51 protein-coding genes (1 of these 51 running past the window's edge) are annotated in these 53,845 nt (G+C 69.0%); 24 read left to right on the top strand and 27 right to left on the bottom strand.

Going from position 1 to position 53,845, the window contains the following annotated elements; all coding sequences use genetic code 11:
- Positions 1-377 precede the first annotated feature (377 nt).
- The 3 genes from ACYVDG_RS17575 to ACYVDG_RS17565 are packed head-to-tail and all read left to right on the top strand — an operon-like array spanning position 378 to position 2,192.
- The gene (locus ACYVDG_RS17575; protein ID WP_460753522.1) at positions 378-1,133 is read left to right on the top strand and encodes a CPBP family intramembrane glutamic endopeptidase; all 756 of its coding nucleotides are present in this window, start codon (positions 378-380) and stop codon (positions 1,131-1,133) included.
- Positions 1,134-1,143: 10 nt separating this feature from the next.
- Entirely contained in the window at positions 1,144-1,476 is a 333-nt protein-coding gene (locus tag ACYVDG_RS17570) for a PadR family transcriptional regulator (protein ID WP_460753518.1), read from the top strand.
- Positions 1,473-2,192 carry a DUF2812 domain-containing protein gene (locus ACYVDG_RS17565; protein WP_460753514.1) on the top strand — a complete coding sequence of 240 codons (720 nt, stop codon included), beginning with the start codon at positions 1,473-1,475 and terminating at the stop codon, positions 2,190-2,192. The genes ACYVDG_RS17570 and ACYVDG_RS17565 overlap by 4 nt, the downstream gene beginning before the upstream one ends.
- A gap of 3 nt (positions 2,193-2,195) precedes the next feature.
- Here the strand turns inward: ACYVDG_RS17565 and ACYVDG_RS17560 are convergent, their stop codons facing one another.
- Complete coding sequence (locus ACYVDG_RS17560) at positions 2,196-2,984, bottom strand: helical backbone metal receptor (RefSeq protein ID WP_460753510.1); 789 nt, start codon at positions 2,982-2,984, stop codon at positions 2,196-2,198.
- Between the two features lie 79 nt (positions 2,985-3,063).
- Between ACYVDG_RS17560 and ACYVDG_RS17555 the strand changes: the two genes are divergently transcribed.
- On the top strand, positions 3,064-4,041 hold the full coding sequence (locus tag ACYVDG_RS17555; protein WP_460753507.1) for an NAD(P)-dependent alcohol dehydrogenase: 978 nt from the start codon (positions 3,064-3,066) through the stop codon (positions 4,039-4,041).
- Between the two features lie 17 nt (positions 4,042-4,058).
- Here the strand turns inward: ACYVDG_RS17555 and ACYVDG_RS17550 are convergent, their stop codons facing one another.
- From ACYVDG_RS17550 to nagA, 3 genes are all read right to left on the bottom strand, one after another.
- On the bottom strand, positions 4,059-4,565 hold the full coding sequence (locus ACYVDG_RS17550) for an SRPBCC family protein (RefSeq protein ID WP_460753503.1): 507 nt from the start codon (positions 4,563-4,565) through the stop codon (positions 4,059-4,061).
- Positions 4,566-4,674: 109 nt separating this feature from the next.
- Positions 4,675-4,983, bottom strand: coding sequence for a hypothetical protein (locus ACYVDG_RS17545; protein ID WP_460753497.1), 309 nt, complete (start codon positions 4,981-4,983; stop codon positions 4,675-4,677).
- A 102-nt stretch (positions 4,984-5,085) separates the two neighbouring features.
- Positions 5,086-6,219 carry an N-acetylglucosamine-6-phosphate deacetylase gene (nagA, locus tag ACYVDG_RS17540; protein ID WP_460753493.1) on the bottom strand — a complete coding sequence of 378 codons (1,134 nt, stop codon included), beginning with the start codon at positions 6,217-6,219 and terminating at the stop codon, positions 5,086-5,088.
- Between the two features lie 627 nt (positions 6,220-6,846).
- Here nagA and ACYVDG_RS17535 point away from each other — a divergent pair.
- Positions 6,847-7,362: an NADPH-dependent FMN reductase gene (locus tag ACYVDG_RS17535; RefSeq protein ID WP_460753488.1), complete on the top strand. Its 516-nt coding sequence runs from the start codon at positions 6,847-6,849 to the stop codon at positions 7,360-7,362.
- 91 nt (positions 7,363-7,453) lie between these two features.
- Here the strand turns inward: ACYVDG_RS17535 and ACYVDG_RS17530 are convergent, their stop codons facing one another.
- On the bottom strand, positions 7,454-8,386 hold the full coding sequence (locus ACYVDG_RS17530; protein ID WP_460753483.1) for a hypothetical protein: 933 nt from the start codon (positions 8,384-8,386) through the stop codon (positions 7,454-7,456).
- Positions 8,387-8,576: 190 nt separating this feature from the next.
- Between ACYVDG_RS17530 and ACYVDG_RS17525 the strand changes: the two genes are divergently transcribed.
- The 9 genes from ACYVDG_RS17525 (at position 8,577) to ACYVDG_RS17485 (ending at position 23,068) form a co-directional block, all read left to right on the top strand.
- Entirely contained in the window at positions 8,577-10,382 is a 1,806-nt protein-coding gene (locus ACYVDG_RS17525; protein ID WP_460753478.1) for a GDSL family lipase, read from the top strand.
- Positions 10,382-12,280: a hypothetical protein gene (locus ACYVDG_RS17520; RefSeq protein WP_460753475.1), complete on the top strand. Its 1,899-nt coding sequence runs from the start codon at positions 10,382-10,384 to the stop codon at positions 12,278-12,280. The genes ACYVDG_RS17525 and ACYVDG_RS17520 overlap by 1 nt, the downstream gene beginning before the upstream one ends.
- Positions 12,277-12,417 (top strand): hypothetical protein, encoded by a 141-nt coding sequence (locus ACYVDG_RS17515; protein ID WP_017542507.1) that lies wholly within the window; start codon positions 12,277-12,279, stop codon positions 12,415-12,417. The genes ACYVDG_RS17520 and ACYVDG_RS17515 overlap by 4 nt, the downstream gene beginning before the upstream one ends.
- A gap of 249 nt (positions 12,418-12,666) precedes the next feature.
- On the top strand, positions 12,667-13,998 hold the full coding sequence (locus tag ACYVDG_RS17510) for a glycosyltransferase family 4 protein (RefSeq protein ID WP_460753543.1): 1,332 nt from the start codon (positions 12,667-12,669) through the stop codon (positions 13,996-13,998).
- Positions 13,995-18,497, top strand: coding sequence for an alpha-(1->3)-arabinofuranosyltransferase (locus tag ACYVDG_RS17505; protein ID WP_460753472.1), 4,503 nt, complete (start codon positions 13,995-13,997; stop codon positions 18,495-18,497). Before ACYVDG_RS17510 ends, ACYVDG_RS17505 begins: the two co-directional genes overlap by 4 nt.
- Positions 18,494-19,594, top strand: coding sequence for a PorA family protein (locus ACYVDG_RS17500; protein ID WP_460753469.1), 1,101 nt, complete (start codon positions 18,494-18,496; stop codon positions 19,592-19,594). The genes ACYVDG_RS17505 and ACYVDG_RS17500 overlap by 4 nt, the downstream gene beginning before the upstream one ends.
- 37 nt (positions 19,595-19,631) lie before the next feature.
- A complete protein-coding gene (locus ACYVDG_RS17495) occupies positions 19,632-20,486 on the top strand; it encodes an SOS response-associated peptidase (RefSeq protein WP_460753466.1) in 855 nt (284 codons plus the stop codon).
- Between the two features lie 233 nt (positions 20,487-20,719).
- Positions 20,720-22,387: a phosphomethylpyrimidine synthase ThiC gene (gene thiC / locus ACYVDG_RS17490; RefSeq protein ID WP_460753464.1), complete on the top strand. Its 1,668-nt coding sequence runs from the start codon at positions 20,720-20,722 to the stop codon at positions 22,385-22,387.
- 141 nt (positions 22,388-22,528) lie between these two features.
- Positions 22,529-23,068 (top strand): hypothetical protein, encoded by a 540-nt coding sequence (locus tag ACYVDG_RS17485; RefSeq protein WP_460753461.1) that lies wholly within the window; start codon positions 22,529-22,531, stop codon positions 23,066-23,068.
- 21 nt (positions 23,069-23,089) lie between these two features.
- Here the strand turns inward: ACYVDG_RS17485 and ACYVDG_RS17480 are convergent, their stop codons facing one another.
- Positions 23,090-23,914: a class I SAM-dependent methyltransferase gene (locus ACYVDG_RS17480; protein WP_460753458.1), complete on the bottom strand. Its 825-nt coding sequence runs from the start codon at positions 23,912-23,914 to the stop codon at positions 23,090-23,092.
- Between the two features lie 359 nt (positions 23,915-24,273).
- Here ACYVDG_RS17480 and ACYVDG_RS17475 point away from each other — a divergent pair, with 359 nt between their 5' ends.
- From ACYVDG_RS17475 to ACYVDG_RS17460, 4 genes are all read left to right on the top strand, one after another.
- Positions 24,274-24,948 (top strand): sigma-70 family RNA polymerase sigma factor, encoded by a 675-nt coding sequence (locus ACYVDG_RS17475; RefSeq protein ID WP_460753539.1) that lies wholly within the window; start codon positions 24,274-24,276, stop codon positions 24,946-24,948.
- Positions 24,945-25,256 (top strand): mycothiol system anti-sigma-R factor, encoded by a 312-nt coding sequence (rsrA, locus tag ACYVDG_RS17470; RefSeq protein WP_460753454.1) that lies wholly within the window; start codon positions 24,945-24,947, stop codon positions 25,254-25,256. The genes ACYVDG_RS17475 and rsrA overlap by 4 nt, the downstream gene beginning before the upstream one ends.
- A 797-nt stretch (positions 25,257-26,053) precedes the next feature.
- Positions 26,054-27,430 carry an HD-GYP domain-containing protein gene (locus ACYVDG_RS17465; protein WP_460753534.1) on the top strand — a complete coding sequence of 459 codons (1,377 nt, stop codon included), beginning with the start codon at positions 26,054-26,056 and terminating at the stop codon, positions 27,428-27,430.
- The gene (locus tag ACYVDG_RS17460) at positions 27,430-28,764 is read left to right on the top strand and encodes an HD-GYP domain-containing protein (RefSeq protein ID WP_460753449.1); all 1,335 of its coding nucleotides are present in this window, start codon (positions 27,430-27,432) and stop codon (positions 28,762-28,764) included. The genes ACYVDG_RS17465 and ACYVDG_RS17460 overlap by 1 nt, the downstream gene beginning before the upstream one ends.
- Positions 28,765-28,808: 44 nt before the next feature.
- Here ACYVDG_RS17460 and ACYVDG_RS17455 read toward each other — a convergent pair whose 3' ends face one another.
- Positions 28,809-29,549 carry a GntR family transcriptional regulator gene (locus ACYVDG_RS17455; RefSeq protein ID WP_460753446.1) on the bottom strand — a complete coding sequence of 247 codons (741 nt, stop codon included), beginning with the start codon at positions 29,547-29,549 and terminating at the stop codon, positions 28,809-28,811.
- A gap of 139 nt (positions 29,550-29,688) precedes the next feature.
- Between ACYVDG_RS17455 and ACYVDG_RS17450 the strand changes: the two genes are divergently transcribed.
- Positions 29,689-31,233, top strand: coding sequence for a sensor histidine kinase (locus tag ACYVDG_RS17450; protein WP_460753443.1), 1,545 nt, complete (start codon positions 29,689-29,691; stop codon positions 31,231-31,233).
- Positions 31,234-31,413: 180 nt separating this feature from the next.
- On the opposite strand, the gene ACYVDG_RS17445 is transcribed toward ACYVDG_RS17450, so the two are convergent.
- A complete protein-coding gene (locus tag ACYVDG_RS17445; protein ID WP_460753440.1) occupies positions 31,414-31,665 on the bottom strand; it encodes a WhiB family transcriptional regulator in 252 nt (83 codons plus the stop codon).
- 275 nt (positions 31,666-31,940) lie between these two features.
- A complete protein-coding gene (locus tag ACYVDG_RS17440) occupies positions 31,941-32,873 on the bottom strand; it encodes a diacylglycerol/lipid kinase family protein (RefSeq protein WP_460753437.1) in 933 nt (310 codons plus the stop codon).
- A 112-nt stretch (positions 32,874-32,985) separates the two neighbouring features.
- Here ACYVDG_RS17440 and ACYVDG_RS17435 point away from each other — a divergent pair, with 112 nt between their 5' ends.
- Positions 32,986-33,384, top strand: coding sequence for a hypothetical protein (locus tag ACYVDG_RS17435; protein WP_460753434.1), 399 nt, complete (start codon positions 32,986-32,988; stop codon positions 33,382-33,384).
- Between the two features lie 30 nt (positions 33,385-33,414).
- On the opposite strand, the gene ACYVDG_RS17430 is transcribed toward ACYVDG_RS17435, so the two are convergent.
- From ACYVDG_RS17430 to ACYVDG_RS17395, 8 genes are all read right to left on the bottom strand, one after another.
- Positions 33,415-34,173, bottom strand: a complete 759-nt coding sequence (locus ACYVDG_RS17430) for an RNA polymerase sigma factor SigF (RefSeq protein ID WP_460753529.1) — start codon at positions 34,171-34,173, stop codon at positions 33,415-33,417.
- 41 nt (positions 34,174-34,214) lie between these two features.
- Positions 34,215-34,640 carry an ATP-binding protein gene (locus ACYVDG_RS17425; RefSeq protein WP_460753431.1) on the bottom strand — a complete coding sequence of 142 codons (426 nt, stop codon included), beginning with the start codon at positions 34,638-34,640 and terminating at the stop codon, positions 34,215-34,217.
- Positions 34,641-34,765: 125 nt separating this feature from the next.
- Positions 34,766-35,257 carry a GNAT family N-acetyltransferase gene (locus ACYVDG_RS17420; protein WP_460753428.1) on the bottom strand — a complete coding sequence of 164 codons (492 nt, stop codon included), beginning with the start codon at positions 35,255-35,257 and terminating at the stop codon, positions 34,766-34,768.
- A gap of 170 nt (positions 35,258-35,427) precedes the next feature.
- A complete protein-coding gene (locus ACYVDG_RS17415; protein ID WP_460753425.1) occupies positions 35,428-36,018 on the bottom strand; it encodes a class I SAM-dependent methyltransferase in 591 nt (196 codons plus the stop codon).
- Positions 36,019-36,121: 103 nt separating this feature from the next.
- Positions 36,122-36,790 (bottom strand): hypothetical protein, encoded by a 669-nt coding sequence (locus ACYVDG_RS17410; protein ID WP_460753422.1) that lies wholly within the window; start codon positions 36,788-36,790, stop codon positions 36,122-36,124.
- A gap of 180 nt (positions 36,791-36,970) precedes the next feature.
- Complete coding sequence (locus ACYVDG_RS17405; RefSeq protein WP_460753419.1) at positions 36,971-37,801, bottom strand: amino acid ABC transporter ATP-binding protein; 831 nt, start codon at positions 37,799-37,801, stop codon at positions 36,971-36,973.
- On the bottom strand, positions 37,801-38,763 hold the full coding sequence (locus ACYVDG_RS17400) for an amino acid ABC transporter permease (protein WP_460753416.1): 963 nt from the start codon (positions 38,761-38,763) through the stop codon (positions 37,801-37,803). Before ACYVDG_RS17400 ends, ACYVDG_RS17405 begins: the two co-directional genes overlap by 1 nt.
- 42 nt (positions 38,764-38,805) lie before the next feature.
- The gene (locus ACYVDG_RS17395) at positions 38,806-39,735 is read right to left on the bottom strand and encodes an ABC transporter substrate-binding protein (RefSeq protein ID WP_460753413.1); all 930 of its coding nucleotides are present in this window, start codon (positions 39,733-39,735) and stop codon (positions 38,806-38,808) included.
- Between the two features lie 343 nt (positions 39,736-40,078).
- Here ACYVDG_RS17395 and ACYVDG_RS17390 point away from each other — a divergent pair, with 343 nt between their 5' ends.
- Entirely contained in the window at positions 40,079-41,314 is a 1,236-nt protein-coding gene (locus tag ACYVDG_RS17390; protein WP_460753408.1) for an NAD(P)-dependent malic enzyme, read from the top strand.
- A 59-nt stretch (positions 41,315-41,373) separates the two neighbouring features.
- Here ACYVDG_RS17390 and ACYVDG_RS17385 read toward each other — a convergent pair whose 3' ends face one another.
- The 7 genes from ACYVDG_RS17385 to ACYVDG_RS17355 all read right to left on the bottom strand — a co-directional run bounded on the left by ACYVDG_RS17385 (position 41,374) and on the right by ACYVDG_RS17355 (position 48,120).
- Positions 41,374-41,589, bottom strand: a complete 216-nt coding sequence (locus ACYVDG_RS17385; RefSeq protein WP_460753402.1) for a type II toxin-antitoxin system HicA family toxin — start codon at positions 41,587-41,589, stop codon at positions 41,374-41,376.
- 8 nt (positions 41,590-41,597) lie between these two features.
- Positions 41,598-41,807 carry a type II toxin-antitoxin system HicB family antitoxin gene (locus ACYVDG_RS17380; protein ID WP_460753397.1) on the bottom strand — a complete coding sequence of 70 codons (210 nt, stop codon included), beginning with the start codon at positions 41,805-41,807 and terminating at the stop codon, positions 41,598-41,600.
- Between the two features lie 128 nt (positions 41,808-41,935).
- Positions 41,936-42,115 carry a hypothetical protein gene (locus ACYVDG_RS17375; RefSeq protein WP_460753393.1) on the bottom strand — a complete coding sequence of 60 codons (180 nt, stop codon included), beginning with the start codon at positions 42,113-42,115 and terminating at the stop codon, positions 41,936-41,938.
- A gap of 101 nt (positions 42,116-42,216) precedes the next feature.
- Entirely contained in the window at positions 42,217-43,215 is a 999-nt protein-coding gene (locus ACYVDG_RS17370; protein ID WP_460753389.1) for a PadR family transcriptional regulator, read from the bottom strand.
- Positions 43,216-44,067, bottom strand: coding sequence for a DUF4097 family beta strand repeat-containing protein (locus ACYVDG_RS17365; RefSeq protein ID WP_460753386.1), 852 nt, complete (start codon positions 44,065-44,067; stop codon positions 43,216-43,218). It lies immediately after the preceding gene.
- Between the two features lie 221 nt (positions 44,068-44,288).
- Entirely contained in the window at positions 44,289-44,468 is a 180-nt protein-coding gene (locus tag ACYVDG_RS17360; RefSeq protein ID WP_460753382.1) for a DUF6104 family protein, read from the bottom strand.
- A gap of 16 nt (positions 44,469-44,484) precedes the next feature.
- Positions 44,485-48,120, bottom strand: a complete 3,636-nt coding sequence (locus tag ACYVDG_RS17355; protein ID WP_460753377.1) for a multifunctional oxoglutarate decarboxylase/oxoglutarate dehydrogenase thiamine pyrophosphate-binding subunit/dihydrolipoyllysine-residue succinyltransferase subunit — start codon at positions 48,118-48,120, stop codon at positions 44,485-44,487.
- A gap of 543 nt (positions 48,121-48,663) precedes the next feature.
- On the opposite strand from ACYVDG_RS17355, the gene ACYVDG_RS17350 reads away from it, so the two are divergent.
- Positions 48,664-49,062, top strand: a complete 399-nt coding sequence (locus ACYVDG_RS17350) for a BlaI/MecI/CopY family transcriptional regulator (RefSeq protein WP_460753373.1) — start codon at positions 48,664-48,666, stop codon at positions 49,060-49,062.
- On the opposite strand, the gene ACYVDG_RS17345 is transcribed toward ACYVDG_RS17350, so the two are convergent.
- Positions 49,045-50,277, bottom strand: coding sequence for an MFS transporter (locus ACYVDG_RS17345; RefSeq protein WP_460753370.1), 1,233 nt, complete (start codon positions 50,275-50,277; stop codon positions 49,045-49,047). The genes ACYVDG_RS17350 and ACYVDG_RS17345 overlap by 18 nt on opposite strands.
- Before the next feature lie 196 nt (positions 50,278-50,473).
- Positions 50,474-51,559: a suppressor of fused domain protein gene (locus tag ACYVDG_RS17340; RefSeq protein WP_460753365.1), complete on the bottom strand. Its 1,086-nt coding sequence runs from the start codon at positions 51,557-51,559 to the stop codon at positions 50,474-50,476.
- 215 nt (positions 51,560-51,774) lie between these two features.
- On the opposite strand from ACYVDG_RS17340, the gene rlmN reads away from it, so the two are divergent.
- Both rlmN and ACYVDG_RS17330 read left to right on the top strand, forming a co-directional pair.
- Positions 51,775-52,872: a dual-specificity RNA methyltransferase RlmN gene (rlmN, locus tag ACYVDG_RS17335; RefSeq protein ID WP_460753362.1), complete on the top strand. Its 1,098-nt coding sequence runs from the start codon at positions 51,775-51,777 to the stop codon at positions 52,870-52,872.
- A 6-nt stretch (positions 52,873-52,878) separates the two neighbouring features.
- Positions 52,879-53,352 carry a hypothetical protein gene (locus ACYVDG_RS17330; RefSeq protein ID WP_460753359.1) on the top strand — a complete coding sequence of 158 codons (474 nt, stop codon included), beginning with the start codon at positions 52,879-52,881 and terminating at the stop codon, positions 53,350-53,352.
- Here the strand turns inward: ACYVDG_RS17330 and ACYVDG_RS17325 are convergent.
- Positions 53,337-53,845: the 3' portion of a TetR/AcrR family transcriptional regulator gene (locus tag ACYVDG_RS17325; protein WP_460753356.1), read on the bottom strand. The gene runs 160 nt beyond the window's last position; the window shows 509 of its 669 coding nt (coding positions 161-669); the start codon falls outside the window, past its right edge; it ends in the stop codon at positions 53,337-53,339. The two genes, ACYVDG_RS17330 and ACYVDG_RS17325, sit on opposite strands and share 16 nt — an antisense overlap.

Raw genomic sequence — 53,845 nt, 5'->3', positions numbered from 1 at the left:
GCACCTCGCACCAGCGGGGAACCTCGCACCAGCGGGGAACCTCGCACCAGCGGGGAACCTCGCACCAGCGGGGAACCTCGCACCAGCGGGGAACCTCGCACCAGCGGGGAACCTCGCACCAGCGGGGAACCTCGCACCAGCGGGGAACCCCGCACCAGCATCCACCCGCGCTGGACCCCGTGCCCATGGGGACAGGGGCACACCCCAAGGCAGGAGAGTCCAACACCCTTTGCCAGCAGGCTCCAAGGCAACGGTGTTGTTCTGTTCGGTCGGTTCACGTTCCGAGGCTCGCGAAGGGGTACGCATGGCTATCTAGGTTGTTATCCTAACTAGATTGCTTTACCGTCTAGGTAGATCAACTGATCAAGGAGATACCGATGCCTCCCGAACTCGCAGACCCCGCCTTCTCCGCCCCGGCCCTGGTTCTGGTGGGGCTCATCACCGCCTACCTGCTCCTGGTGGAACCCCTATGGGGCAAGCGCATGTTCGAGGTGCTCAAACGGGACCGGGACGCCGATCCGGGCGCCCGGGACGCCGATCCGGGCGCCTACGTGCGCTTCTTCGGTTTCGGGATGGCCGTCTTCTGGGGGCTGACCGGGCTCGCCGCGCTGGCGGTCCTGCTCTCCCCCGGGGCGGCGTGGGCGCACCTGGGGCTGCACGGGGACATCGACTGGGGAACCCTCGCCGGAATCCTCGTCGGGTTCGCGGTCGCCGCGGTGGCCTTCACCCTGTTGGCGCGCCGGAAGGCGGCGCCGGTCTCCCCGACCTTGGACCCCATGCTGCCGCGAACCAGCCGTGAACGCTGGTGCGCTGTGGGCACCTCGGTCACCGCCGGGGTGTGTGAGGAGATCATCTTCCGAGGCCTGCTCATCGCGGTCGGTGTCTCCCTGGGGCTACCGCTGTACGTGGCAGCCGGACTGGCACTGGCGGTCTTCACCTTCGCTCACCTGTACCAGGGTGCGCGGGACATGCTGTTCGTCGGCCTGCTCGGCTTGGCCCTGACCTACCTGTACCTGAGCACCGGCAACCTGATCGTGCCGATCATCGTGCATGTACTGGTCGACCTGCGCGCACTGCTGCTTACCCCCAGGCCCGAGACCCAGAAGTCCGGGCCACCCACCCCTGCGGCTTGAAGGAGCACACATGGATCGACGATCGAGCTGGCTGAAGGGCGTCCTCGACCTTCTGGTGCTGGCCGGGCTGACCGAGGGCGAAAGCTACGGGTACGCCCTGGCCGCGCGGCTGGACGAGGCCGGTTTCGGCCGGATCAAGGGCGGCACCCTCTACCCGGTGCTCAACCGGTTGGAGGAGGCGGGCCTGGTCGCCGCGGAGTTCCGCGCGGCGGAGAAGGGCCCCGGGCGGCGCTACTACCAGCTGACGGAGGAGGGCCGCGAGGTCCTCGCCGAGCAGGGGGCGGCGTGGCTGGAGTTCGACGAATCTGTACGCGGGGTCCTCAGGAAGGGTGGAATCCGATGACCTACCTGGACGAACTGGAAGGCATGCTGCGCGAGCGCGGCGTGGACGACAAGCGGGTCCGGGACACGGTGAACGACCTCGCCGCCTTCGTGGCCGAGAGCGGTGTGGACCCGGCGGAGGAGTTCGGGCCGGTGACCGAGTTCGCCGATGACCTGGTCGGGGAGGAGGCCGAGACCGAGTCCGGGGAACAGACCCTGGTCTGGGCCGCCGACACCTTCGAGGCGCCCGCCCGGCTGAACGAGAAGGGTGCCGAGGGCTGGGAGGTCGACCGGGTGGACCGCTGGGGCCGCTTCGTCAGCCACCGGGGCGAACAGCCCTTGGCCTGGGAGTACCGGCAGGAGGTAGCCCCCGGGCGCAGGGAGCGCGAGCGCCTGCTGGCACGCATCGGACCGGAGGGGTGGGAGCCCTGCGGCCACTACTTCACCATGGCCTATTTCAAGCGTTCGCGGTCTGCGCTCGTCGGACCGAGCGCAGAGCTGTCCGAACCGCCGGAGCCGAATCGGCGCCGCTACTTCCTCGGGGTTCCCGGATCGGTGGTCATCACGTTCGCCCTGGCCCTCATGACTGTCGGGCTCGTATCGCTGGGACGGGACCTGTGGGCGGACCTTCCCGAGGGGGACTGGTCCGGCCTCGCGGGTGCCGTGGTCGGCGCTACCGTCGCGGTGGTCGGTGTCTGGCTCGCCTTCAAGGCGGTGGCACGGATCCGCAACCGCTGACGCTCACGGACCCGGGCGCCGGTAAGGGCGCAGGGCTTGGTCGAGGCGGGTGTGCGCCTCGGCCAGCGAGGGACCGTACCAGGTGAGGTCGCGGCCCGACACGCACACGGCGGGGGCGGTGAAGGACTCCGGTCCGTCGTCGGGGCCGAAGGCGTAGGGCTCGTCGGGGAGCACGGCCAATTCGGTCCCGGACTCCTCGGGGGAAGCCCGCGGGTAACGCCCCGGGCGGTCGGCGAACGCGTTGACGGCGCCCAGGCGTTCCAGCAGGTCGTGCGCGAAGGTATCGCCGCCGACGAACATCCACGGGTTTCGCCAGATCGGGACCGCGACCCGGACCCTGTCGGCCGGGGCCGGGGCGCTCCACACCGATTCGGCCTCCGAGAGCCAGCCGGGGGAGGCGTCGGGGGCCACCGCGGAGAGCAGTCGCCGCAGGGACACGAGGGCGTCGGGCACAGTGCGGATGTCGGTGACCCACACCGGGATCCCGGCCTCGCGCAGCTGGCGCACATGCCGTTCCCGGTTCTCCTCGCGGTTGGCCACCACCAGGTCGGGTGCCAGCTCGACGATCCGGCGCACGTGCGGGTTCTTGGTGCCGCGCAGCCGTTCCACCGCGAGGTCCGGCGGATGCGAGCACCACACGGTGGCGCCGACCAGAACCTCGGGGCGGGTGTGCGCGATCGCCTCGGTCAGCGAGGGCACCAGGCACACCACCCGGCGCGGGGGCTGCGGCAGGGTAACGGGGTGGTCCAGGTCGTCGGCCGGGTGGTCCGGCGGAAAGGTGTGCGCTTTCACCCGGGGGTGCGTACGTTCGGAGTTCGGTATAGTCGGCCTCCCTGATGGCGCTTTCAGGTCTAACTCTGACGAGGAGTTGGTGCGGGTGCGGGCGGTTGTCTATACGAGGTACGGGCCTCCCGAAGTCCTCCAAATCCGGGAAGTGGAAAAGCCCGTACCCAAGAGCGGCGAGGTCCTGATCCGGGTGCACGCCGCCACCGTGAACCGGACAGACTGCGGATTCCGGAGCGCGAAGTACTTCGTGTCGCGTTTCTTCACCGGCCTGCTCCGTCCCAAACGCGAAGTGGCGGGAAGCGAGTTCGCGGGGGAGATCGCCGAGGTGGGCGAGGGCGTCACGGAATTCGCGTCGGGTGACGGGGTGCTGGGTTTTGAGGATGTGCGTTCCGGCGCGCACGCGGAGTACATGACCAACGCCGCTGCCGGTTCCCTCGCCGCAATGCCTGAGGGGTTCGGTTACCAGGAGCTGGCCCCGTCGGCGGAGGGCGCGACCTACGCGCTCTGCGATATCAGGGCAGCAGGGGTGGAACCGGGGCAGAAGGTGATGGTCTACGGAGCCTCGGGCGCAATCGGCACGGCCGCCGTGCAGATACTCAAGCACATGGGAGCCGAGGTGACCGCAGTGTGCGGCACCGCGAACGTCGAGCTCGTCCGTTCACTGGGCGCGGACCGGGTCGTCGACTACCAGACCGAGGACTTCACCCGAATCCGGGACAGCTTCGACTTCGTCTTCGACGCGGTCGGCAAGACGTCCTTCGGCGCGTGCAGAAGGCTGCTCGGACCCCGCGGAAAGTACTGTTCCACGGAACTCGGCGCGTTCGGCCAGAATCCGCTGCTGGCGGTCTGGTTCGCGATCACCCGTAGCCGGAGGGTGATTTTCCCGGTTCCCAGGATCAACAAGGAGAACACCGAGTACATCGCGCGGCTGGTGGAATCCGGTGCGTTCAAGCCCGTGGTCGATCGGATCTATGCGTTGGACGAGATTGTGTCGGCCACCAGATATGTGGAAACCGGGCAGAAGGTCGGAAACGTGGTTATCTCGGTATCCGGGGAGGACTGAGTTCCGTCCAGTGCCGCTCACTGGACTTCGGTCAGTGGTCCGAAGTGGTTGCGCGTGTCCTTGATGAGGGAGGCGAGCAGGCTCTCCGTCAGCGGCTTACCGAGCTGCAGGGCGCTGTCCAGTCCCTTCCACGGGGTGAAGGCGAACGACCACACGAGCTTGCTGCCGCCGTCGAAGGGGAGCACGCGGTAGTCCTCGGCGAAGGCGCCGAAGACGGGCAGGGTGCCTTCGGTGGCATAGAAGGACTTGCGGCGTTCCGACTCGTCCCAGTGGAAGAAGCGCTCGCGCATCCGGTAGGCGCCGAGCACGCTCGCCTCGCGTGTGGTGCCTACGCCGTAGGGCGCCTCGGAGGTGTAGTGCACGTCGGGGAGGGCCCGGCACCAGGACAGCGGCCGGGGCGAGGTGAGCCCCGCCCAGACCTCGTCGGGGGATGCGGCGAGTTCGAGTCCCACCCGCCAGCGCATGGGAGCGGAGCCGAAGAAGGTGTCGTCGACGGGGGCGAGCTCGTAGCGGAAAGCGGTCACGAGGGGTCCTGTTCGTCCGGGGGCGCTTCCGGTGAAGGTACCAAGGCCGGCAAAGGCGGCCTTATGGGGGCGGTACGCGCGTACCGCCCCCGTTGCGTGCGGCGGCTTGCTACTCCTTGGTGGCTCCGACCAGCCACGCGATCTTGTGGGCCGTGAGCGACAGCCCACCGCTGTTGCCCAGGTGGACCCCGAACGAGGCAATGAAGGCGAAGTCGTGTTCGCGGCGCTCACAGATCACGTCTTCGACCGCGTAGGCGGAGGCCGGGTTGCGCACCCGGAGGCAGAGCGCGGGCTCGTCCACCACCTCGGCCTGGACTTCGTAGCTGGACAGTTCACTGGCGAGCTTGCCGAGGTGTTCGCGTTCCTCGGAGGGCACGCGGGTCGGCTGCTGTTCGTCGGCCTGTCTCGGCTGGGCCATGGTGGATCCTTTCGTGTCGAGCACGGTGCTTTCCTCGATGCCCTGTGCATAATTGTCACCCAGGGACAAGTTACTAATCCGTACCGTGCTAACGACACGCCGTTACGCCACCCACCTGCCCCGATACATCACCTTGGCGACCGAAACGTCGTCATTGAGCACCATGAGGTCGGCGTCTCCCCCGACCTCGAGGCGTCCGAGCCCGGTCAGGCCGAGCGCTGCAGCAGGGACCGACGACGCCGACCGTACCGCCTCCTCCAACGGCACTCCCACCGCGACCGCGTTGCGCACCGCCTGGGGCAGCACGATGGTGCTGGAGGCGATCGAACCGGTCTCCGCTACCCGGGCTTCACCGTCCTTCACCAGGACCCGCAGCTCACCCAGCGTGTACTCGCCGTCCCCCAGCCCCGTCGCCGCCATCGCGTCCGTCACCAGGGACACCCGGCCCGGGTCGGCCGCGTCGAAAACCAGCTTGGCGGCGCCCGGGTGGACGTGCACGTTGTCCAGGATCAGCTCCACCGTCACCCGCTCATCGCCCAGCACCGCGGCGATCGGCCCCGGGTCCCGGTGGTTCAGGGGGCGCATTGCGTTGTAGACGTGTGTGGCTACTGTCACACCCGCGTCGATCGCCTCGCGGGTCCGCTCGTAGCTGGCCTCGGTGTGCCCGACCGCCGCGACCACCCCGGAGGAACGCGCCGCCCGGATCAGTTCCAGGGCGCCGGGCAGTTCCGGCGCCACGGTGATCATCCGGACATGGCCCCGCCCGGCCTTCAGCCAGGCGTCGAACTCCGCGGTGTCCGGGTCGCGCAGCAGTTCGGGGTCGTGCGCCCCGCACTTGGACCGCGCGATGAACGGGCCCTCCAAGTAGATCCCGGCCAGTTCGCCCGTGTCGCACAGGTCGGCCAGCGCCGAGACCTGGCGGAGCGTGTCCTCGGGGGTGGCCGCGACCAGGCCGCCGACCATGGACGTCACCCCGGCCCTGCGGTTGAAGGCCAGGATCTCCCTTACCCCCTCCGGGTCGGCCTCGGTGAAAGCATGCCCGGTGCCGCCGTGGATGTGCGTGTCGACCAGGCCCGGCGCGACGAGGCCTCCGCCGACGTCGTGCACGTCGCCCGTGCCGGGGTCGCCGGTGCCGAGTCCGGCCACCGCGCCGTTCTCGATCCGAACCCACCCTTCGTGGATGCCGTCGGGGGTCACGACGCGCGCGCCGGTCAGGGTGAGGGGTGTCTGGGCCATGGGTGGGGTTCTCCCTGTGTCTGGGGCCGCCCGAGGTCGGGCGCTGGGCTCCGTGTGTCGTAAATTACATCCGCGTGACCGGGCGGTTCGGAGGGGGTCGTCCGCGCGTCCGCCAGGCCGCGTATGCCCAGCAGAACGGCGTGATCCCGCTCCCTGGGACGGTTGTCCGCGAGGTGGACCGGCCCTCGCGGGGCCGCCGACCCGCGAGGAGAGGTGCCGGCACACATTGACGATAGCGGTCGGGGCGCTTCATTATGGAGGCATGTCCGCCGGTGAGCTGCTTGTCCAGCGCCTGCACGTCGATCTGAGACAGCAGGCGAGCGCGCTCTGTCGTAGCTAGCGCTTTGCGGGGCCCGCGCCCCGCGCCACGGGTATGTCCCGTGCCTCAGTGCCCTTACGCAGACACCGGACGCTCATCTCTCCCTACTGGGTCCCGGACCTCCACCTGGTCCGTGTGAGCACCCCCGCATGAGCCGCCGCACACGAGCCCAGGACGACGAAGTCCCGCTCCGCCCCGGTTCATGGGGAACAACGGTCCTCCTCCGGTGTCAACGATTCCGATCACCGCCCCCCGTGTTCCTTCCGGTCGATCCCGGCTCGCTCTGACCGAACCCAGGAGTTCTTCGCATGACTCGCTTCACCGTGCTCGTCGCCGCTCCCCAGTCCCGCTCCTCCGTGCACACCGCCGCCCTGCGCGCCGCCTCCGAGGTCGCCGCCCGTGCCGGTGTCACGTCGGAGCCCGAGATCATCGACCTCGCCGAAATCGGCGCGGACCTGCTCACCGACTCCGCCCCGTCCGTCACCGACGCCTTGGAGAAGGTCGGCCGGAGCGACGTGCTCCTGGTGGCCTCGCCGCAGGTGCACGGAACCTACACCGGCCTGCTCAAGGTGTTCCTCGACCGGCTGCCAGAGCTGGGCCTGGGCCACACGGTCGCGGTCCCGCTGTCCGTCGTCGAGGACCTGCGCAACAGCCACGGCATCGAGGAGGACCTCCGCGTGCTCCTGGCCGACCTGGGTGCCTGGGTCGCCGAGCCGGGCCTGATCCTGGCCGCCGACGAGACCCACCAGCCCGACAAGGTCGTGCGCGCCTGGGCCGAGTTGGCCGCTCCCGGCCTGCGCGAGGCCGTGTCGGTCGCTGCCTAGGCGCCGGTACCCGGTGCATCGCACGCAGGGCCCGCGTCCGAGAGTGTTCGGGCGCGGGCCCTCGGCCGTTCCGGGGCCCGCCCAGCAGGGTCTACCCGGCCGTTCCGGGGGCCTGCTCGGCCTTGGCCTTGGCGTCGTGCCCGCGCAGCCTGCTCGTGTCGGCCTCGGCTTGGGCCACGTTGCCGCGGACCAGGACCACGACCACCAGTGTCAGCGCGAAACCGCCGACGCGCAGCGCCAGCGTGAGCGGGTCCTCGGGCAGCCGCTCGCCGAAGAGGATGGTGCCGACCACCACGACGAACACGTTGCCGACCACGTTGGCCACCGGCGCCGTGATGGAGGCGCGCGAGCGCTGCAGCGAGGTCTGGAAGAGCACGATGCCCACCGCCCAGCCCAGCGCGTACAGGTAGGGGTAGGGCGACAGTAGCGCCGGGACGATGGCCTGCCAGAAGCCGTTGTCGGCGAGCAGCCCGCCCAGCCCCTTGCCCTGGAGTCCGGCGCTGCCCTGCGCGAGGCCGGCGGCCGCGCCCATCGCGGCGGCGGACACGTACTTGCCCCGGCCCCCGGCGAAACCCATCGCGGCGACGCAGGCGACCACGGTGACCACGCTGACGGTGATCAACAACGGGGTGTTCGCGCTGGTTCCGGTCTCCGAACCGTCAACGGTGGACAGGCTGAGCAGGCCCAGCGCCACCGGCATGATGCCCAGCGCCACGTATTCACCCTTGGTGATCCGCTCACCCATCACCAGCGTGATGACCAGCAGCATGGTGGCCACACCGGCGGCGAAGGCCGGTTGGGCCACCGACACCGGGGCCAGGCCGAGGGAGACGATCAGGCCCACGCTGCCCAGCGCCGCGAAGAAGCAGCCGAACACCCACCGCGGATTGCCCAGCAGTACCCTGGCGAGGTGGAGGGGCCGGTTGATCGAGATCGACTCGGAGCCGTGCAGCGCACGCTGTTCCACGGTCAGGCCGATCGTGTAGACCACTGCGGAGAGCAGCGCGACCAGGAGTCCGATCACGAGGAGGGTGCCTTTCGGCTCGGTACTGCACGGCCCAGCCGGGCCAGAAGGTTGACGTTCACCATATAACCAGTTCTAGTCTGGCCTGGCGAGCGTCTACCCCCTGGTCGCTCTACTGGGGGCAATGGTGCTCCGCTGCCGAATAGGAACGTGTAACTACCCGCATGGCGGCGGCGAGAGATGGGGCACCGTGCAGGACTCTGGAGAGGACGCCACTTCCGAGGACAAGGACGTCCCCGGCGGCGACACCCCCGAGAGCGGGGCCGCCGTCGAGCCGGAGGCCCCGGCGCGGGAAGACCGGTCCGCGCGGCAGCCCCGATGGTGGACCGCCGACCACTGGCGCGGCCTCACCTGGCGCGATCTCGCCGCGCGGCGGCCCCGCTCCCGCTTCGAACCCGGGCCGCTGGGACTGCTCGGCGTCATGCTCTCCGCCATGGCCGTCACCCTGCTGCTCCTCCAGACCGGCTCCGGTGGGCTGAGCGGTGAAGAGGGCGAAGGCGCCGACGGCCCCGTCTCCGTCCCCGGCCCTCCTGACGGGGAGCTGCGGATCATGCTGGTAGGCAGTTCCATCACCCAGGGCACCAGCGGCGACCACACCTGGCGCTACCACCTGTGGTCGCACCTCTCGGACCAGGAAGTGGACTTCGACCTCGTCGGGCCCCATGACGACCTGTACTCCCTCGAGGACGAGGAGTCCGGCGACCACAGCTACGCCGAACCCGATTTCGACACGGACCACGCCGCCCGCTGGGGTGCCACCGCCCAAGACCTGTCCGATGACATCGCCCAAGTGGCCGCCGAGTACGAACCCCACTACGTGTTGCTGCTCGCCGGTACCGAGGACATTCTGGCCGGCGGCGGAGCCGATCACGCTTTGGACGGCATCGCCGAGATCGTCTCCACGGTCCGCGTGGTCATCGACGACGCCCGCTTCGTGGTGGGTGAGCTGCCCGCTGTGGAAGGCACGGAGGACGATGACCGGGCCAACGACGAGATCGGCCAGTTCAACATGGGCCTGGTCGACCTCGCCGGACAGCTCGCTTCGGAGACTTCGCCCATGGTCGTCGCCCAGGTCGCGGAGGACTACGACCCCGCCCGCGACAACCGGGACGCCACCAACCCCAATGTCCAGGGCGAGCACAGGATCGCCGCGGCCTTCGCCGACGCACTGGCCGCACCGCTGGGGGTGGGGGAGGAGTATCCGAGGCCGCTGCCCGATCTTGCCGCGGAGCAGCTCGACGCCCCCGAACCCGACTATGAGGAGACCGGTGACGGTCTGCTGATCACGTGGGACGACGTGCCGGGAGCCACCGACTACCAAGTGGTGCAGCGGAGGGTGGAGCCGGAGCCGGACGACGCCATGGTGGTGCCCGCCGACGTCGAGAGCGACGGCGATGAACGCTCCCTGACAGTGGGGTCGCTCCTCAGCGGGGCCCACTACGAGTTCGTCGTGGTCCCCTTCCGGGGCGGCGACGAGGGTACCGAGTCCGAGCCCCTCCAAGTGGCGTGGGACGACGATCCGCCGTCGGGCCCCTCTTGGGTACGGGTTGTCGACGACGGGGCTGCCGTGCAGTGGGAGGACGTGGAGGAGGCCGGGCACTACGAAGTGTGGGCCCGGCGGCTGGAGTGCCGGGAGACGGATGACCTCCGCAGGCCTCGGGAACCCCAGGACGGGGCCTCCGCGGCCGACCACGACGACGCTCCGGCAGACGGCGACGAGACACCGCGGCCGACGCCTTCGGAGCCTCCGCCCTCACTCGATCCGCCGGACGGTCCCGACGACCCCGCCAGTCCCGACCCCCCGAGTGGGCCGGACTGTGTGCCCGTGGACGGTGACGGTCCGGGTGAGGGGGACGGCTGGCACACGCTCGGCTCCGCCGGTGAGAGCACGAGCTGGGACGTCACGGTCTCCGGTCCGCACGAGGTCGTGATCCGCTCGTACCGCGACTACGTCGAGGGCGGGTATTCCGGCAGCGTCTACCTCGCGGGCCGCTGATGGGCCCCCTCGCTCGCTGGTTGCCTTGGGCGGTGGGACTGGTCGCGGCAGTTCTCGCGTTGGGCCCCGCCCTCGGCCCCGGTTACGTACTCCGCTACGACATGCTCTTCGTCCCCGACCTGTCGCTGGCAGCCGTGCTGGCCGGTGCCGACGGGTTTCCGCGGGCCATTCCAAGTGACGCCGTTGTGGCGGCGCTGTCCCTCCCCCTGCCGGGTCATGTGGTGCAGACCCTCGCCCTGCTGGCGGTGTTCACCTTGGGTGCGGCGGGTGCCTTCCGGCTGATGACGCGGCTGGTGTGCGCCACGGGACCGGTGCCCGCGGCCGTGGTGGCGGCGGGTGCGGCCGCCGGGGTCGCCTACGTCTGGAACCCGTTCGTGGCCGAGCGCCTGCTCCTGGGACAGTGGGCGGTTCTGCTGGGTTACGCCGGGCTGCCGTGGGCCCTGCTGGCGGTGGTCCGGATGGCTTCCGCGCGACCCCTGGCGGGCTTGGCCGGGCTGGTGTGCTCGCTGGTTCCCGCGGCGATCGGGGGGTTTTCCTCCGTGCTGCTGACCGCTCTCACCACGGGTCCGCAGGCCCTGGCCGGGCCGCACCGGTGGCGCTGCGCAGGGCTGCTCGCGCTAGGCCTGGTCCTGGTGTCCCTGCCGTGGTTGGTCCCTTCGCTCTCCAGCGGCGCGGCTACGGACCCTGCTGGGGTGGAGGCCTTCGCGGCCCGCGCGGACACTCCCTTCGGTGTCCTCGGGTCCCTGGTGGCGCTGGGCGGAGTGTGGAACGCGGACGCGGTGCCGCCCGGCTACGGCGAACCGGTGACGGCGCTGGCGCGGTTGCTGCTGTGCGCGGTGGCGCTCCTCGGTTGGGCGTGGTGGCTGCTGCGCTCCCGCCCGGCCGTAGGCGCGGGGCTGTCGGTGTCGGCGGCGGTGGGCTTCGGTATCGCGGTCCTAGGGGTGTTCGCTCCGGGACAGGACCTGTTGGCCGCCCTGATCGAACTGTGGCCGGGCTTCGGTCCACTGCGCGACGGCCAGCTGTACCTCGCGCCGCTCTCCCTGGTTCAGGCTCTCGGTCTGGGCGCGGTGGTGCTGTGGTTGTTGCGGGCGCTGCCGGGCCGTGCCGGGACGGATCCCGTATCCCCGGGCCGGAGCGAGCCGAACCATGGCCTGTCGGGCCGGGGGAAGCCCTCGGGGGTGCCTCTGTGGCGTGCGGTGGCCGTGGTGTTCTCGGTGTGCGCGCCCGTGGTGGTGCTGCCGGGTCTGTTGTGGGGCGCGGGTGGCCGGCTGGCCCCGGTGGAGTACCCCGAGGCCTGGCTGGCGGCACAGGAGGCGGTGGCCGCGGACGATCGCTCTGGCGCGGTGCTGGTGCTGCCGTGGAGCGCCTATCGCGGCCTGGAGTGGTCCGGTGAGCTGGAGGTGGTGCTCGACCCGGCGACCAAACTGTTCGACCGCCGCACGCTCTGGAACGACGACCTGAGCGTCGGTACGCCGGACGGCGGTGCTGTCGTGGTGACCGGTGAGGACGCCCGAGCCCGTGAGGCGGCCGCGCTGCTCGAACCGGACCCCGTGACGGGCCTGCCCGCGGCGGCGGCCGACCGCCCCGACGACCTCGCGGAGCTCTTGGGGGGGCTGGGAGTGCGGTACGTGGCGGTGTCGGCCGTGGTTGATAACCGGTTCTGGTCTGCCGCCGAGGGTTTGTCACCGGTGGTTGAAGACTCCGATTTGACCCTGTTGGAAGTGCAGGACCAGCACATCAATGGGGACAAAGACGACATTTTGGGGTTGGAAGTTACCGGGGGGTTAGTTACAGTTGGGGCAATCATCTGGTCTATAGCTAGATCAGGTTCTAGTCTCGGGTTCCAGCGTCCCCAACCCAGACCGGACAGGGGCACGCGGAAGGAGATCCCCAAGTGATCAAAGTAATCGCCGCCTGCGTGATCGGCGCGGCTCTGGCGGGGGGTGCCACCGTGGTGGCCACCAACCTCGCCACCGAGTCGACCGCAACCGCGGAACCGGTGAACGAAACCCTCTACAACTACGGCGACCGCTAGAGCACAACGCTCAAGGTCGCCGTGTTCGGCAGAGGGTGGGCGCCCCGCCGCCAGCGGGGCGCCTCACCCCCCGACACCCCTCGCGGCCGCATCCCTACGGCGGCCGCCCACCCCTAAAGACGTCCGGCCGAAGGGCCAGTTCGGCGTGCGCTGAGCGCTTCACTGGGGCGCTTGCGCATCGTGCTCATCCACGTGCTGAAAGTAGTCGAACTCGGGTCCCGTGCCGGGCACCGCGCGGAAGGAGAGCGTGTGGTCTTCCAGAAGGTCCCTCACCGGGCGGAGCCCGGCCTCCCCACGATCACCCCCGCCCCGGCCGCGATTCCTGCCCCCGCTCAGGCGGAGGCCGACGACCCGGAGACCTCCGAACCCGTGACGGTGCGCGACCCGGCCGACCCCGGACCCCGCCTCGACGGGACCCGGATCGTCATGATCAACTGGCGCGACCCCTGGCAGTCCACCGCCGGCGGGGCCGAGGAGTACGCCTGGCGCATCAGCCGCCACCTTGCCGAACGCGGCGCCATCGTCACCTTCCTGACCGGCCGGGAGCCCCACCAGGCCCGTGTCGAGACCAAGGACGGAATCGTCATCCGCCGTATGGGGGGCAAGTTCACCGTCTATCCGCGCGTGATGGCCTGGCTCGTCCTCTGGAGACGCGAGTACCACCTCGCCTTCGACTGCATGAACGGCATCCCCTTCTTCTCCCGCCTCGTTCTGCGCCGTGCCACCAAGGTCGTCAGCGTGGTCCACCACGTCCACGACCTCCAGTTCAACGCCTACTTCTCCGCGCCACTGGCCCGGTTCGGCCGCTTCGTGGAGTCCACCGTCGCCTCCCGCGTCTACCGGAACTGCACCACCGTCACGGTCTCCGAGTCCTCGCGCGCCGCCATGCGGGACAAGCTCGGCTGGCGCGCGCCCATCGAGATCATCCACAACGGTGGAGTCTCCGTCCCCTCGGCCCTGGCCGCCGGGCCCCCGCCGGACACCGCTCCCGCAGTGGTCAGCCTCGGCCGCCTCGTCGTGCAGAAGCGCGTCTCCAGGGTCGTCGACCTCGCCCGTACCCTCGGCGACGAGCACCCCGGCCTGCGCGTGCACATCATCGGACGCGGCCCCGAGGGCGAACACCTCGCCGAACAGGTCGGCCGGGACGGGACCGACGACCTCGTCGACCTCCACGGATTCCTCGCCGAGGAGGACAAGAACGCGGTCCTGTCCTCCTGCCGTCTGCACGTCACCGCCTCAGAGTTCGAGGGGTGGGGGCTCACGGTCATCGAGGCCGCCCGGTTCGGCGTGCCCACCGTGGCCTACGATGTGGACGGACTTCGCGATTCGGTCCGCGACGGAGAAACCGGGTGGCTCGTCCGCGAAGGCGAGGCCCTCGAGGACGTCGTCTCCCGCGCGCTCAAGGAACTGTCCGACCCCCGGAGGGCCGAGGAGGTCCGGCGCGCCTGCCGCGCCTGGGCGTCCCAGTTCACCTGGGAGGCCAGCGGCGCGCGGATGACCCGGCTCGTCGCCGCCGAACTCGGCACCGGCACCCCCAAAGACACCCCTGACCCGGCAGCAGGCAAGAAAGCGAAGATGTGACTTCGGCGGAATCCACCGCCAGGCGTGAACCGGAGGATTCCAGAGCACCGACCGCCACCGGCGGAGTGGACGAGAAGCTGTTGGCGCGGCTCAAGGTCCTCGCGGTGTGTCTGCTCCTGGGAGCACTGGCGGCGAGCATCGACCCCGGCAGGATCGTCAGCGACACCAAAATCGATCTGACGATCAACCCACTGGGGTTCATGGAGCGTGCCCTCCACCTGTGGGACGCCTCCTACTTCGGGCAGATCCAGAACCAGGCCTACGGGTACTTCTTCCCGAACGGCCCGTTCCACCTGCTGTTCGAGGTCCTCGGCATGCCCGAGTGGCTCATCCAGCGCCTGTGGATGGCGGTCCTGCTCATCGCCGCCTTCGTCGGGACCTACAAGGTGGCCGAGGCCCTGGGCCTGGGAACGGTCAACACCCGCATCCTCGCCGGTGTCGCCTACGCGCTCGCCCCGCGCGTGCTCACCCTGCTCTCGTACAACTCCGCTGAGCTGCAGCCCATGCTGCTCATGCCGTGGATCCTGCTGCCCCTCATCCTCGGTGCCAAGCACGGCTATTCGCCGGCGCGCATGGCCCTGCTCTCGGGCCTCGCCTTCCTCATGTGCGGCGGCACCAACGCCGCCTCCGAGCTGGCCGTCCTGGTCGTCCCGGGCCTCTACCTGCTCACCCGCGCGAACGGGCCGCGCAAGTGGCGGCTCATCCTCTGGTGGTCGGGCGCGCTCGTGCTCGCCGCGTTCTGGTACATCGCCCCGCTGCTCGTCATGTCGCGGTACGTGTACTCGTTCATGCCCTACACCGAGGACGCCGCCGTCACCACGGGGATCACGTCCCTGCTCAACTCCCTGCGCGGTACCTCCAACTGGATGGGCTTCCTGCCGGACATGGGCAACACCGCCCTGCCCTCCGGAGCCGAACTCTCCCTCACCCCTTGGCTCGTCGCGGTTACCGCGCTGGTCGCCGGGCTCGGTCTCGCGGGACTGATCAACCGGCGCACCCCCGAACGCCTCTTCCTCATCACCACCCTCCTGGTCGGCACCGCGATCGTCGTCGCGGGCTTCACCGGGGCACTCACAGGACCCTTCGCGCCCTTCATGCGCGAGCTGTTCGACGGCGCCCTCTCGCCCTTCCGCAACATCCACAAGTTCGACGCCCTCATCCGCCTGCCCATCGTCCTCGGCCTGGCGCACCTGCCCGTCGTGGTTGCCCGAGACTGGGCCGACCGGCGCGGACCAGGGGCGGTGGTCAGGGTCAGGAAGGCGGTAGCCGGTGCCAGCGCCTCCGTGTTCCTGGTGACACTCGCGCCCATCGCCACCGTCGGCATCGCACCTCAGGGCGGATTCGAGGAGATCCCGGACTACTGGCACGAGGCCGTGGACTGGCTGGAGGACCGCAACGATGAGCGCGGCATGACCATGGCGCTGCCGGGCTCGGCCAGAGGCGAGTACGAGTGGGGCCGCCCACTGGACGAACCCATGCAACCCCTGCTCTCCGGGGCCTGGACCAACCACCAGATCATCCCGTGGGGCTCCGCCGGTGTCTCCCGGATCAACCACGAGATCGACCAGCGGGTCTCCTCGGGCCGCGGATCCGAAGGACTCGCGGACACCCTCGCGCGCTTGGGCGTCACCCACCTGATCGTCCGGAACGACCTCCAGCGCGTGGAGAACAACGGCGGCTGGCCCGCCCGCGTCCACCAGTCGCTCCAGGGCTCGCCGGGCGTCAACGAGGTGGCCGAGTTCGGGCCGGCGATCGGCTCCTTGGACCACCAGTCCGCCTCCCAGTGGTTCGACCAGCCCTATCCGTCCCTCAGCATCTACGAGGTCGCGGACGCCGCGCCCCAGGTGGGCACGGTCCCCTCAGAGGACGCCCTCCGGGTCACCGGCGGCCCCGAATCCGTCCTGCACATGGCCGAACAGGGCCTGGTCAACGACGACCGGCCGATCCTCCTCGGCGACGACCCCGGTGCGGAGGCCATCGCCGCCGAGGACACGGTCGTCACCGACACGGTCCGCCGACGCGAGGTCGTCTACTCCGACGTGCGCCGCAATGTCTCGGCCACGATGACCGAGGACCAAGAGCTGGAACGCGACGTCCCAGCGCCCGACATCATGGACCCCGCCTGGGAGGAGTACGTCTCCCACGCCGAGGACAAGGGCATCGCTGAGGTCACCGCCTCCACCTCCGAGGCCGGGGTCGAAGCCCGGGCCAGTGACCGGGACCCGGGCCACGCCCCGTACGCGGCCTTCGACGACGACGTCAACACCGCCTGGCGGTCCAGCGCCTTCGAGGGCGCCCTCGGCCAATGGATCGAGGTCGAGTTCACCGAACCCCGCGATCTCAGCGGGCTGAGCGTGGCCTTCGAACAGCTGCCGGGAGAGCCGCCGCCCTCGAACGTCACCCTCATCACCGACAACGGCCGTTCCGAGGCGGCCGTCGCCGAGACCGACGAACCACAGGAGCTCAGTGCCCCGCCGGGGGAGACCAGCTCGCTGCGGATCCGGGTCGACGAACTGGCCTGGGAACCGGAGTACCGCTTCGGTACCCGAGTGGGCATCTCCGCGGTCTCGATCCCCGGGCTGGAGGCCTCCCGCACCCTCAACGTGCCCGGGCCTACCGACACCGGCAGTCTGCTCTTCACCGGCTCGACGGGCACCGCGCCCGGCTGCATGGAGGGCTCGCACGTGTGGGTGTGCAATCCTGAACTCGAGGTGAGCGGCGAGGACGCCAGCAAGCTCGACCGCACCTTCGAACTCTCCTCCGAGGCGGCGGCATCGCCCCATCGGATCTCCGGGGAAGTGGTCCTCACCGATCCCCGTGAGGCGGAGAACGCCGCCAACCGGGCGAGCGGCTTCCCGCACGTCACCGGTTCCTCCACGGCTGTCCAGCACCCTGCCGCCATGGGGCGCGGCGCGCTCGACGGCGAGGAGAGCACGGTCTGGTATCCGGACCCGGAGGAGAAGAACCCCTGGCTCGACATCGAGCTGGGCAGCCAGACCACCGTGGACCACATGGAGGTCGACTTCCCCAGGGCGGACAGCGTCATGCGGCCGATCAAGGTGACGGTCGAGGGCGATGACACCGTCCGCGAGGGCTGGCTCGACGGCAGCGGAAGGGTCGACTTCGCCGAGCTGACCGCCTCGTCCCTGCGGGTCACCTTCGAGCGTCCCGAGGGCCAGGCCCTGGAGATCGGCAGCATCGATCTGCCCGGTGTGCCCGCGGTGGACCCGCTCCCCGAAGGTGACGCCTCCACGACCTGCGGGCTCGGCCCCACACTGAGGGTCAACGACCAGCGCGTGGAGACCCGCATCAACGACGGCACCCTCGAGGACCAGCTCACCGGTGGAACCGTGGGTTACGAGACCTGTACCGACCTGGAATTGACCGAGGGAGAGAACCACGTCGTCGTCGACCCGGGCAACCGGTACCAGGTGCGCTCGGCGCTGGTGGAGTCCACCGACGAGGGGATCGCCGACCGTCCGGCCGTCGAGATGGCCGAGGTCGACACCCTCCACTCGTGGGGGGCGAGTGAGCGCAGCTTCGACGTGGAAGCCGACGAGGACAGCCTGCTCGTGGTCAACGAGAACTTCAACGACGGCTGGGAGGCCACGGTCGAGGGCGGCGACGGTCCGCTGGAGCCGGTGCGCTTGGAAGGCTGGAAGCAGGCCTGGGAGCTGCCGGAGGGCACCGCAGGCACCGTCACCCTGAACTACACCCCGGACACCGTCTACCACCGCGTGCTGGCCGTGGGAGGGGTGCTGGCGGCCCTGCTCGTGGTCCTGGCCCTGTGGCCCCGCCGCTGGCTGCCCGGTGCGAAGCGGACGGCCGCCGAACCACCGCGCGGGGCGCGCGACCTGCCCGAGGCGGGGTCCGGTTGGCTGTCGCGCCGGGCAGTGCTGCCGCTCGGCCTGGCCTACGGGGTGTGGATCGCCGGCTGGGCCGGTGCGGCCGTGGTCGGCGCGATCCTCCTGGCCATCTGGTGGCTCGCGCGCCGGGCACCCAGCAGGCTGCGCCACGCCAAACCGGGCAAGCCCTCCATGGGCGGACGGATGCTGCCGCACCTGGCCGGTCCCTGGGTGGTCACGGTCTCGCTGGCCCTGGCCGGACTCACGTCGGCGGCGGGGACGTACCTTGCCCTGCACATGCCCTTCCACGACGTCACGGAGACCTTCGGAACGGCTCTGCGTACATGGGTTCCGCAGATCCTGTGCCTGCCCGCGATGGCCCGACTCGTGCTCGCCCTCGGCCAGCGCGGGGAGGAGGACGAACCGCCCTCCGCGGAGCAGTCCTCAGCTGGCGCGACCACGAGCGTCGCCGACGGGGGCGACGAGGGCCCGGCAGCCGCCAAGCGGAGGCCCGGAGCCGACCCTGACACGGACGGAGAGCCGGACCAGGATCTGGACGGGGAACCGGACCGGGACCCGGACGGCAACCCGCTCCGAGACCCGGACGAAGAGCCGGGCGGGGCCGAGCACGACGTCGAGGAGGTCCGCAGGTGAGTGTGGTCTCACAGGTCGGACGGGCTCCCGACAAGGAGGTGGAGCCCTGGCGCCCGGACCGGGTGCGCCGCCTCCCCAAGGGGACCTTCCTGGTTGCGGCTGGCGCGTTCCTGATCACCCTGGCGCTGTTGCTGCCCCTCTACGTACACGACCGGGTCGCTCTGCTGCCAGCGGAGGCCTCCTTCGACCTGACCATGGTCGACGACGAGGCCAGCTATCTGGACACCTCCACCTGGACCCCGGTGGAGAGCGCGGAACTGTCGCGCACCACCCGGGTGGACGCCACCGCGCACGGCTCGGACTGGTCGGCTTGGGAGATGACGGTGAACACCTCCGTCGCCGAGGAGGTCATCGACCACTGGAGCCGTCGCGTCATCGTCAACCGGGAGACCGCGCGCGCGGTCAACTGCTGCGGCGAGCACGTCGACGGCGACCGCGCGGTCCGCCAGGCGGGGCTGGTGCTCAACTGGCCGCCCGGGGTGTCCGAGGACGACCACTCCTTCTACGACGCCGAAGTGCGCGCCGCCCCCTCGGTCGAGTTCACGGGCGAGGACGAGGTCGCCGGGCTGGCGGTGCGCGAGTACACCCAGCACGTCGAGTCCACTCAGGTGCCCGAGTCCGCCCGGGACGTCCCCACCGCCCTATTCCAATCGGGAGCTGAGGGAACGGTCAGCGCGACGCGCTGGATGGAGGCTGAGCGCACCTTCTGGGTCGAGCCGCGCACCGGCACCGTGGTGAACATGGAGGAGCACCGGATCGAGAGCCTGCGGCCGCAGAACGGTTCCGGCGAGGTGGCCCTGATCGACGCCGAGCTCACCCTGGACGACGGGCATGTCTCCGGCCTCACCCAGCAGGCCAGGGCCCGCTCCCTGCTGCTCCAGGGCCTGGACGTCTGGGCTCCCTGGAGCCTGGGACCGCTCGGCGCGGTCATGGTCCTCGCCGGATTCCTGAAGGCCTGGCGGGCCCGGCCCTCCGTGGGAGAGGGCGCAGCGCCGGAAAGCGCCCCGGCGGAGAACTCCGCACCCGAGGGGGCTGAGGCTGTCGATGTCACGCCCGGGAGAGCTGGGGCCGCCGACGCCGCGCAGGAGGGCAGCTGACGAGCGCGATCCGGGCCCGCGGCGTAGAATTCGGCGCATGTGCGGTCGTTATGCCCAGTCCAGGAACGTGGACCAGCTGCAGTTCGCCTTCGACCTCCCCGAGGAGACCCTGGGGGAGCAGGGCGAACCGCGTGCCTGGCCGCCCTTGGACGAGGTGGGGCCGGACTACAACATCTCGCCCGGCCGCACCGTCTACGCCGTGCTCGGCCCGCCCCCGAAAGCGGACGTCGCGGGGGAGCAGGGGCCGCGATCCCTGCACACGCTGCGCTGGGGGCTCGTGCCCTCCTGGGCCAAGGACCGCAACATCGGCTACCGGATGATCAACGCGCGGAGCGAGACCGTCGCGGACAAGCCCGCCTTCCGGGCTGCCTACCGGCGCCGCCGCTGCCTGCTGCCGGCCGACGCCTACTACGAGTGGCAGCTGGTCAACAAGGACGGCACCGCCGCGGCCAGTACGTCGCCCGCCACCGACCCCCAGCACAAGAAGCGCAAGTCCAAGGCGGACAAGAAGCCGTACTCCATCCACTACTCCGACGGAGAGCCGCTCGCTCTGGCCGGGATCTTCGAGCGCTGGCGGGACCCCGAGGTACCGGACGAGGACGATCCCGCCGCCTGGCTGTGGTCCTGCGCCGTGATCACCACCGAGGCCGCGCCCGGTCTCGCGCACATCCACGAGCGCATGCCGGTCGTGGTGCCCGCCGACGGCTGGTCCTCCTGGCTCGACCCCGCCTCGGGCCCCGACGACCTGGCCCACCTGATGGCGCGGACTCCGGTGGACCGGTTCGCGGTCGACGAGGTCTCCACCGACGTCAACAGCATCAAGAACAACCGTCCTGACCTGCTGGAGCCCGTCGCCGCTGGGGGATCTGACGAAACGGAGACACTTTTCTGACTCCTGTGCGGGTGGACAGGCCGGGGGGCGGCCTGTGTATGGTGTGCGAGGCCACAGGGGAGTGCTAACCCCACGGCTTCGGGCCGGGCGCATCGCCCGCCCAAACCGCACGGACGTGCGCACATGTGAATACGAAACGCGGGAGCTCGCGCCTTGGCGGGCTGAGAGGGTGACTCGACGGTGTCGCCGACCGCAGAACCTGTTCGGGTAATTCCGACGTAGGGAGGCATGCCATGACGGCTCTTGACGGTCGTGAAGTATCCACCACTGAAGAGCACACGGTGACCACTGGTCCCATCATGGGATCCCGCAAGGTCTACCGGGAGATCGACACCCCCGAAGATCTCACGCTCCGCGTCCCCGGGCGCCGGGTGGAACTCAGCAACGGCAGCCACTTCGACCTGTACGACACCTCAGGTCCGTACACCGACGACTCCGCCACCATCGACGTCCACCGGGGACTACCCAAGACCCGTCTGGACTGGACCCTGGACCCCGTGAACGGCTCGGTCAGCCAGCTGGCCTACGCCAAGGCCGGGACCACCACCCCCGAGATGCGCTTCGTGGCCGCCCGAGAGGGCATGGACCCCGAGTTCGTCCGCGAGGAGGTGGCGATCGGCCGCGCGGTCATCCCGGTCAACCGCAACCACCCCGAGTCCGAGCCGACCATCATCGGCAAGAACTTCCTGGTGAAGATCAACGCCAACATCGGCAACTCCGCGGTCACCTCCTCGGTGCCCGAAGAGGTCGAGAAGATGGTGTGGGCCACCCGGTGGGGCGGCGACACCGTGATGGACCTGTCCACCGGCAAGCGCATCCACGAGACCCGTGAGCGGATCATCCGCAACTCACCGGTGCCCATCGGTACCGTCCCGATCTACCAGGCCCTGGAGAAGGTCGACGGCGACCCCACCAAGCTCACCTGGGAGATCTACCGAGAAACCATCATCGAGCAGGCCGAGCAGGGCGTGGACTACATGACGGTCCACGCGGGCGTCCTGCTCCGCTACGTGCCGCTGGCAGCCCGCCGCGTCACGGGCATCGTCTCGCGCGGCGGTTCCATCATGGCCGCCTGGTGCCTGGCCCACCACAAGGAGAGCTTCCTCTACACCCACTACGAGGAACTCTGCGAGATCTTCCGCCAGTACGACATCACCTTCTCCCTCGGTGACGGCTTGCGGCCCGGCTCCATCGCCGACGCCAACGACGAGGCCCAGTTCGCCGAACTGCGCACCCTCGGCGAGCTCACCCACATCGCCCGCGCCCACGACGTCCAGGTGATGATCGAGGGCCCCGGCCACGTCCCGATGGACAAGATCAAGGAGAACGTGCGCTTGGAGGAGGAGCTGTGCGGCGAAGCGCCGTTCTACACGCTCGGCCCCCTGGCCACGGACGTCGCGCCCGGCTACGACCACATCACGTCGGCGATCGGGGCCGCCCAGATCGGGTGGTACGGAACCGCGATGCTCTGCTACGTCACTCCCAAGGAGCACTTGGGGCTGCCCAACCGCGACGACGTCAAGACCGGCGTCATCACCTACAAGCTCGCCGCCCACGCCGCCGACATCGCCAAGGGCCACCCCCGGGCGCAGGAGTGGGACGACGAACTCTCCAAGGCGCGATTCGAGTTCCGGTGGCGGGACCAGTTCAACCTGTCCCTGGACCCCGAGACCGCCCAGTCCTTCCATGACGAGACACTTCCCGCGGAACCGGCCAAGACCGCGCACTTCTGCTCCATGTGCGGGCCCAAGTTCTGCTCGATGAAGATCTCCCAGGACGTGCGCAAGTACGCCGCGGAGAACGGCCTCGACACCGTCGACGCCATCGAGAAGGGTATGGCCGACAAGTCCGCGGAGTTCGCCGAGGGCGGCAACCGCGTCTACCTGCCGATGGCTGACTAACCGATTTGTGAGCCCACCGACCGACTGGTTGATCGACCGGCCGGGCCGGAACAGCGGGCCCGCTGTCCGAGAGGGAATGGTGGGCCCGCCTGACCTGTGTCAGGCTGACGTTCCCCGCAAGGCGCTCCGAGAGGTACGCGGATGGACATATTCGTCCGGGACGCGGCGATGACCATGGCCATCTTCGGCCTGTTCGCCTTCGTCTGGTTCGGGTTCGCCCACGAACAGCCCCCGCCCCGACGGCGGGGCTGGCTTGCGGCCGGAAACGTGCTCGGCCTGGCGGTGGCCGTGACCGGCGGGGTGCTCGCCACCCTCAACTGGGGTGGGGACTCGGTGATGTCCGACCCCTCGGTACTCCGTCTCTACCTGGTCATCGTCGCGATCGAGTTCGGGGTCGCCCTGATCGGCGCGGTGGTGCTGCTGCGAGTGGGCCGCGGCCAGTACCTCACCCCCTGGATCCTGCTGGTGGTGGGAGTGCACTTCTTCCCGCTCGCGGTGTTCCTGGCTGATCCGACTCTGCATGTGCTGGGCACGGTCCTGACCGTGTGGGCCTTCGCCTCCGTCTGGTGGGGCAACAGGCACGGCCTGGCCTACTCCTACGCGGTCGGCTTGGTCGCCGGGACCCTACTGCTGCTATTCGCCCTGTTCGCCGCGGTCCGGTTGCTGCTCACGCTCTCTTGAAGCGCGTTAGCCCAGTGCCCCCTAGCCGGACTTGAGGGCGCTGGCCACCAGGTGGACCCCGACGTAGTCGTCTGAGTCGGCGGCGTGCAGCTCCATCTCCACCAGCCGGGCCATCGACCTGGGGTCGCGGGCCAGCATCATCTCCACGGTCGAGGCCGACAGAACCGTGCGCGGTTTGATCCACTCCAGTTCCAGCCCGGCTTCGGTGACCATCTCGGTGAGCTGCTCGGCGGTGAAGCAGCGGGTGATCGAGCCGTCCGGCCAAGGCACCAGGAGCACGTCCGCGCTGGGCGCGTGGCTCAGCTCCGGCCAGTAGTCCTGTTCGGCGAGCAGCGCCATGCCGAGGACCACCGAATCCACAGTGAGCAGGGCCCGGCCGCCAGGGCGCAGGACGCGTGCGACCTCCGCCATCGTCGACTCGGTGGCCAGCTGCCTGGAGAACACCCGGTTGTCGGCGATGACCCCGTCGAAGGACTCCGGCGTGAAGGTACGGAGGAAGGCGGAGTCGCCGACCACGTGCCGCAGCCGACCCCGGGGGGAGGACGGGGGCGGCACCACGGCGCGGCCGTTCACCAGGGTGAGGGGCCGCCGCATCGCCAGGTCCGCGGAGGGGAGCAGGGTGACGACGTCGTGCCCGGCGGCGACGGCCCGGGGCGTGCCTTGGAAGTCCGGGCTGGACAGGTCGAGCAGCCGGGAGGGGGTGGGCGGCAGCCACCGGGTGATCTGGGTTTCGGCGACCGCCCAATAGAACCGCCAGTAGTCCGAGAGCCGGTCTGTGGTGGCGAACTGTGCCGCTGGTGATCGGGGGCGGTCGGAGGCCGGAGTCGAGGACGGTCGCACGTGCACTCCTCTCCCATCCTTCAAAGAGTCCTACCCGCACTCTGCCATGCCTCACCTTCACCGGCTGAGCTAAACGACAAAGTTCCGGAAGGAGAGGACCTTGGTCTCGGCCGAGAGTGGAATCACTCGGGGGAGGCCGTTGTTGTCAACGGCACCGTCCGAGGAGCAGGTGCTCGGGAAGGTGATCGCGAAACGCGAGACAGGGAAGGGGTTGGGTTCAGAGCATGCCGACTGCCGGTGCGTGCCTTGAGCGCGAGGAATCCGGATCGATGACGCACGGCGTCGATGCGGAGGTCCAGGTTGTGGGACCGTATCGTTGGGGTATGGACGCCCCACCCGGGACCAGCGCGAGGAGGCCGAAGGGCTTGGACCAGAGCCAGGAGACAGCCGAGGAACGGGGCGAGCGGTTCGAGAGGGACGTGCTTCCCTTCCTCGACCAGCTCTACTCGGCGGCGCTGCGCATGACTCGCAACCCCGCTGACGCCGAGGACCTCGTCCAGGAGACCTTCGCCAAGGCGTTCGGCTCCTTCCACCAGTTCAAGGCGGGGACGAATCTCAAGGCGTGGTTGTACCGCATTCTCACGAACACCTTCATCAACTCCTACCGGAAGAAGCAGCGGGAGCCGAAGCAGGCCGGTACCGAGGACGTCGAGGACTGGCAGCTGGCACAGGCCGCGTCGCACACCGCGGCGGGCCTGAAGTCGGCTGAGGCCGAGGCGCTCGAACACCTCCCCGACAGTGACGTCAAGCGCGCACTGCAGGAGCTGCCCGAGGACTTCCGGATCGCGGTGTACCTCGCCGATGTCGAGGGCTTCGCGTACAAGGAGGTTGCCGAGATCATGGGCACCCCCATCGGAACGGTCATGTCCCGCCTGCACAGAGGGCGGCGGCAGTTGCGTTCCCACCTTGAGGAGTACGCGGTGGACCGCGGCTTCCTCTCGGCGGCGCGCGCGGCGGAGACCGCCGGAGCTGTCGCTTCGGGACCGTCCGCCGACGGGCGGGCACAGGTGAGTGGGTCGGATCGAGGAGATCGGCAATGAGCGGCGGCGACGACAAGTCGGAGACGGACACCCCGTGCAGCGAGGTGCTCGACAAGATCTACACCTATATCGACGGTGAGCTCGACGAGAGCAACTACGCCGAGGTCAGGGAACACCTTGACGGGTGCAGCCCGTGTCTGGACGAGTACGGCCTCGACGAGGCGGTGAAGAAGCTCGTCGCCAAGCACTGCGGATGCGATCCGGTCCCCCTGGACCTGCGCGACAAGGTCCTCGGGCGTCTGGCCGAGGCGCGCAACGAGCAGCTGGCCCGCGAGGCCCGGGCCGACTCACCGGGGGCGCCTGCCTGACGGACGGTCGGCCGCGATGCGGTGGCGAAGGCTGGAATTCCAGCCTTCGCCACTTTTTTGTGCTTGATGATGCCTTGTTCGATTCTGGTGTGATGTGCGCGATTTGCGTGCTTTTGTGGAGTGTGTTCGGACTGTTCTTTTGCCCATGGGGGTTTTGGTCACTGGGGTGCCCGGCGCGTGGTTCCGAGGGGCTCTCGACACGCCCGGTCCGGTGAGATGGTTTTCGGCCGTGACCGAGTCGGAATGAATTTCCTTGGACCGCTCCCGGCATGTTTCACTTGCTTACCATGAGTAGTCGCTCCTGCTGGTTCCGGAGGGTCGGCTCATCGGGAGCGCCGGAGCAAGGCGTGGTCTGCATCTCACACCGAACGCCCTGTGATTACTCTATGTAGTGGATTAGAATTGCTAATTGAATTAGTAATTCCGTACTTCGGAACTTTCTGTCCCTGTTGGCCCCCGAAGGGCCTTCGGTTCGGGTTGGTGGTAATCGGGAGGGTGTTGTTGCCCGTTAAACTGGATGCCTTATCCAGCGAATGGGGCAATTTGCGCGGCGTGCTCGGAGGACGGGGGCGCCGCGCCGGGGAGAAGGGGACTGCGATGCTCGTCAGTATGTACGGAGCCATGATGGCCGCGATTTTGGTGGCTTCCACTTTTCACGGATGGTCCTGGTGGTAGAACAGAACCGGTGAAACCATGACAGTCCGGTCGTCGTCGGTGGGGGGTGAACGGGGGTGCGGGCTCTTCCAGGGGGCGCGCGTGTCTACGTCGGAATCATCGTTGTCAGTGCGGTCACCATCGTGCTCATCGGGCCCTATTCGGGCATCGATCTGGGGACCCTGGCGATCATCGCGGTTCTCTTCGTCGTCGCGGAGTCGATCAGCACACACGTCGTCGTCGACGTCAAGGAAGCCGGGATCTCACCGAGTTCGGCCGTGGCTCTGGCCGCCGTCGTCCTGGTCGGGCCCGCCGGTGCGGCGGTGGTCGGTTTCGCCTCCTGCTTGGCGTTGCGCAGGCAGGGTCCGGTCAAACGGGCCTTCAACGGAGCTCAGTTCGCACTGGCGGCCTACGGCGCCGGACACGTCTACCTCATGCTCGGCGGCACCGTGGGGGTGCCCGGCCAGTCGGACTTCCCCGGCATCGTGCTTCCGTACGTTGCCGCGGTCCTGACGCACACGCTCCTCAACTCGGCGCTCATCGGTGTACTCATGTGGTGCCTGGGCGTGGCACGAGCCGCCGGATCCGGGCCGCTCCGCTGGCGGCCGCTGGTCACCCTGGAGGTCACCTCCATCGGCTACCAGATGCTCGGTCTCGCGATCGCGGCGATCTGGGGCGCGGTGGGGGTCCTCGCGCCGCTCCTGGTCCTGTTGCCGCTGTTCGTCGCACGGTGGATCTTCAGCCAGCAGATCGCCGAAGCCCGTGCGCACGAGGCCACCCTGGCCACGCTGTGCCAGGCCGTGGAGACCAAGGACTACTACACCCGCGGCCACTGCATGCGTGTGGCTGAAGGATCCGCGATGATCGCCGCTGAGCTGGGCATGCCCGCCGAGCGGGTGCAGAAGATCCGCTACGCGGGGATGCTGCACGACATCGGCAAGCTCGGGGTGCCCACCAAGGTGTTGCAGAAGAACGGCAAGCTGACCGACGACGAGTACGCCGCGATCAAGCTCCACCCCACGCGCGGCTACGAGATCGTTCGGGAGATCAGCTTCCTCGACGAGGCGCTCGCGGGCATCCGGCACCACCATGAACGCCTGGACGGGCGCGGATACCCGATGGGCCTGGTCGGGATGGAGATCCCCGAGTCCGCGCGCGTCATCAGCGTGGCCGACGTCTTCGACTGCCTGACCTCCACGCGCTCCTACCGCAAGGCCTGGTCCGTGGAGGCCGCCATCACCGAACTCCGCCGGTGTGCCGGGAACCAGTTCGACCCGAGGATGGTGGAGGCCCTCGTCCGGGCCGTCCACCGCGAGGGCTGGGAGACACCGGACATCGCGGAACCGCCCGGCGGGCGCTACGGTACCGCCGACCGGACCGGTTCCGACGGCGCGGATGCACCGATGTCCGGTGCCCCCGCCTCCGGCGTCGGGACCCCGGGTGCCACCACCTCGGAGGAGGGCACGCCGGTGGCGGAGTCCACTTCGGCCGGAGCGGTGACGGGTGGGCGGGACCGATGATGGCCCAGAAACACGCGGACGAAACCGGTTCTACCGGCCCCGAACCCGGAGGGCCGGAGGGCGGGGCGCTCGGCCACCAGCGTTCACGCGGGCCGGCCTGGAGCACCACGAGGCCCTTCCGTGCCGCACTGGTGGGGGGCGTGGGAGCGGCGTCCCTGGTGGCGCTGGTGTGGACCGCAGCCTCGGGGTTCGTCGACCCCTACGCCGCCCTGGCCTTCTGCCTGGTGATCGCGGCGGGCGAGCTGGTCAGGATCACGCTGCCCGGACACCGTGAATCCGCCCCGATCGCTTCGGCCGGGGCGATCGCCTACGCGCTGTTGCTCGGCCTGGGCGGCGAACCCGCACAGCACTCCGCCGGGCAGGTGGTCGCGGTGGTCGCCTTGGGCGTGGCGCTGGGCGAACTGCCGCACGTGGCGGTCGGGCGCAGCCCGAGGTTGGAGGACGTGGCCCGCAGAGTGCTCACCGCACTGCTGCTCGCCGCGGCCTTCCGGCCGTTGATGGAAGTGCTGTCCCTGAGCGGGCCCTCAGTGGCCGCGGTCCTGCTCATGACCTCACTGGTCGTGGCCGCCTGGGCCCTGGACGTGGCGGTCTCCGCCGTACTCCGGGCCGAGCGCCTGCGCACCCGTGTACGGGTGGCGATGCGCGACGAGGGCCGGGCACAGGTTCCCACCGGGGCCGCGATCGCATCCAGCGGGATCCTCATCGTGCTCGCCTGCACGGTCACCGGCCTGGTCGGCCTGCTGGTCTTCACCGCTCCGCTGATGGTGTCCCAGGTGGCCTTCCGCCGGCACGCGGAGGTGCGACACACCTACCTGGAGACGGTCCGGGCGCTGTCGCGCGTCACCGAGGTGGGCGGCTACGTCGAGAACGGGCACTCGCGCCGGGTGAGCAGACTGTCGCACGGAATCGCCTGCGAACTGGGTTTGGCCGAGGCCGAGCTGTTGGAGCTGGAGTACGCGGCGCTGATGCACGACATCGGCCAGCTGTCCCTCCGGGAGCCGATCGCCGGAGGGGCCACGGTCTTGGCCGCGCCCCGGGAACAGCGCCGCATCGCGGAGCTGGGGTCCGCGATCATCCGGGAGACCGGGGTGCTGGACAGCGTCGCCGAGCTCGTGCGCCGCCAGTGCGAGCCGCTCGCCGGGGACGGTGAGGAGGGCGTGCCCCCACTGGGCAGCCGCATCATCAAGGTGGCCAACGCCTTCGACGACCTGGTCGGTGAGAACGGCGACGCCGAGCGCAGGGTCGCCGTGGTGGAACGCCTGCGCATGGACACCGACAGCGAGTACGACCCCTGCGTTGTGGACGCCCTGGCGAACGTCCTCAGCCGCGCCTGAGCCCATAAGGGGGGCTTGGGCCTCCGGGGCCTGGGATGGCGGGGTCAGTCCCTCGGCGGGCGCAGGCGTGTGACGAACTTGTACCTGTCGCCTCGGTAGAGCGATCGGACCCACTCCACCGGGTGGCCGTCGCCGTCGAAGCTGTGCTGGCAGTGCAGGACCAAAGGAAGGCCCACGTCCACGCCCAGCAGCCGCGCCTCGTTCGGGGTGGCCAGGACGGTCTCGATCGAGGCCTCCGCCTCCGCCAGGGAGACGTCGTAGGCGCTCGCCAGAGCCTCGTAGAGCGAGGCGTAGCGGTCGAGCTGCCTCCGGAGTCCAGGGAAGCGCCGAGCAGCCAGGTGGGCCGTTTCCACGGCCATGGGCTCGCCGTTGGCCAGGCGGAGCCTCTCGATCCGCAGCACTCGCCCGCCGGAACGGATCGCCAGCAGCTCGGCCAGCTGGTCGTCGGCGTTGATGTAGCTGACGTCGAGGATGCGCGTGGCCGGGTGCAGGCCGTGCGCCCGCATCTCCTGCGTGTAGCTGGTGAGCTGGAGTATCTGCGCGACCTTAGGCTTGGCGACGAACGTCCCCTTGCCCTGGATCCGCAACAGGCGGCCCTCGACCACCATCTCCGTGAGTGCCTGGCGCACCGTGGTCCGCGAGGTACCGAACTGGGTAGCTAGGGCGCGCTCGGGCGGGACCGGGTTCCCGGCCGGCATCGCGTCGATCAGCTCCAGAAGCTGCTTCTTGACCTGGTAGTACTTCGGCACTCGTGGGTTGCCGTCCAGTGTGCGCTGACCAGTCATCAGTCTCCTTCGCCGCGTCCCGCGCTTGTCACACGCCCCGCCCGGAAGTGGTCGGCCGCTCCGAGGCCGCCGATTGGTGTGGACCACTGGTCGAGTGCGTCTCTCTTGAGTATGCACGTCTTCATGGGATGATTTGTGAGTGCCTCACCTCACCGACCTCATTCGGCGCCACACGTCACTCAAACAGGCGGACCTGGAGTGGATCCTCTCCTTGGTTTCCGACTGGCAGCTCCTGGCCGACCTCTCCTTCGCGGATCTCGTGCTGTGGGTGCGTCTGCGCGACGACGACGGCTGGGTCGCCGTCGCGCAGATGCGTCCCACGACGGGGCCGACCGCGTTCCAGGACGACCTGGTCGAGACGGTGCTCAGGGACGACATGACCGATGTCACGTCCCGTTCGGGGCCCAGGGTGGTCGGCCGACGCGCCCTCATAGACCGCGCGTGGATCGAGGGGCGGATCTGCCGGGACGGTGACCCCGACTGGTCGGGCGGCGTCCCCGTGCGCGAGGAGACCATTCCGGTCCGCCGCGCGGGAAACCTGGTCGCCGTCATCCAACGCAGCACCAACCTGAGCTCGGCACGCACGCCTAGCCGCCTGGAGCTCACCTACCTCCAGAGCGCGGGCGATCTCGCGCAGATGATCGCCGAGGGCGCCTTTCCGTTCAGCGACCAAGGGCCGCTCATGGTGCGCTCGCCTCGAGTGGGAGATGGTCTACTACGACTGGACCAGAACGGCGAAGTGGTCTACGCCAGTCCGAATGCCCTCTCCGCTTACCGGCGTCTGGGTCTGACCGCCGACCTGGTCGGCGCGCGCCTGGACCGCACGACGTTGGAGCTGGCCGCACCGGGGGAGGCGCGGGACGAGAACCTCACCTACACCGCGAGCGGGCGCGCTCCGCAGGAGGCAGAGGTCGAGGCGCGGGGGATCACCGTCCAACTGAGGTCCATACCTCTGGTCATCGACGGCGTGCGGATCGGTGCCCTGGTCATGGTCCGCGACGTCACCGAACTCCGGCGGCGTGAGCGCGAGCTCATGACCAAGGACGCCACCATCCGGGAGATCCACCACCGGGTGAAGAACAACCTCCAGACCGTGGCGGCGCTGCTGCGCCTGCAGTCACGGCGGCTGGACGTGCCCGAGGCGCGGGCGGCGCTGGACGAGGCGGTGGGCCGTGTGGGTTCGATCGCGATCGTGCACGAGATGCTCTCGCACACGCCGGACGAGGTCGTGGACTTCGACGACATCGCTGACCGCGTCATGCAGATGGCCGCTGAGGTGTCGTCGACCGGCAGCACCGTGGTGCCGCGGCGCGAGGGTCACTTCGGCCTGTTGAACGCGCTGGTGGCCACGCCGCTGTCGATGGTGCTGGCCGAGCTGGTGCAGAACGCGGTGGAGCACGGGCTCGGGCAGGGGCCCGGCCGGATCGAGGTGCGGGTGAGCCGCTTCGACGCGAGGCCCGGCCTCCCGGGGCCGAGCAGCCTGGAACTGGCCGTGTCCGATGACGGCGGCGGCCTTCCGGAGGACTTCGATTTGGAGGGCACCACGAGTTTGGGACTGCAGATCGTGCGGACCCTGATCGTGGGCGAGCTCGGCGGATCTCTGGCGATCAAGCCGAAGGAGAGCGGTGGGACCGAGGTCGTGATCAGCCTGCCGCTGGAGTATGAGGAGGGCGAACTCCCGTAGCGGGGTTCCTGCTCCCGTGGAGGCGCGTTCCCATGAGGGGCTGTCTGCCTGGACGCGGGCCGGCCCCCGCCGCGCCAGCGGGGGGTCGGTCGGCGTCGTCTCAAGCCGCCCGGAGGGCGAACGCGCTCCGGTGCGTACCGGGACTCTCGATGGCGGAACTGTCCTCGGTTCGGCGACCGGTCAGCTGCGGACCATGGGACGGAGGGAGCCGCTGCGCTTGATGCGGCGTCGCTCGTCCTCGGAGGTGCCGCCCCAGACCCCGCCGTCCTGGCCGCTCTCCAGCGCCCACTTCAGACAGGCGGAACTGACCGGGCAGCGCTGGCAGACTGCCTTGGCCTCCTCGATCTGGATCAGTGCGGGGCCGAAGTTGCCGATAGGGAAGAAGAGTTCAGGGTCTTCGTCACGGCAGGCTGCGTCATGGCGCCAGTCCATGCGTCCACTCCTCACAGTGAGGCGATCGGGGGTTTGTGAAGCTTTTCACGATCAAGGGCGCCCTACGGCCGTCTGCGTTGGTGGCATCCGGCCGAAGAAGTAGAGGTTTCACCCCACGGCCATGTGGGAAGCGCCCAATTTAACTCGCCCGTAACTCGCGGCGATATGTTGAGCGTGACAGCATCACGGAAGCCATGCAAGAGCTCGTGGGGTCAAAGGTCCTGTTCCGCGTGTCGGGTGCGTCACAGTGCTCCTGAATGGCGTCCTTTCCGCAATTAACAGAAGAGTCGTAATGCGTTCGGTACCGAGTGGAAGTTGACCTCTTCGCGCTCGCCCAGGTATTCACCGTCGATTTGGAAGGCTCTCGGGTGGGTCGACGCGATCCGAAGAGATCCCTGGTCGTGCCAGGTCACGTAGCCGTCCCCGCGGGCCGGAAGGCCCCTGGGGAAGAACATTTGGGAAAGTATCCATCCGGTCAACGCGTGCGAGGACTGCGTCAGGGCGAAAGCGTCCAAGCCCAACTCGAAACGGGATGCCGGCGTTGGTTGAAGCGGCAGGGACCCCGCGTACGTCCACGGAGTGGTGTTCGTGACCAAAGCGAAATAGACATGGTCTAGAGGCCTTCCGCCGTTGGACACGCTGAGTGACGGATCGCGGATATCCCCTTGGAAGAACAGCTTTACCGCTGCCTCCGCGTAGAGCGCGGGAGTGGCCTTCCGGCCGTTGCCCCGTTCGTGCTCGACCTGTTGCACGACGTCGGCGTCCCAGCCGAATCCGGCACAGAAAGTGAAGTAGCGGTCGTCCTGGTCGCTGGTGATGCGGCCCAGGCCGATCTCCCGCTCGTGCCCGGCCCGGATCGCCTGAAGCACCGCGCCGGTCGCCTCGACCGGGTCGCCCGGAACCCCCAAGGCGCGGATGAACACGTTCGCGCTGCCACCGGGGATCACGGCGTACCGAGGGCGGGCCAGGCCGTCGGGCGTGGCGAGAAGCCCGTTGACGACCTCGTTGACGGTGCCGTCGCCGCCGAGGCTCAACACGAGTTCGTAGCCTTGCGCGGCCGCGTCCCGTGCCAGCTCCCTGGCGTGGCCGCGGTAGGCCGTCTCGATGGTGGTGATGTCCAGTTCTGCGGCCAGTGCGCCCAGGATCACCTCGTGGGTACGGGGTGTGGTCGTGGTGGCATGGGGGTTCACGATGAATAGGGCGCGCACTCGGCCAGTGTAGGCGGTGAGACGTCTGGCCGCGGGCGCTGGGGTGACCCGCGCCACATCAGCCGTGCGGGGGTGGAAGGCGGGACCCCGCGGACGCGTATAGGCTCGTCAGGTGTCTTCGCGTCCCTTCACCATCGTTGTCGCCGCAGCGCTGGAGGCCCTGATCGGGGTGGCCTCCGCGGTCAGCGGAATCTACAGCCTCTACACCGTGATCGCCGGCCAGGCGACGGACCCCGTATCGTCCGCGATGCCGCTCACCCTGATCGGTGTCGGCGTCGGCGCGCTACTGGTCTTCGTGGCCTACGGCCTGTGGCAGCTGCGGGACTGGGCCCGGACCCCGGTGGTAGTCACCCAGCTCTTCATGGCGGTGGTGGCGTACTACATGTTCACCGGAGATCAGTACCTCATCGGCGCCGTGATGCTCGGCACGGCCGTCATCGCCACCGCGGCCGTTCTGGCACCGCCGACGACCGCGGTGCTCTTCACCGGCATCGAAGAGAAGCGCCGGTAGCGGCACCGCGGCCGTCGGCCACGGTCCAGGTCAATCGTCCGTGGTGAGTGCCTGCCGCAGCTGCGCCAGGGTGCGCGCCAGCAGGCGCGACACGTGCATCTGGGAGATCCCCAGCTCCTGGGCGATCTGCGACTGGGTCATGTTCCCGAAGAAGCGCAGCAGCAGGATGCGCTTCTCCCTGGGCGGAAGCTGTTCGAGGAGCGGCTTCAACGACTCCCGGTACTCGACACCCTCCAGCGACTCGTCGACGATCCCGAGTGAGTCGGCCACCGCGGGGGCGTCCTCGTCACCGCTGTCGGGAGCGTCCAGCGAGACCGTCGAGTAGGCGTTGGCGGACTCCAGGCCCTCCAACACCTCCTCCTCGGTCATCTGGAGGTGTTGGGCCAGTTCCGCGACGGTGGGGGAGCGCCCCTCCCGCTGCGAAAGGTCGCTGACCGCCTTGGTCAGCGAGAGCTTCAGCTCCTGGAGGCGACGGGGAACCCGCACCGCCCAGCCCTTGTCCCGGAAGTGCCGTTTGATCTCACCGACGATCGTCGGGGTCGCGTAGGTGGAGAACTCCACCCCCCGATCCAGGTCGAACCGGTCGATCGACTTGATGAGCCCGATCGTGGCCACCTGGGTGAGATCGTCCAGCCACTCACCGCGGTTGCGGAACCGTCGGGCCAGGTACTCCACCAAAGGCAGGTGGAGCTCCACCAGCTCGTCACGGATCCTCCGGCGTTCGGCCGACTCCGCGTCGAGTTCGTTAAGGCGCTCGAACAACTCTCTCGCGCGCGCCCGGTCGGGCACCGCGTGCTCGGTCTTCGCTGTCAGAGCGGGCCCCCTTTCGCTCACGCCGGCTCCAGGGTGCCTCGGCGTTTGTACAGGACGATGTAGACGCGGTCGTCCGGACCGACCCCCGCGTCGACATCCCCCGCGAGAGCGGACAGGACGGTCCAAGCGAAGGTGTCCCGGGCTGGAAGGCGTCCGTCTGCGGTCAGTACCGAGACGGTGATGCGCATCCCATCAGGGGTGAGTTCGAATTCCGTGGTCAGTTCTGTGCCTGGTAGCGCCTGCGAGAGGAGCATCGCGCACGCCTCGTCGACCCCGATCCTCAGGTCCTCGATCTCGTCGAGGGTGAAGTCGAGCCGTGCGGCCAGCCCTGCCGTCGCCGTGCGCAGAACAGACAGATAAGCGCTGTCGGCGGGCATGTTGACGGTGACAGCGTCGCGAACACCAGTAGCGTCGGCCGTGGGCACAGCGGTTTCTTCGGTCACGTCCCTCCTTCGGGGGGCGAGGTTGCCGCTTGAGAGCAATGTATCTCGTTTCACCCTGCCACTGACGCAGGGATGAGAGATCGTGTCCGGCCTTCAAGGCCTGAACACGAGACGAATGGCCTGGCTCAGCCCTTCTCGGAGCCCAGTGCGGCCAGCGAGTCGCCGTCCAGGCGACGGACTGTCCATCCGTCCATGGGTGTTGAGCCCAAGGCTTTGTAGAACTCGATCGCGGGGGTGTTCCAGTCGAGCACCGACCACTCGAGACGGGTGTATCCGCGTTCCACGCAGATCCGGGCGAGGTTCTTCAGGAGCGCCAGGCCGTGTCCGTTGCCGCGCATGTCGGGGCGTACGTAGAGGTCCTCCAGGTAGATGCCGTGCCGCCCGGTCCAGGTGGAGTAGTTGCGGAACCACAGGGCGAACCCCGCGGTGACCGGAGCGCCTTCCTCGTCGGCGTGCTCCGCCACGTGCGCGTACACGGAGGCATCCGGGCCGAACAGGGCGGTGTGGAGGTCCTTCTCGGTGGCTGCGACCGCGTCTGGCTCCTTCTCGTACTCGGCGAGTTCCTCGATCATCCGGTGCATGTCGGGAACGTCGTCGGGACGGGCGGGGCGGATCATCGGACCACCTCGGTCACGGGTCGGGGGCTGCCGGTCGATCCCAGCGTATGCGCTGGGCGGAGGGGGTTTGCGGGGCTGGCGGGAGACGCGTGGCGACATTGCCCGCCCGACCCGTCCCGCGCGTGCCCTGCCGCGCCACCCTCGTGCTCTTCGGCGAAGACCGTGTGTCCTCAGCGCGACCGGTGGGCGACCACCCGCTCCACCATGCCGAGCAACAGGCGGTCGTGGTGGCCCACCACGAACCCGACCTCTTCCGCCAGCTCCCGGGGGAGCCGGCGCGGGTGTTCCCGTCGGCCCTCGCGGAACCGGAACGGGAACCTCGTGTACTCGATGTGGTCGACCATCAGCAGGCGCCCTCCGGGGACCAGGACCCGGTACATCTCCGCCAGCGCGCGCTCCTGGTCCGGAATCGTGCACAGGGCGAGCGCGCACAGCACAGTGTCGAAGGACTGGTCGTCGAAGGACAGCTGTTGGGCATCGCCCTCCACCAGACTGATGGGGCGCCCCAAGGACTCGGCCCTCTCCCGTGCCTTGGCCATCATGGCGGGGCTGAGGTCCACGCCGGTGAGTTCCACCTGGGGCGGGTAGTACTCGAGGTTCCGCCCGGTACCCACGGCCACTTCGAGGGTGCGCCCCCGGGCCCCGCCGCACAGGATCTTCCGAGTGCTGCGGAGGGCCGAGGGCTCGAACCGGCCCCCGAGGTCGTAGCCGCTCGACCTGTGCTCCCAGAGCTCGCGTGCCTTCTCCGTGCGCTCGTCCATGTCTCTCCTCGGGGCGGATGGGCTCGCCCCTGCAAACAAGACTCTGCGACCGGGAGGCCCTCCGGTCAAGAGGATCGGGCGTGTTTCCCCGGCCGGTTGCCGGTCAGCTGCCGCAGGAGGTGTCGCAGTGGCGGATCACGTCGCCGTCGGTGTCCACGACCTCGCGGTCGCCCAACGGTTCGCTCAGGGTCACCGCCTCGCGCTGCAGGCCGTCCCGCTCGCTTCCGCAGAAGGCCTCGCCCGCGCCGAGCATGGCGGAGATCTCGACCCGGTCTTCGTCCTGTTCCCGAGCAGAGGTATCGCCGATGGTGGTGACGCATTCGATGTGGGCGAGGTAGACGGCCAGTTGCGTGCTCTCCTCGCCCGTGTTCCCCTCGCCGTCCTCCTCGATGACGTATCCCCGGATCTGCGCGCTGTCGGAGGAGGTGGTCACGTCAATGGTCCCGTCCGGCCCGGTGTAGTCCGGACTCGGACTGCTCTCCGGTGCATCGGTCTCCGGGGCCGACGCTGATTCGGAGGAATCGTCAGACGAGGAACCGCCCGACCCCGAACCGGAGGAATCCGCGCTGGCGAGCACACTGCACGAGCCCAGGAGAACGACGATCGCCGCGATCGCGCCCAGCCGGTGCATCGTGAAGTACGCCTCGCTGGGCTCGTTCTTCTCCGGGTTCCGGTACTGCCAGGCCGACACGTACCAGACGACCCGTGGCTGGATCAGTACGCAGGCGAACCAGAGGATGCCGATGCCGAAGATCAGGTAGAGGAGTTCCACAGCCCTCCCAAGTGTGCGTGCCCTTCGTGTGCTTCCCACTACTTGACGCGACCGTCCGGGTTCTGGTTCTGGTGCCGGAGAGTGAGTTAGGACACGAAACGGCCCCGTGTGCTCTCGGGATGAACCCGAAGAGCGCACGGGGCTCCGGAGTGTGCGCTGTTGGCGGCCGCGCCCGGCGTCCTACAGCACCTTCGACAGGAAGGCCTTGGTGCGCTCCTGCCTCGGGTTGGTGAGCACCTCGGCGGGGGTCCCCGACTCCACGACGGCGCCGTCGTCCATGAAGACCAGGGAGTCGCCGACCTCGCGGGCGAAGCCCATCTCGTGGGTGACGATCACCATGGTCATACCGTTCTTGGCCAGGTCGCGCATGACGTCCAGGACCTCGCCGACCAGCTCCGGGTCGAGGGCGCTGGTGGGCTCGTCGAACAGCATGAGGGACGGGTCCATGGCCAGGGCCCGGGCGATCGCCACACGCTGCTGCTGGCCTCCGGAGAGCTGTTCGGGGTAGGCGTTGGCCTTGTCCGGCAGCCCGACCCGGTCCAACAACTCCAGGGCGCGCTCGGTGGCCTTGGCCCTCGGGATCCGCTTGACCTGGACCGGCGCCTCCGTCACGTTGCCCAGCACCGTCAGGTGCGGGAAGAGGTTGAAGCGCTGGAAGAGCATTCCGATGTCGCTGCGCTGGGCGGCGATCTCGTGGTCGCGCAGCTCGTACAGGCGGCCGCGCTTCTGCCGGTATCCCATGAGCTGGCCGTTGACCCACAGGCGGCCCGCGCTGAGCTTCTCCAGGTGGTTGACGCACCGCAGGAACGTGGACTTGCCGGACCCCGAGGGGCCGACGATGCACATGACCTCGCCGCGGTTGACCGTGAGGTCGATGCCCTTGAGGACCTCGAGGCGCCCGAAGCTCTTGTGCACGTCCTCGGCCACCACGAGGGCTTCGGCGGGCAGGGCAGTGCCCTCGGCGGTCTCGACCACGGCCTCGGCGCCGTGGCCCTTGCTCTCGTCAGTCATCAGTGCGCCCCTCCGACGATGCGGTCCCGGACTCCGCCACGCTCACCCCGGTTGAATCTGCGTTCGATGAAGTACTGGCCGACCATCAGGACACTGGTGATCGCCAGGTACCACAAGCACGCCGCGACCAGCATCGGGAAGATCTGGTAGCTCCGCGTACCGATGGCCTGGAGCTGGTAGAAGAGCTCGATGGTCACCGGCACGTAGGCCAAGAGCGCCGTGTCCTTGAGCATGGCGATGGTCTCGTTGCCCGTCGGGGGGATGACGACGCGCATCGCCTGCGGCAGGGTGATCCGCCGCATGATCTTGCTCCGGCTCATGCCGAGCGCCTGCGCGGCCTCGGTCTGGCCCTTGTTGACCGACTGCAGGCCCGCCCGGATGATCTCCGCCATGTAGGCGCCCTCGGACAGGGCCAGGGCCAGCAGCCCGGCAGAATAGCCGCTCAACAAGGTGCGGGCGTCGATCTCGAAGAAGCGGGCGTCGCCCTCGAGGCCGAGCAGCGGCATCCAGTAGTTGTCGAACGGCAGCCCGATGTGGATGGTCGAGTACAGGATGGCGAGGTTGCCGAAGAGCACCGCCAGCACGAGTCGGGGTACTCCGCGGAAGAACCACGTGTACAGCCAGGAGACCGACACCAGGACGGGGTTCCCGGACAGCCGCATCACCGCGAGGACGATACCGAGGAGAATGCCGATGATCATCGACAGGACGGTGACGCTCAGGGTGATCCACACACCGCGGACCACCGGGTCCGAGAACATGTGGTCCAACATGAAGGACCAGTTGAACGCGGGGTTCGTGAAGAGCATGTGCACGAACATCGCGGCAAGGACCAGGATGACGCCCGCCGCTACCCACCGTTCGGGGTACCGGACGGGGACGGCGGTGATCGGGGCGGCCGAACGGCCCGGGGTCGGTTCCTTCGACCCCGGGCCGCCCACCGGTTCGCTCGGTGAGGTCACAGTCAGACTTTCGCTTGGTGTTGCAGGTGGGAGCGGGCGGGCCTACTCCTCGACGTCGGGGTTCACCTCGGAGGTCTCCAGGGCGCCGGTCTCGATGCCCCAGTCGGTCAGCACGTCTTCGTAGGTGCCGTCCTCGATGATGGCGTTGAAGGCGGCCGCCAGGGCCTCGGCCATCTCCTCGTCGTCCTCGTGGGTGAGGACGCCGTAGGGGGCGGCGTCGTACTGCTCTCCGATGAACTCCAGCTGGTCGCCGGTCTCCTCGAGCGCGTAGAGCGAGGTCGGAAGGTCCGCGAGGGAAGCGTCGTTCAGGCCGGAGACGATCGTCTCGGTGGCCTGCGGCTGGTTCGGGAACTTCTCGATCGTGATCTCGTCCTCGCCGGCCTCGACGCACTCGTCGTTGCGCTCCTCGATGTCGGTGTCGTGGGTGGTCCCCGTCTGCACGGCGACGCGCATGCCGCAGGCGTTGTCCGGGTCCACGTCCTCCGGGTTCCCGGTCTGGGCGAACCACTGGGTTCCGGAGGAGAAGTAGCTCACCATGTTCACGGCCTCCATGCGCTCCTCCGTGATGGTGAAGGAGGAGGCACCGAGGTTGTAGGTCCCGGTGTCGACACCGATGATGATCGAGTCGAAGTTGGCGGGCACCCACTCGGGCTCGAGGCCGAGCGTGTTCAGGGCGGCGGTGACCAGGTCGACGTTGAAGCCGAGCACGGTCTCGCCGTCGTCGTCCAGGTACTCCCCGGGCGGGTAGTCGGCCTCGACGCCGATGCTGACCGAACCCGCCTCCGCGATGTCGTCGGGAACGAGGGCGGCAAGCTCCTCGTCGGCGGCCACCTCGGGTGCTTCGGGGGCCTCTTCGGTACCGTTGGCGGCGTCGTCGTCACCGTTGCCGCAAGCGGCCAGGACCAGTACACCGGCCGCCGCGAGGGCGGTGAAATAGGTCCGAGGCTTGGACTGGGACTTGCGCAGAGCCATCTGGGGTCTCCTTCAGGGAGCACGGAGTGCCTGGTGGGCAGCGGTGTCTGGGATCAGCCAGGTCAACCGGAAACGACAGTCGGAACATTATGCTGCATGGTGCGATACATCGGTAACGTGCCATCGTGCCGACCCGCGATTTTCCTGTGGTCACCGTTGTGAGAGGATTGCGTAACGGGTCATCCCCGTGAGAGGCGGACGCGCAGCACTCGCATAAGAGTCCGGCGAAGACTTGTCTCCCTCGGCGACACCACCGGTCATGGCCGACCGGGGCCGAGGAGAGCGCCCCTAGCACCCAAACGTCTTCGCGCGCGGTCCGCGGCTATTGCCGACCGTCCCCGTCATGGCCGACGCGGACGAACAGCAGACCGAGGGGTTTGAAGCAGTGACCACCTTTTCTTCGCGTTCTCAAGACACGTCCCACCTGGATGAGGACCCGGCTTTCGCCATGCACCGTGGCGGCAAGCTGAACGTCACCTCCTCAGTGGACGTCAGCGACCACGAGGGCCTGTCCCTCGCCTACACCCCCGGCGTCGCCCGCGTCTGCGACGCCATCGCCGAGAGCCCCGAACTCGTCGAGACCTACACCTGGAAGAGCAACGTGGTCGCCGTCGTCACCGACGGCACCGCCGTGCTCGGACTGGGCAACATCGGTCCTGAGGCCTCCCTTCCGGTCATGGAGGGCAAGTCGCTGCTGTTCAAGCAGTTCGGCGGCGTCGACTCCGTGCCGATCGCTCTGAACTGCACCGACACCGACGAGATCGTCGAGACCGTCGTGCGGATGTCGCCGTCCTTCGGCGGCATCAACCTCGAGGACATCGCGGCCCCGCGCTGCTTCGAGATCGAGCGTGCGCTCCGCGAACGCCTGGACGTCCCGGTCTTCCACGACGACCAGCACGGCACCGCCATCGTGACCGTCGCCGCGCTGCACAACGCCGCCCGGATCACCGGCCGTCAGCTCTCCGACCTGCGCGTCGTCGTCTCCGGTGCGGGCGCCGCCGGCGTCGCCGTCACCAAGATGCTCATCGACGGCGGGATCGGTGACATCGCCGTGGCCGACTCCAAGGGCATGATCTACGAGGGCCGTGAGGGGCTGACCCCGATCAAGCAGGAGCTGGCCTCGATCAGCAACAAGGCGGGCCTCGACGGTTCCATCGAGAGCGCTCTGGAAGGCGCCGACGTGTTCCTCGGGCTCTCCGCGGGCGAGGTCCCCGAATCGGTCGTGGCCACCATGGCCGAGGACGCGATCATCTTCGCGATGGCCAACCCCAACCCGGAGGTGCACCCTGACGTCGCCCGCAAGCACGCGAGCGTCGTCGCCACCGGGCGCAGCGACTTCCCGAACCAGATCAACAACGTCCTGGCCTTCCCGGGAGTCTTCCGGGGCGCCTTCGACGCCCAGGCCTCCGACATCACCGAGAACATGAAGTTGGCCGCCGCCACGGCACTGGCCGATCTCGTCGGTGACGACCTGAGCGCCGACTACATCATCCCCAGCTCCTTCGACGACCGGGTGGTCCCGGCGGTCGCCTCCGCGGTCGCCGAGCAGGCCCGCAAGGACGGCGTCGCCCCCCGCTGAGGCTGACGCTGACGAGAGCGCGAGAGGGCCCGGAGACGACGGTCTCCGGGCCCTGGGACTCACAACAGACCCTGTAGTTCCTCAACGCTGATGCCGCAGTCCTTGAGGATGCTCCGGAGGGTCCCCTTCGCGAGGTCTCGCCCTTGGTGCACGGGAATAGTGGTTCCACGGCCGTCCGGGTGCCGGAGCACATAGTGGCTGCCGCGAACGCGCGCTACTTGAAACCCCGATCGCTCCAGTACCTTGACGAGTTGCCCGCCACGGATACTTGGCATGGGCGGCATCAGGCAACGTCCAGCGTGAGCTCTAGTTCCTGAGGAGGCCCGAACTCCTCGATCAGTAGGATGACCGCATCCCGAAGGTCCGCGATGGCCACCTCCGGATTGTCCCCCTCACCGTGGGCACCGACGCCGGGCCGGAGCAGGGCGTGGGCACACCACACTCCGTCTTCGTCTTGTTCGATCGTGTACGGCACGTGCACTGTGCGCGACATACGGCTCCCCTCTGCGGACGAACCACAATTTACCTCAGTTGCGGTGAGCCGTTGGGTGAAGTCGAGGGACGGCACGCCAGCGTTCGGGGGACGACCCTGCCGCCGGTCCTGTCTCCGGGTCCGGGGACTTACATCAGCTCCAGGGGCGCGTCGTACTCCTCGACCAGGACGGCGAAGGCCGCGCGCAGGTCGGCCAGGGCGGTGTCGGGGGTGTCCCCCTCACCGCGGGCACTGACCCCGGGGCCGAGCTGGGCGCGTGCGCACCAGACCCCGCGCTCGTCCTGCTCGATCGTGTACGGAACCAACACCTGGGGACCCTTCTCGGTTGGGGCGGTCTGGGATACGGACGGGCCCGGGAGACCACGCCCCCGCTGTGGTCTCTCCGGGCCCTTCCGTCAGCTGAGCGGCGTCAGCCTCGCTGGTCCGACTCGCCGGTGGCGGTGCCCCAGGGGTCCTCGTCCCCGGAGGGCGGCATCGGTCGTGCCGGAGGGGCCTCGGGCTCTTCCTTCGAGCCCTCTCCGTGCCCCTCAGCGCGCTCCTCGCCGCCGTCCTTCGAGGGCCCGTCCGCCGAGCGGGTGCTCTCGCCGGACTCCGAACCTTCCTCGGATGACGGTCCCCAGCCGCCCATGTCCCGACGGATCACCTCGACGGTGTCGTCCAGGATCCGACGGAGGTCGTGCGCGGCGGAGCCGCCGACCTGGCCGGCGCCGCGCACCATGTCGCGCACACGTGCGGAGAAGTCGCGCAGGGCGTGCTCGAAGTCGGGGCGGTCGTGGTCCTGCCGGTCCCCGTCGCCGTACCCGTCGCTCTCCCGGCTGCGGTCCCGCTCGGAACCGTCCCGCTCGGAGCCGTCCCGGTCAGTGCGGCCCCAGACGGCCCCGAAGGCGCCGATGCCCTGGGCGAACCGCTCCCACTCACGGGCCCACATGCCGCTGTCTCCGCGGTCCCGCTGCTCCTCCTCGGAACGCTCCGAGTCCGCGCGCGGGGACTCACGTCCGGATCCGCCCTGGGAGGAGCCCTCACTGCGGTCGCCCGCCGCGAACTTGAGCTCCTCGCGCAGCGAGCTGATGGTGGCCCGAACGTCCTGCTTCACCGCACGGGCGATGTCGCGGACCGAGTCGGTGATCTCCTGCTCGAGGTCGTCAAGGTCGCTGCTGCGCGACCGCAGCTCCTCACGGCCCTTGTCGGTGAGGCTGTAGACCTTGCGTCCACCCTCCTCCGTATGCGTGACCAGCCCTTCCTCCTCCAGCCGCGCGAGCCGGGGGTAGATGGTGCCGGGTGACGGCGAGTAGACGCCGAGGAAGCGGTCACGGAGCAGGCTGATGATCTCGTAGCCGTGCCGCGGGCTCTCGTCCAGCATCTTGAGCAGGTAGAGCCTTAGTCTGCCGTGGCCGAAAATGGTGGTCATTCAGGCCCCCTCGGGGATCGCGGCCGGAGCCTCCGGCGCGCGCCGCAGCAGTGCGGTCCGGCCGGACACGGTGTTGACGGTGATGGAAGCGGGGTCGACGCCCACTCCGATCTTGCCGCTCAGGGCATTGCGCGCCGGCGCGCTCCGGCGGTCGAGGCCGAAGTCGGAGTCCAGCTTCCCGGTCACGGTCCGCAGTTCGACCGTGGCGGAGCTCTCCGAGGGCACCCGCAGGGCCACCTCGCCGGAGACGGTGTTCAGCCGGACCCGGGCTGAGGGCGTCAGGTCGGTGTCGACCAGTACGTGGCCGGAGGCGGTCTTGGCGCGCAGGTCGGAGAGCCGACCGCCGGCCACCGCCAGCTGGCCGCTGGCGCTGTTGAAGCCCAGGGTGCCGCCGGGGGACCGTACCGAAACGCCGCTCGAGGCCGTGTTGACCTCGGTTTCGCCGGAGACGTCGTCCAGGGTGATCTCGCCGGTCGCGGTCCGGATCCGGTTGCGGGAGGTCAGACCGGCGACTACCACGGGCGCGCTCGCCGTGGCCACCTCGACCGGGCAGTCACGCGGGACCCGCAGGTTGACCGTTGCCCGGCGCGAGGCGACGTCCTTGTATCCGGACAGCTGGATGGGCTTGAGCCGGTCCAGCAGCCCCTGGCCGGTGAGGTCCCGGTAGTGGATGGTGAGGATGCCCGCTTCCTGGGTGACCTCCAGCGGCTCACCTTCGATATCGGTGATCTCGAAGGTGACCGGGTCGTCGGTGGGGATGATGTTGACCTGGCCGCCGACGATCCGCACCTTCAGGGCGACGATGCCGTCCAGGGTGTGGGTCATCGGACTGTCGATGGTCCATTGAGCCATCGTGAATCCTTTCCACTCGCTCTCGATGGCTTCACGATATGTCGCGTGTCCCTAGAACTCAAGATATGTCGCGGATTTCCAGGGTCGCATCGGGGAGACCTCGGGGTCACCCCTGAGCGACCCCTCGACGGACCGAAGGGCCCCGGACAGGCCGAAGGGCCCGGATCCGCACGATCCGGGCCCCTCGGGCTGGCTGCTCCGCTCAGGGCGGCGCAGTGTGACTACTCGTCGTCCTCGTCGTCCAACCGGGCCAACCAGGTGGCCAGTCGTTCGACCGGGGTCTCGAACTCGGGGTTGATGTCGGTGAACACCCGCAGCTGCTCGGCGAGCCAGGCGAAGCTGACCTCCTCCTCACCGCGGCGGTTCTCCAACTCCTCGATTCCACGATCGGTGTAGTACATGCAGTTGTCCGTCCGCTTATTCGGCGGGCGGGAACACTGTGTCCACCAGGGCACGCTGCTCGGCCTCGTGCCGCTTGGCCGAACCGGCCGCGGGCGCGGAGGAGGCCGGACGCGAGATCCGGGTGAACGGACGGTCGAGCTGCTCGGAGAAGACCAGCGCGACGAAGGGCCACGGACCCATGTTCGCCGGCTCCTCCTGGACCCACAGGACCTCGCCCGCGTCCGGGTAGGCCTTCAGCTGCTCGCGGATCTCCTCGATCGGCAGCGGGTAGAGCCGCTCCGCCCGGATGATCGCGGTGTGCTTGTCACCGCTGCTGCGGCGAGCCGCGTCCAGGTCGTAGTAGATCTTGCCCGAGCAGATGACCACGCGACGGACCTTCTCAGGCGCGATCGAGTCGTCCCCGATCAGCGGCTGGAAGGTGCCCGAGGTGAAGTCCTCGGCGGCCGACGTCGCGGCCTTCAGGCGCAGCAGCGACTTCGGCGTGAACATCACCAGCGGGCGCTCCAGCGGCGACTTCGCCTGCCAGCGCAGCAGGTGGAAGTAGCTCGCCGGGGTGGTCGGCATCGCGACGGTCATGTTCTCCTGCGCGCACTGCTGCAGGAACCGCTCGATGCGGCCCGAGGAGTGGTCCGGGCCCTGGCCCTCGTAGCCGTGCGGCAGCAGCAGGGTCACGCTGGAGCGCTGTCCCCACTTCTGCTCGCCGGCACTGATGTACTCGTCGATGATGGTCTGGGCGCCGTTGACGAAGTCGCCGAACTGTGCCTCCCACATCACCAGTGTGTCCGGACGGGTCAGCGAGTAGCCGTACTCGAAGCCCAGCGCCGCGTACTCGCTGAGCAGCGAGTCGTGCACGTGGAACTTCGTGGTCCCGTTGTCGAACTGCTTGAGCGGCGTGTGGGTCTGACCGGTCTCGCGGTCCATCAGCGAGGCGTGGCGCTGACCGAAGGTGCCGCGGCGGCTGTCCTGGCCGATCAGGCGGACCGGGTGGTCGTCCAGCAGCAGCGACCCGAAGGCGAGCAGCTCACCGGTGGCCCAGTCGACCGCGTCGTTCTCGACCATCGTCGCCCGCCGGGACAGCTGGGGCGTCAGGCGCGGGTGCGCGGTGAAGCCCTCGGGCAGCGACACCTGGGTGTCGATGATCCGCTTGACCGTCTCGGTGCTGATCGCCGTCTCGACCTTGGAGTGGTCCAGACGGGACTCGGTGAAGACCTCGGGCTTGACCACGGCGCCCGCCTCGACCGGCTTCCTCTCGACCTCACGGGTCTCGGTGAAGGCTCGCTCGAGTTCGGTCTGGTAGTCGCGCAGCGCGGACTCCGCCTCCTCCACCGTGATGTCACCGCGGCCGATGAGGGACTCGGTGAACAGCTTGCGGGTGGAGCGCTTGGCGTCGATGACGTCGTACATCAGCGGCTGGGTGAACGCGGGGTTGTCGCCCTCGTTGTGCCCGCGGCGCCGGTAGCAGACCATGTCGATGACGACGTCCTTGTTGAACGCCTGACGGTAGGCGAAGGCCAGGTGCGCGACCCGGACCACGGCCTCGGGGTCGTCCCCGTTGACGTGGAAGATCGGCGCCTGGACCATGCGGGCCACGTCGGTGGCGTACACGCTGGAACGGCTGTCGTTCGGCGAGGTGGTGAAGCCCACCTGGTTGTTCACGATGACGTGCACCGTGCCGCCGGTCCGGTAGCCGCGCAGCTGGGACAGGTTCAGCGTCTCGGCGACCACGCCCTGGCCGGCGAACGCGGCGTCGCCGTGGATCAGGATCGGCAGGACCGTGAAGCCGTGCGGGCCCTTGTCCAGGACGTCCTGCTTGGCGCGCACGATGCCCTCGGCCACCGGGTTGACCGTCTCCAGGTGGGACGGGTTGGCGGCCAGGGAGATCTGGATCTTGTCGCCCTCGCGGGTCTCGAAGGTCCCCTCGGTGCCCAGGTGGTACTTGACGTCACCGGAGCCGTGCGCGCTGCGCGGGTCGAGGTTGCCCTCGAACTCACCGAAGATCTGCCCGTAGGACTTGTCGCAGATGTTGGCCAGCACGTTCAGGCGGCCGCGGTGGGCCATGCCGATGACGGCCTCGTCCAGCTCGGCCTTGGCCGCCTTGGAGATCACGCCGTCCAGCAGCGGGATCAGCGACTCGCCCCCCTCGAGGGAGAAGCGCTTCTGGCCCACGTACTTGGTCTGCAGGAAGGTCTCGAAGGCCTCCGCACTGTTGAGCCGGTGCAGGATGTGCAGCTGCTCGTCGCGGTCGAGCTTCTCGTGCTCGCGCTCGACGTGCGACTGGATCCACTCCCGCTCCTCCGGGCTCTGGATGTGCATGTACTCGATACCTACCGTGCGGCAGTAGGTGTCGCGAAGCACTCCCAGGACGTCGCGCAGCTTCATGACCTGCTTGCCGCCGAAGCCCCCGGTCGGGAACTCGCGGTCCAGGTCCCAGAGCGTCAGGCCGTGCTCGAGCACGTCCAGGTCCGGGTGCTTGCGCTGCTCGTGGGTGAGCGGGTTGGTGTCGGCCATCAGGTGGCCGCGCACGCGGTAGGCGTGGATCAGCTCCTGGACCCGAGTGGTCTTGTCGAGCTGGGTCGCCTTGTTGACGTGGATGTCCTGGACCCAGCGGACCGGCTCGTACGGGATCCGCAGCGAGTTGAAGATCTCGTCGTAGAAACCGTCCTCGCCCAGCAGTAGCTGGTGGATCCGGCGCAGGAACTCGCCCGACTGGGCGCCCTGGATGATCCGGTGGTCGTAGGTCGACGTGATCGTCATGATCTTGCTGATGCCCAGCTCGCTCAGCGTGTCCTGGGACGCGCCCTGGAACTCGGCCGGGTACTCCATGGCCCCGACGGCGAGGATGGTGCCCTGTCCGGGCATCAGGCGCGGCACGGAGTGCACGGTTCCGATGCCGCCCGGGTTGGTCAGGCTGATCGTGGTGCCCTGGAAGTCCGGGACGCCCAGCTTGTTGTTGCGGGCCTTGCGGACCAGGTCCTCGTAGCCGCTCCAGAACTCGTTGAAGTCCATCTCGTCGGACTTCTTGACGGAGGGCACGACCAGCTGCCGGGAACCGTCGCCCTTCTGCAGGTCGATCGCCAGGCCGAAGTTGATGTGTTCGGGCTTGGCGACGCCGGGCTTGCCGTCCACCTCCGTGTAGGAGTAGTTCATCTCCGGCATGGCTTTGGCTGCCTTGACCATGGCGTAGCCGATGAGGTGGGTGAAGGAGACCTTCCCACCGCGGCCGCGCCGGAGATGGTTGTTGATCACGATGCGGTTGTCGAACAGGAGCTTGACCGGCACCGCGCGAACGCTCGTCGCGGTCGGCAGCCCCAGGCTCGACTCCATGTTGGTCGCGGTGCGGGCGGGTGCGCCGCGCAGCCGCTCCTCGTTGACCTGGAGCGCATCATCGGTGCTCTTGGGTGCCGCGGCCGGGGCCGCGGCGGCGGACTTCTTCTTCGGAGCCGGGGCTGCGGGGGCCTTTTCGCCCTGCGTCTTCGCAGCGCCGCCCCCTGCCTTGCCGCCAGCCGGTTCCGCGGGCTTGTAGTCCGCGAAAAAGTTCCACCAGGCCTTGTCAACGGAGTTCGGGTCGTTCAAGTACTTCTGATAAAGCTCCTCGACCAACCACTCGTTGGGGCCGAAATCTGTCAGGGGTTGAGACGCCTCAGACGACACGGCGGAGATCGCCCACTTCCGCAGCTCGCTTGTGAATGTGTAGGTAAGACGGGTGGCTGCTGGCAAGGCGGGCTCAATAGAAGCAAGGTATCGCCCCGCTCGCGCGAGGACTATCTGACCTGGCCAGCACTCGTCGCGTACCAGGCTACTTGTACGGGCCTCCTGGGCGGGAACATCCGTGTTGTTGAAACTGGGAGATACCTAACAATCTTTCACACGTGCCTTGCCTCTGCGTGTCGCCATCCTTGCCCTGGGTGTCTATGGGGTCGCATTTCCTCCTGTTTGTCGGGATTTTTGCTGCGCGTTCCTGTGACCGCCTCCGGCCAAGCCCGGTGCGGCGCGTCACATGTTTCTCGACGGCGTCCCGATCGGCGCCGCCGGACAGCAACCGACGGTGCGCGAGGGGTGCCCGGCGGTGAAACGCCGGTGAACGGTCACGGCGGTGTACGGATCTGCGCGCTCTACCCCGTTCGCCCACGTGGACGACCCTCCCCTGCCTACGATCGCCTTACGAACGCCGACGAGATCGGGTGGGGGAGGCCCATGAAGGGGCTGGGGGAACTGGAGGCGGCCATCATGGGCGCGCTGTGGCGCTCTGAGGGTCCGCTCTCCGTGCGTGAGGTCCGCGAGACCATGGTCTACGACCGGGAGATCGCCTACACAACCGTCATGACGGTCGCGAACATCCTCTTCCACAAGGAGATGCTGGACCGCGAGAAGTCCGGCCGCGCCTGGGTCTACTGGCCCCGGGAGAGCCACGCCGAGTACACCGCGCGGATGATGGGCGAAGTCCTCGACACCGGCCCCGACCCCGGCGCCACCCTGCTCCGGTTCGTGGAACGCTTCAGCGACGAGGAGATGGCCCGCCTCCACCACGTGTTCAGCCAGGTGCGCGACCGGCGCGGCACGGGCCGCTCCCACACCTCACCGGCGCCGCAGTGAGCGCACGCTCCGCGTGGAGACCGCCGCCCCGGTCGCCGCGAGCGTCAGCCCCGCCACGATCAGCAGTGCCCGGCCCGGCCCGATCGCCTCGGCCACCGGGCCGATCGCGACTTGCCCCACCGGCATCGCCACGAACGACCCCAGAGCGTCGTAGGAGTACACACGGGAGAGCCGTTCAGGCGGGATGTTCTCCTGCACCGACACCTCCCAGGCCACGCTGAACTGCTCCACCGCCACTCCGCCGACGAACATCGCCGCGAACAGCAGCGGAACCACCGGCGAAGGGGTGGCCAGCACGAAGAACGGCGCGGTCTGGAACGCCACCAGAGCGGTCCCGTAGAACAGGGCGCGCTGGGGCTGCCAACGCGCGGCCAGCACCCCGCCGACCAGCAGCCCGGCGCTGTTGACGGCCATGAGGAGTCCCCACGCGGTCCGCCCGAAGGTCTCGTCGGCGATCCCCGGACCCAGAACGGCGGTCGTGGCCGACCACCCGGCGTTGACCACCATGAACTGCAGCACGATGATCCACACCCACGGCCGGGCCACGAACTCGCCCCACCCGTCCCGCAGGTCGGCCAAGACGCTGCCGCCCGAGGCCGTCACCCCAGAGGTTGTCGGCAGGCGGAGGAAGAGGAAGGCCGCACCGGCTGCGGCGAAGAGCGCGGCCACCGCGGCGATCGCCCATCCGGCACCCGCCAGGCCGACCACCACACCGCCCACGGACATCCCGGCGAACATGCCCATGTGCTTGGCGATGCCCACCAGGGCGTTGGCCTGGCGTAGGAGGCGGAGCGGAACGGTCTGCGGGGTCAGCGCCGCCGCGGCCGGCAGGTTGACCGACGCAGCGGCTCCGTTCACCACACTCAGGAGGACCATCAGGGGCAGGGACGCGGCGCCGGTGAGCAGCGCCAGGGCCAACAGGCCCTGCGACAGCGCGGCCAGCGCACAACCGCCCTGGAGCACCAGTGAGCGCGGCAACCGGTCGGCAATAACCCCGCCCAACAGCAGCAGTGCCACGTTGGCCGCGGAACGCGCGCCCACCACCAAGCCCACCAAGGCCAGTGAACCGGTCACGTCCAACACGGCGAAGGCCAGAGTCACCGAGGCCATGCCGTTCGCGAAGAGCATCAGCACCCGGCCCAGTGCCAGGACCCGGAAGGCCGGGTGCGCCAACGGCGCGGTGATACCGGGACCGGCGTCCCTCGTCCGGGTCACTCCCGAACCTGCCCTGTCATCCCCGCACCCGCCCTCTCGTCCCCGGACCCGCTGTCCCGGTCGAACAGCGACCGAAGCACACTCGCGGATCGGGGGAGGGGGGTCAACACGTTTTCCCCGGGGGAGAGGTCCGCCCACACAGGTGCAGTGGCTCACCCGCACCGGGACAGGGCCGGTTCAGAACCCGGGCCAGGACTCAGGACAGGACCCAGCTGCGGCCCTCCGCCGCCAGCTTCTCCACGAGGGTGGCGCTGTCGTGTTCCTTGGCGAAGAGGTGTTCGGGCCGGGAGATCGGCACGATCCACAACCACCGCACCGGGTCCCCCTGGAAGGTCAGCCCCGAGGTGTCCGGTGGCAGGTGGGCGGGGTCGTTCATCAAGGGGCTGGGGTCCTCCAGCAGCAGAACGGCGCCCGCGCCGCCGCGCATGGAGCGGTCCTCGGGGTTGTCCAGCCACTTGACCGTGTGCCCCGTCCCGAACCAGGTGACCGCCCGCCACGGGAACGCCCCGATCCACCGGAAGATCCGTGCGGCGTGGTGGGCGGGCATGGTCGTCGCCAAGGCCAGTTCCACCCGCGCATGGTGGGAGGTGTCGGCCATGTAGCGGTCCAGGGTGGGCATCCGCTGCCCGCACATGCCCACGGTGGAGAGCACGGTGAAGGGTCTCTCTTCGGTGGGCGGGCGTTCCGAGACCCGCAGCAGCGGCGGGTGCCCGTCGGAGACGTCCCAGTAGTGCCCGGGCTCGCCGATCCGCCGGTTCAGGTGGCTGAGGACGGTCCGCTGCACGCTGCGCCAGGCCCCGGAGGCGCGCCGCCAGTCCCAGTACGCCTCGGCGTGGACCACCCGGGGCCACAACTGGTTCTTGACCGAGTCCAGTTCCCAGGCGTAGGCGCTGTGCCCGATCGCCTCGCGGGCGTATCCGGGAAGGCCGCTGTCGGCCTCGGCCCAACCCGGTATCACCGCGAGCAGGCCCTCCTCGTCCACGAGGGCCACCCCGTCGCCCTCCTCGAACCACACCGCTCGCAGCGTGGCCGGGTCGAAGCGGGGGCGCCCCTGCGGGTGCTTGGTGTAGGCCTCCGGCATCAGCGGGGCCTCGCCCTGGTAGAGGCCGCTCGACTCGCTCTCCCGCGGGGCGCTCTCGTGGTTGGCCAGCCACACCGGGACCCGGATGCGCTCACGGGCGTCCAGCAGGTAGGCGGCCGTGGTGTGGGAGTCACACTCGACGACGACGCGACGACTCTGATACGGACTGATCTCGTCGAGTAGGACGTCGATCCCGGTCACCGGCCCTCCCACGCGCCGACCCTCAAGGCTGTCGTTTTGTCGTTGCACCCGGAACTGTACCCAGTCCGGGCCGTCCGCACAGTAAGTAGAATCGACGGTAGTGCCCTGACAGGCGGAGCAGCACTGAAGCCGCGTATAGGTCGTATAACGACCCGTGCCGTCACATACCTTCCGCGCCGGGCGCAGTCCACCGACTCCACTCCTTACGGATACTTATGCCCGCCGAGCTCACATTCGTCGCACCCCGCCGCGCCAAGCCGCCCCGGCACCTGGCCGACCTCAGCCCCGAAGAGCGGCAGGAGGTCGTGCGGGAACTGGGCGAGAAGCCCTTCCGGGCCAAGCAGATCGCCCAGCACTACTACGGTGCCCTGGAGTCGGACACTGCCAAGATGACCGATCTCCCCGAGGGCTCCCGGGAGAAGCTCGGCGAGGCGCTGCTGCCCACGCTGCTCACCCCGGTCCGGCACATCACCTGCGACAACGGGATGACCCGCAAGACCCTCTGGAAGGCCTTCGACGGGGTCATGTTCGAGTCGGTGCTGATGCGCTACCCCGACCGGGTGACCCTGTGCATCTCCTCTCAGGCCGGCTGCGGCATGAACTGCCCGTTCTGCGCCACCGGCCAGGCCGGGCTGACCCGCAACCTGTCCACCGGCGAGATCGTCGAGCAGGTGGTCGCGAGCGCCCGTGACCTCGACCGCGGCGAGGTCGCCGGGGGACCGGGCCGGATCAGCAACATCGTGTTCATGGGCATGGGTGAGCCCATGGCCAACTACAAGCGGGTGCTGCAGACCTGCCGACAGCTCACCGACCCGGTCCCGGGCGGTCTGGGCATCTCCCAGCGCGGTGTGACCGTCTCCACGGTGGGCCTGGTGCCCGCGATCAACAAGCTCATCGACGAGAAGATGCAGGTCCGCCTGGCCATTTCGCTGCACGCTCCGGACGACGAGCTCCGCGACGAGCTGGTGCCGATCAACACCCGGTGGAAGGTCCAGGAGGTCCTGGACTCCGCTTGGCGCTACGCCGGGACCACCGGCCGCCGCGTGTCCATCGAGTACGCGCTGATCAAGGACATCAACGACCAGGCCTGGCGGGCCGACCTGCTGGGCAAGCTCCTCAAGGGCCACCTGGTGCACGTCAACCTCATCCCGCTCAACCCGACACCGGGATCGAAGTGGACGGCTTCGCGCCCGGAGGACGAGCGGGAGTTCGTGCGGCGGCTCCAGTCGCACGGGGTCTCCGTCACCGTCCGGGACACCCGCGGCCAGGAGATCGACGGCGCCTGCGGACAGCTCGCCGCCGCCGAGAAGTAACCCGGGATGACCGAGACCGCCCTGGCGTTCGTAGTGGCCACCGCGGCCGGGCTGGTCCCGCTCATCAACATCGAGCTGTACCTCGTGGGCGCCGTCGCCGTTCTGGACGACGGCGCCCTCGTCGCGATGGCGGTGGCCGCCGCGGTGGGACAGACCCTCGGCAAGATCCCCTACTACTACGTGGGCCGGGGGACGATCTCCGCGCCGTGGCTCAGGCGCAGGGCCGCCACCCCCGGCAAGTGGTCCGCGCGGGTGGCGGAATGGCGCGCCAAGGCGGAGGCCCGCCCGGTCTGGGGCGCCGGACTGCTGGCGCTGAGCTCCTTCGCGAGCATTCCGCCGTTCATGGTGGTCTCGGTACTCGCCGGTGTGGTCCGGATGAACCTCGCGCTGTTCTGCGCGGTCACCTTCGTCACCCGCGCCGCGCGCTTCCTCATCCTGGTACTGGCGCCCGCCTGGGCCCTGTCCTACCTTCCGGCCTGAGCGGGCCTCCCGGACTCACCGTCGCCTTCGGGCCGACCGGGCTGGGCCTCGCGGCGTTCGGCGCCGCCCACCAGCCGGATCAGCAGCGACCGCAGTTCCCGGATGTGCGCTGCGGCGTCGAACCCGGTCTCGGTGGCGGCGCGCAGGAAGAGCGCGCCGATCAGCGTCTGGATCCAGGTGGCGGTCGCTTCCGCGCCGAGGGCCGGATCGACCCTGCCCTCCTGTGCCGCCCGGGACACGAGGCCGGTCAGGACCTCGAGTTCGGCGGCGCTGTCGGACTCCAGCGCCTCGGCCAGTTCGGGGTCCCGGTGGGCCTGTCGCAACGCCTCCATCACCAGCCCCGCGGCCACGGGACTGGCCGCCGGTGCCGCCAGGTGCTCCACCAGGTCCAGGAGGGCCGTCCACGGGTCGTCGTGGGCGTGCGCGGCGGAGAGTGTGCCGGAGCGGTCGCCGCCCTCATCGGTGAGGATGGCGAGGAAGACCGCGCGCTTGC

This window comes from Nocardiopsis oceani, assembly GCF_054777395.1.
The sequence above is the reverse complement of the archived record's forward strand: the minus strand, read 5'-3'. Positions and strand labels throughout refer to the sequence as shown.

Bases quoted from the DNA above. Each gene is read 5' to 3' on its own strand.
- ACYVDG_RS17365 (WP_460753386.1), bottom strand. From the start codon at position 44,067: ATGGCTCAATGGACCATCGACAGTCCGATGACCCACACCCTGGACGGC.
- ACYVDG_RS17380 (WP_460753397.1), bottom strand. From the start codon at position 41,807: ATGTCGCGCACAGTGCACGTGCCGTACACGATCGAACAAGACGAAGAC.
- ACYVDG_RS17520 (WP_460753475.1), top strand. From the start codon at position 10,382: ATGGGCCCCCTCGCTCGCTGGTTGCCTTGGGCGGTGGGACTGGTCGCG.
- ACYVDG_RS17495 (WP_460753466.1), top strand. From the start codon at position 19,632: ATGTGCGGTCGTTATGCCCAGTCCAGGAACGTGGACCAGCTGCAGTTC.
- ACYVDG_RS17455 (WP_460753446.1), bottom strand. From the start codon at position 29,549: ATGACTGGTCAGCGCACACTGGACGGCAACCCACGAGTGCCGAAGTAC.
- ACYVDG_RS17575 (WP_460753522.1), top strand. From the start codon at position 378: ATGCCTCCCGAACTCGCAGACCCCGCCTTCTCCGCCCCGGCCCTGGTT.
- ACYVDG_RS17330 (WP_460753359.1), top strand. From the start codon at position 52,879: ATGACCGAGACCGCCCTGGCGTTCGTAGTGGCCACCGCGGCCGGGCTG.
- nagA (WP_460753493.1), bottom strand. From the start codon at position 6,219: ATGGCCCAGACACCCCTCACCCTGACCGGCGCGCGCGTCGTGACCCCC.
- ACYVDG_RS17545 (WP_460753497.1), bottom strand. From the start codon at position 4,983: ATGGCCCAGCCGAGACAGGCCGACGAACAGCAGCCGACCCGCGTGCCC.
- ACYVDG_RS17370 (WP_460753389.1), bottom strand. From the start codon at position 43,215: ATGACCACCATTTTCGGCCACGGCAGACTAAGGCTCTACCTGCTCAAG.
- ACYVDG_RS17415 (WP_460753425.1), bottom strand. From the start codon at position 36,018: ATGGACGAGCGCACGGAGAAGGCACGCGAGCTCTGGGAGCACAGGTCG.
- ACYVDG_RS17445 (WP_460753440.1), bottom strand. From the start codon at position 31,665: ATGGACTGGCGCCATGACGCAGCCTGCCGTGACGAAGACCCTGAACTC.
- thiC (WP_460753464.1), top strand. From the start codon at position 20,720: ATGACGGCTCTTGACGGTCGTGAAGTATCCACCACTGAAGAGCACACG.
- rlmN (WP_460753362.1), top strand. From the start codon at position 51,775: ATGCCCGCCGAGCTCACATTCGTCGCACCCCGCCGCGCCAAGCCGCCC.
- ACYVDG_RS17565 (WP_460753514.1), top strand. From the start codon at position 1,473: ATGACCTACCTGGACGAACTGGAAGGCATGCTGCGCGAGCGCGGCGTG.
- ACYVDG_RS17360 (WP_460753382.1), bottom strand. From the start codon at position 44,468: ATGTACTACACCGATCGTGGAATCGAGGAGTTGGAGAACCGCCGCGGT.
- ACYVDG_RS17535 (WP_460753488.1), top strand. From the start codon at position 6,847: ATGACTCGCTTCACCGTGCTCGTCGCCGCTCCCCAGTCCCGCTCCTCC.
- ACYVDG_RS17420 (WP_460753428.1), bottom strand. From the start codon at position 35,257: ATGATCCGCCCCGCCCGTCCCGACGACGTTCCCGACATGCACCGGATG.
- ACYVDG_RS17385 (WP_460753402.1), bottom strand. From the start codon at position 41,589: ATGCCAAGTATCCGTGGCGGGCAACTCGTCAAGGTACTGGAGCGATCG.
- rsrA (WP_460753454.1), top strand. From the start codon at position 24,945: ATGAGCGGCGGCGACGACAAGTCGGAGACGGACACCCCGTGCAGCGAG.
- ACYVDG_RS17485 (WP_460753461.1), top strand. From the start codon at position 22,529: ATGGACATATTCGTCCGGGACGCGGCGATGACCATGGCCATCTTCGGC.
- ACYVDG_RS17405 (WP_460753419.1), bottom strand. From the start codon at position 37,801: ATGACTGACGAGAGCAAGGGCCACGGCGCCGAGGCCGTGGTCGAGACC.
- ACYVDG_RS17460 (WP_460753449.1), top strand. From the start codon at position 27,430: ATGGCCCAGAAACACGCGGACGAAACCGGTTCTACCGGCCCCGAACCC.
- ACYVDG_RS17570 (WP_460753518.1), top strand. From the start codon at position 1,144: ATGGATCGACGATCGAGCTGGCTGAAGGGCGTCCTCGACCTTCTGGTG.
- ACYVDG_RS17395 (WP_460753413.1), bottom strand. From the start codon at position 39,735: ATGGCTCTGCGCAAGTCCCAGTCCAAGCCTCGGACCTATTTCACCGCC.
- ACYVDG_RS17390 (WP_460753408.1), top strand. From the start codon at position 40,079: ATGGCCGACGCGGACGAACAGCAGACCGAGGGGTTTGAAGCAGTGACC.
- ACYVDG_RS17350 (WP_460753373.1), top strand. From the start codon at position 48,664: ATGAAGGGGCTGGGGGAACTGGAGGCGGCCATCATGGGCGCGCTGTGG.